Below are 57,671 nucleotides of genomic sequence, written 5' to 3' on the forward strand. Positions count from 1 at the left end.
ACCGGCATCCGTGCCCCGGCGGGCCTCGCACACCACTGCGAGGCCCGCCGACTTTTCGGTCCGACCCTGTTGGTTCACTGGGACTTCCATCCCGGCAGCCACGAGGAGTCTCCCGATGACCGAACCCACGACGTCCCTGGACGACATGAGAGCGCAGCTCGACACCGGTTTCGGCAAGCTCATCGGTCTCGAGTTCCACGATCTCGAACCCGATCGCGTCACCGCGCGGTGGACTGTCCGCGACGAGCTGTTGCAGCCGTTCGGCATCGTGCACGGGGGAGTGCACTGTTCCGTCATCGAGTCCGTCGCCAGCACCGCTGCAGCATTGTGGCTCGGGGGCCGCGGCCACGTGGTGGGAGTGAACAACACCACCGACTTCATCCGCGCAGCTCGCGCCGGAGTCCTGACCGCGGAAGCGGTTCCGGTGCACCGCGGACGCACTCAGCAGATCTGGACGGTCACGATCACCGACGAGTCGGACCGGCTGATCGCGCGAGGTCAGGTGCGGCTGCAGAACATCGAGGACACCGCGGCCATCGGCGGAGCCTGAAACCGGGCGATTCCCGCCTGCCGTGCACGATGCCCCGCCGCGTGCCAGCATTGCGGAGCCGCAGTCGCATTCCCGAAAGGACGTCACACCAGTGAGCAGGGTCGAGGCATGAGACTGTCGCCGCACGAGCAGGAGCGACTGCTGCTCAGTTACGCCGCCGAACTCGCGCGTCGGCGACGTCAGCGCGGTCTGCGGCTCAATCACCCCGAAGCGATCGCCGTCATCACCGATCACCTCCTCGAAGGTGCACGTGACGGGCGGACCGTCGCCGAACTGATGTCGTCGGGACGCGAGGTGCTCACCCGGGAGGACGTCATGGACGGCATCCCGGAGATGCTGCCCGAGGTGCAGGTCGAGGCGACCTTTCCCGACGGCACCAAGCTCATCACCGTCCACGATCCCATTTCATGAAGGGCGCCGAGCGCATGGATGACGGCAGAATCGTTCCGGGCGAGATCCTCGTCGAGGACGGTGTGATCGAACTCAACGCCGGCCGGGCAACCGTCACGCTGGACGTGGTCAACGACGGCGACCGTCCCGTACAGGTCGGCAGCCACGTGCACTTGCCGCAGTCGAACGCCGCCTTGACGTTCGACCGTGAAGCGGCACACGGCAAGCGGCTCGACATCCCTGCGGGAACGGCTGTGCGTTTCGAACCGGGTATCGCGCATCGCGTGACCGCCGTCGACATCGGCGGATCCCGTGAGGTGTACGGAATCTCGCTGACGCCTCCCGGTCGTCTGGATGCGGTCGAGACGACGGGCGGACTCTGATGTCCTTTCTCGACCGATCGCGGTACGCGCAGCTCTACGGGCCCACCACCGGCGATCGAATCCGGTTGGCGGACACCGATCTCGTCGTCGAGATCACCGAGGACCGTTGCGGCGGGCCGGGTCTCGCCGGTGACGAAGCCGTCTTCGGCGGCGGCAAGGTGATCCGCGAGTCGATGGGTCAGTCCCGCGCCACCCGTGCCGACGGCGCGCCGGACACGATCATCACGGGCGTGGTCGTGCTCGACCACTGGGGAATCATCAAGGCCGACGTCGGTATCCGCGACGGCCGTATCGTCGCGCTGGGCAAGGCGGGCAACCCCGACACGATGTCCGGGGTGCATCCGGACCTCGTCATCGGACCCTCCACCGAGATCATCGCCGGCAACGGCAGGATTCTCACCGCCGGAGCCATCGACTGCCATGTGCACCTGATCGCACCGCAGTTGATGGAGGAAGCGCTCGGCGGAGGCATCACCACGATCATCGCCGGCGGCACCGGTCCCGCCGAGGGGACTAAGGCCACCACGGTCACTCCGGGCGCATGGCACCTCGCACGCATGCTCGAGGCTCTCGACGGATGGCCGATGAACGTGGCGCTGCTGGGCAAGGGCAACACGGTCTCACCCGATGCGATGTGGGAGCAGTTGCGCGCCGGCGCATCGGGTTTCAAGCTGCACGAGGACTGGGGATCGACACCCGCCGCCATCGACGCCTGCCTGACGGTGTGCGATCAAGCGGGCGTTCAGGCCGCACTCCACTCGGACACCCTCAACGAGGCCGGCTTCGTCGAGGACACGCTCGGTGCGATCGCCGGTCGAGGAATCCACTCCTATCACACGGAGGGAGCCGGAGGCGGTCACGCACCCGACATCATCACCGTCGCCTCGCAGCCCCACGTACTCCCCAGCTCCACCAATCCCACTCGGCCGCACACGGTCAACACTCTCGACGAGCACCTCGACATGCTGATGGTGTGCCACCACCTCAGTCCGTCGATTCCGGAGGATCTCGCGTTCGCGGAAAGTCGGATCCGACCGTCGACGATCGCCGCCGAGGACCTGCTGCACGACATGGGAGCGATCTCGATGATCGGGAGCGATTCCCAGGCCATGGGCCGGATCGGGGAGGTCGTCCTGCGGACGTGGCAGACCGCGCACGTGATGAAGAAGCGCCGCGGCTTCCTCGCCGGCGACTACCGTGCGGACAACAACCGCGCCATGCGGTACGTCGCCAAGTACACGATCTGCCCCGCCGTGGCGCACGGTCTCGATGCCGAGGTCGGTTCGATCGAACCCGGCAAGCTGGCCGACCTGGTGTTGTGGGAACCGGCATTCTTCGGTGTCCGTCCGCACATGGTGATCAAGGGCGGCATGATTGCCTGGGCGACGATGGGCGACGCGAACGCGTCCATTCCCACACCTCAGCCCGAGCTCCCTCGGCCCATGTTCGGTGCGACACCGAAAGCCGCGGCGGCCACGTCCGTGCACTTCGTTGCGCCGCAGGCACTCGAGGACGGTCTCGCGAACCGGCTCGACGTCTCCCGCCGTCTGGTGCCCGTGGGCAACGTCCGCGGCATCGGCAAAGCGCAGATGGTGAACAACGACGCGGTGCCGCGCATCGAGGTGGATCCCGACACGTTCACCGTGCGTATCGATGGCGACGTGTGGACCGAGCAGCCGGCGACCGAACTGCCGATGGCGCAGCGGTACTTCCTGTTCTGATGACGACACTGGATCCGAGGACATCACTGTCTGCACCGTCCGGGCTCGCGATGCTCTTCACCCTCGCCGACTCCCGGTTGCCCATCGGGGGTCACGTGCACTCCGGTGGAGTGGAGGAAGCGATCACGGAAGGCCTCGTGCGCGACGTGGTGACTCTCGACGCGTATCTGCGTCGTCGGATGAGAATCAGTGGTGCGGTCGCGGCGTCCCTCGCGGCGGCCGTCTGCGCGGGCATCCTGTCCCCGGTCGACGCCGATCACGAGACGGACGCTCGCACACCGTCTCCCGCCGCGCGCGCGGCCTCTCGGTCCCAGGGACGGGGACTGCGCCGACTCGCCGAGACCGTGTGGCCCGATCACGACTGGTCGACGCTCGGTCGTCGTCCGCATCTTCCGGTCGTCTCCGGTGTCGTCGGTGCGCTCACCGGGTCCACCCCGTCGGAGACCGCGTCCGTTCAGATCTACACCGCGATGACCGGCGCGGCGATCGCCGCGCAGCGGCTCCTGGCTCTCGACCCCGGTGCCGTGGCGGCCTGCACGATCGGCCTCGCGAGCGAGTGCGACCGCATCGCCGACTCGGTCACCGCCGGCCTCCCTCGACTGGAGAACCTGTCCGACCCGCTGCTCGACTTCCTGGGCGAACGCCACGTACAGCGTGAACGACCACTGTTCGCGTCCTGACCGACAACACCGAAGGAGCCTTCACGATGCCTCCGCATCTCATCGACGGGGAACCGCACACGCACGACCTGGACCGCCCGAAGCGTTCTCGCACACCCGGCGAGGCTCTGCGGGTCGGCATCGGCGGCCCCGTGGGATCCGGCAAGACGGCGCTCGTCGCTGCTCTGTGCCGACAACTGCGGGACGAGCTGTCTCTCGCGGTGCTGACCAACGACATCTACACCACGGAGGACGCCGACTTCCTCCGTCGTCACGCGGTGCTGCCCGACCAGCGCATCACGGCCGTGCAGACCGGGGGATGCCCGCACACCGCTATCCGCGACGACATCACGGCGAACCTCGACGCCATCGACGATTTGATCGAGGCGAACCCGCCGCTGGATCTCATCCTCGTCGAGTCGGGTGGCGACAACCTCACCGCGACGTTCTCGTCCGGACTCATCGACGTCCAGATCTTCGTGGTGGACGTGGCCGGCGGCGACAAGGTGCCCCGCAAGGGCGGTCCGGGGGTGACGTACTCGGATCTGCTGGTCATCAACAAGACGGATCTGGCTCCGATGGTGGGAGCGGATCTCACGGTCATGGAGAACGACGCTGTCCGAGTGCGCGAAGGGCGGCCGACCGCGTTGATCTCACTGACGGAGGATCCGGCCGCGACCGACGTGCTGAGGTGGGTGCGAGATCAGCTCGCCGCCGTCGCTGTCTGAGCTGACGGCCCCGGTCGGCCGCGGGGCGTTGCAGTCCGTCGTGACCATCGTGGCGTCGCGTGCCCGCACGCCGCGGATCGAGGCCCGCGGTGGGTTGGCGGTCCGGCGGACAGGAGCGCATCGGGTGCATCTGATCGGCTCTGCCGCAACACCTCTCGGTGGGGACACGATCGAGGTTCGCATCGTCGTAGAGGCGGGTGCCCGACTCGAGGTCTGCACCGTCGCCGCGTCGGTGGCCCTCCCTGGACGCATCACCGACGTCTCACACGCGCGGTGGTCTCTCGAGGTGCACGACGGTGGGGACCTGGTCTTCGACCCGGAGCCGACCATCGTCGCGGGGTCGGCCGAGCATCACTCGACGGTCGGTCTGCACCTCGGGACGGGGTCGCGGGCAGTGGTTCGCGAGCGCGTGCAGCTCGGCCGCACCGGCGAACACCTCGGGCGATGGACGGGAACGTTCGACGTCGATACCGGTACGACGCCGGTGCTCCGTCACCGGCTGGACCTCGGGCCGGGAGCCGACGGTCACGACGCCCTGTTCGCCCCGATGGCGGCGATGAGCACTCTCACGTGGCCCTCGACGGCCTTGCCGGACGCCACCGGTGATGTGCGATCGGCCCTGGACACGACGATGCCGATGGCCGGCGGTGGAACTCTCTCCACCTGGCTCGGCCATCGGCTACCGGTCGTTCAGCCTGCGCGCTTGGCTCCTGCGGACTCCGCCGAGGACGGTTCTGCTCCCTGACGTTCCTCCGCCGTGGGGGACGCACCCGACGCGGCACGCTTCTCGGTGCTGTCCTGCTGCTTCTGCCGACCCTCGGCGTCCACCGTGACGCCGGACTCGCGGTCGGCGGCCTTGCTGGTCGCCTCGACCGTGCGCGTCGGGATGGAGATGCCCTCGACGCGGTTCTCCTTCTCGAGAGTGTGCAACTGCTCGATCGCGAGACGGGCGAACACCTGCTGCTCGGTCGACGCCATCTGCGCGCGACCGCGACCCAGGAAGGTCACGAACCACGAGATGACCGTCGTCAAGCGGTTGCGGTATCCCACCTGGTAGAAGAGGTGCAGGCCGAGCCACGCGACCCATGCGATGAAGCCACCGAACTCGAGCTTGCCGACCTTGCACACCGCGCTGAAACGCGACACGGTGGCCATCGAGCCCTTGTCGAAGTACGAGAACGGCTTGCGCTCGGCCGGGCTCTGTCCGTCGAGCGACGCCTTGATCTGCTTCACGGCGTACTTCGCACCCTGGATGGCGCCCTGCGCCATGCCGGGAACGTCCTTCACCGACATCATGTCGCCGACGACGAAGACCTCGGGGTGGCCCTTGATGGTCAGATCGGGCTCGACGACGACACGTCCGGCTCGGTCCACCTCGGTGCCGTCGGACTGGTCGGCGAGCTGCTTGCCGAGGGGGCTGGCCTGCACGCCGGCCGACCACACCTTGCACTGGGCCTCGATGCGACGCTCGGTGCCGTCCTTCTCCTTGACGGTCAGACCGTCGTTGTCGACGCCGGTCACCATAGCGTTGAGCTGGATGTCGACGCCCAGCTTCTCGAGGCGCTTGGCTGCCTTCTCGCCGAGCTTCTTGCCCATCGGCGGCAGAACGGCGGGCGCAGCGTCGAGCAGGACGACCTTGGCGTCCCTGGCATCGATGTTGCGGAACGCTCCGTCGAGGGTGCGGTTGGCCAGCTCCGATATCTGGCCGGCCAGCTCGACACCGGTGGGGCCTGCGCCGACGACGACGAACGTCATCAGACGCTCGCGCTCCGCAGGGTCCGTCGACAGCTCGGCCTGCTCGAACGCGCCGAGGATCCGTCCACGCAGCTCGAGGGCATCGTCGATGGTCTTCATACCCGGCGCGAACTCGGCGAAGTGATCGTTGCCGAAGTACGACTGCTGGGCACCGGCCGCGACGATCAGGCTGTCGAAGTGCGTCACCGTCTCACGCTCGAGCAGGCGCGACGTGACCGTCTTGTTCGTCAGATCGATGGTCTCGACGTCACCCATCAACACCTCGGCGTTCTTCTGCTTGCGCAGGATGACGCGGGTTGCGGGGGCGATCTCGCCGACGGACAGGATGCCGGTGGCAACCTGGTACAGCAACGGCTGGAACAGGTGGTGGGTGGTACGCGCGATGAGCGTGACGTCCACATCGGCTCGCTTGAGGGCCTGCGTGCCGAAGAGGCCACCGAATCCGGAACCGATGACGACGACGCGGTGACGCTTCTTCTCGTTCGTCTCGACGCTCATGTGTCCACTCCTAAAATGTCTGTGTTCTCGGGGACAACGGTAGTCTGCTGCGGCCCGACCTGCCGGTCAGGGTTCGAGAACGTACTTTCCGCGCGGGTGATTCGTGCCCAGTTCGCGATGAGCCCTCGCAGCCTCGTCCAACGGGTACTTCGCGGCGATCGTCACGGTGACCACGGACCCCGCGAGGTCGAGCAACGTCAGGCGGGCACGTTCACGACGGGCTGCGCTCTCCGCGTTCCCCCCGCCCACGGACGGGAAACCTTCGTCCGCGGCCCGTCCGAATGCCGCGATGGTGACGATCCTGGTGCGGTCCTCGACCAGGGCCAGCGACACGTCCACCGCCTCGTCGGTTCCGACGGTGTCCAGCGCCACGTCGACTCCGTCCGGTGCGGCGGTCCGGACACGGTCGAGCAGACCGTCGCCGTAGGGAACGGCCACGGCGCCGAGTGCACGCACCGCGTCCAGATTGCGAGGACTCGCGGTACCGATCACCTGCGCACCGCGATGGACGGCGAGTTGGACCGCCTGTGAGCCCACGGACCCGGACGCGCCATGGATCAGCACGCAGTCGCCCTCGCCGACGCCGGACAGTTCGACGATGTCCCAGGCGGTGGCAGCCGTGAGGAGATACGACGCCGCCTCGGCCCAATCGAGAGAAGCGGGCTTGGGCAGGACCGAGCCCGCCGGGGCGATGATGCGCTCGGCATACGCGCCGTCGGCGAGAACGATGACCTCGTCTCCGACCGACACGGGACCCGCAGGGCCGTCTGCATTCGCTCCGACGGCCAGCACGACACCGGATGCTTCGGCACCCAGCGGCATCGGAAGGCGACTGGAGTCGGTGCCGAACGCGCCGCTGTAGAGCTTGTAGTCGATGGGGTTCACCCCGGCCGCCCGTACCTCGACGAGAACCATGCCGTCGCCGGGTTCGCCCAGGTCCACCTCACGTATCTCGACGACCTCCGGGCCGCCGAAAGCCGTTGCCACTACTGTCCGAGTCGGAGCCGATTCATTCACACTCCGAACAACGCGCGACGATCCCGAATGTTCCCTCGCCGTGACTTCCGACGGTCCGGAACCGTACGCAGGGACGAAGTAGCAGCAGATCCGTTGCGAGAGACGAACGAGGAGACCCCATCGTGCAGTTGGCCGTTCATTATCCGTACTTCACCCTTCCGGGCGGGGCCGCCGCGACGGCCGGACTGCTCTCGGACAGCGCACGCGCCGCGGAGGACGGGGGGTGCACCCTGTTCACGCTGATGGATCACTGGTTCCAGATGGAGAACCTCGCCACCGCGCAGGACCCGATGCTCGAGGGCTACACCTCGTTGGGGTTCCTCGCGGGACGGACCGAGCGCATCAGGCTGGGCCTGCTGGTCACCGGCGTGACCTACCGCCATCCGGGTCTGCTGGCCAAGACCGTCACGACGCTCGACGTCCTGTCCGGGGGTCGGGCGATGCTGGGTATCGGCGCAGCCTGGTACGAACGCGAGCACAAGGGGCTGGGTGTCCCGTTCCCCTCCATGGCCGAGCGATTCGAGCGGCTCGAGGAGGCCGTGCGGATCTGCAAGCAGATGTGGAGCGACGACGACGGTCCGTTCGACGGACAGCACTACTCGTTGGCCGAGACGATCTGTGAGCCGAAACCGCTGCAGCGCCCCGAGCCGCCCATCATGATCGGCGGGTCCGGGGAGAAGAAGACGCTGGCCTTCGTCGCGCGGTACGGCTCACTCTGCAACCTTTTCGCGCCCGACCAGGACACCGTCGCCCACAAGCTCGACGTCCTGCGCGGTCACTGCGAGCGCGAGGGACGCCTCTACGCGGATATCGAGAAGACCATCATCACCTCGCTCGATCCGGTCGCGGACGGTGCCGGGTTCCTCCGTGAGATGGAAGGATTCGCCGCCCTGGGCGTCGACACGGTGTGTGTGAGCCCGCAGGGGCAGGATCCCGTCGCCTGGACGCGGTCGGCCACCGCGGCGACCGTCGGCTCGCTCTCCGAGATGGGCGTCTGACATGGAACTCGCCGGTAAGCATTTCCTGGTCACGGGCGCCTCGGGTGCTCTCGGCTCGCGGATCACCGCGCGTCTCGTCGACGCGGGTGCGACCGTGACGATCTCGGGACGGTCGGAGGACGCGCTGTCCGCGCTCGGCGTGGACGGGGCGCACGTCGTGGCAGCAGACCTGGCCCACCCCGGTGCACCGGAAGACCTCGTCGTGCAGGCGACGTCGCACGTCGGCCACCTCGACGGAGTCGTGATCGCGTCGGGAGTCGTGGCGTTCGGGCCGGCAGCGGAGGTGGACGACGACACCGTGGACGACCTGTTGCTCGTCGACCTGTTGGCGCCGCTGCGCCTCGTGCGGTCCGCCCTGACCCGCGTCGAGGCCGGGGGCGTCATCCTCAGCATCAGTGGGGTCATCGCCGAGAAGCCTGTCGGCGGGATGGCGGCCTACTGCGCGGCGAAGGCCGGTATCAGCGCATTCGTCGAGGCGGTACGACCCGAGGCGCGTCGACGCAAGGTGCGGGTGGTCGATGCCCGTCCGCCCCACACCGAGACCGGACTGGCGACGCGTGCGATCTCCGGCACGGCGCCGTCGATGCCGACGGGACTCGATCCGGACGACGTCGCCGCGCGCATCGTCGCTGCCATCGTGGACGACGAGAAAGAGCTTCCGTCCAGCGCTTTCAGCTGAGGCGTCGGCCGTCGCCCGGACCGTGGCGACGGACGTCGGTGGGAGTGAGGTCCCACCATCGGCGACACGCGCGGGTGAACGTCGACTGCTCGGACAGTCCGACGGCGGCGGCGATCTGACTCATGGGCAGCGATGTCGTCGTCAGGTAGCGGAGCGACTCCTCGCGCCGGACCTGGTCGACGATCGCCGCGAACGTGGTGTTCTCGCCGGACAATCGGCGTTGCAACGTGCGTGGATGCAGGCTGAGAAGGCGCGCTGCGTGGTCGATGTGCGGGGGAGTGGTCCCGAGTGACTGCTGCAGGATGGTCCGGACCCGCGGAGTGACGTCGGTCGTCGGTCCGGCGCCCTGTCTCGCCAGGAACGCGAGCGCCAACCGGTGCAGGTTGGAGTCGCCGCCGTGCATGGGCCGGTTCATCAGGGATGCCGGCACCCGCAGGATGGCGGCCGGTCGGCCGGTCCGGACGGCGACGCCGAAGAAGTTCTCGTACACCGACACCGGAGCGACGGGGACGTAGGGGAGCTCGACGGACCTCAGACCGTACGGACCACCGACCAGCGCGATGGTGGCCCGGTGCAGGAATCCCAGACCCATGTCGGTGCCCTGGATCGGTGCGATGATGCCGGGCCTGGTGCCGTACCTCAATCCGACGATTCCCGGTGTTCCGTAGGGGTCACGCTCGGGATGCAGAGACAGCGACTGGGCATGGATGAAGAGGTAGTGCTCCGTGCACTCGAGGGCCTCACCCACGGTCGCCGAGTTCTGGATCGCCAATGCGAGCGGGCCGAGCATGCCGAGGTCCTGTCGGCGGGCGATGCGGAGTCCGAGATCGGGGCAGTCGAGTTCCGCGGCCGCGATCTCGAGCACGCCGGCCATGGCGACGTCCTCGACCAGGAGGTCGTCCGCGTCCAGCGCGGCAACGGGAAGTCCGGCGGCGACCGCGTAGCTCTCCGCGTCGCCCCCCAGTTCGGCCACCGTGGCGCGGAAGCCTCTCAAACCGGCGGATCGAATAGCGGGCATGTCGCCAAGAATCAAGGACATGTCGTCCAGAGTCAAGTAATGTCGCGTCGGAGTCGGGAGACTGGTCGTATGACATCCACAGCCGATCATCTCGATCCGTCGTTCACCGATTCGACCCTCGAGCACGTCGACGTGGTCGTCGTCGGGGCAGGACTGTCCGGAATCGGCGCGGGCTACCGCTTGTCGACGGAGCATCCCGACAAGACCTGGGCGATTCTCGAGGCGCGAACCAGCATGGGCGGCACGTGGGATCTGTTCCGCTACCCGGGGGTGCGCTCGGATTCCGACATGTACACGTTGGGTTACCAGTTCAAGCCGTGGCGCGCGGAGAAGTCCATCGCCGACGGCGAGACGATCCTGGACTACATCAAGGAGACCGCCGCCGAGTTCGGTATCGACCGTCGTATCCGGTACGGCACGAAGGTCGTCGACGCCGACTACAGCACGGCCGATGCGACGTGGACTCTCACGCTGCAGGTCACCGACGAGTCCGGCACCTCCACCACGCAGATGACGTGCGGCTTCCTGTACTGCTGCGCCGGATATTACGACTACGACAAGGGGTACAACCCCGACATTGCCGGCCTCGACACGTTCGCCGGAACCACGGTCCATCCGCAGTTCTGGCCGGAGGATCTGGACTACGCGGGCAAGAACGTCGTCGTGATCGGAAGTGGTGCCACTGCAGTCACTCTCGTGCCCTCCATGTCGCGCACGGCGAACCATGTGACGATGCTGCAGCGCTCGCCCACCTGGATCAGCGCGGTGCCCGGTAGGGACAAGCTGGCCGACAGGATTCGCAAGTACCTCCCCGCGGGCATGGCGCACAGCGTCATTCGCACGAAGAACATTCTGTTCAGCACCGGCTTCTACCAGTTCTGCCGCCGCCGGCCCGAGTCCGCGCGCGCGCTGCTGACCAAGTTCTCCACCAAGATCCTCGGTGACGAGAAGCTGGTCGCGGAACACTTCACGCCGGAATACAACCCGTGGGATCAGCGCCTGTGCGCCATCCCGGACGCGGACCTCTTCAAGGCGATGAAGAAGGGCAAGGCCTCGGTCGTCACCGATCACATCGACACTGTCCTCCCGGACGGCATCCGCCTGAAGTCCGGAAAGACGTTGCCCGCGGACGTCATCATCACCGCAACGGGACTGCAGCTCCTGGCATTCGGCGGAATCACGCCGCACGTCGACGGGGTGGCCGTCGACCTGTCGAAGCAGTTCGTCTGGCAGGGCGCCATGATGACCGGCGTTCCCAACTTCGCCATCTGCATCGGCTACACCAACGCGTCGTGGACCCTGCGGGCCGACCTGACATCGCGTCTCGTCTGCCGCGTGCTCGAGTACATGGACAAGAACGATCTCGCCTCGGTGGTGCCGTCACCTCGGGGCCCCCTCGAGGAACGTCCCCTGCTCGATCTGCAGTCGGGGTACGTGCAGCGATCCATCGACGAGTTCCCCCGCCAGGGTGACCACGGTCCCTGGTTGGTCCGTCAGAACTACATTCTCGACTCGATGTCGACGCTCCGCGGCGACATGAGCAAGACGTTGAAGGGCACGGCGCGCAGCGCTGTGCGGAAGGTGGCGAACGTTCGCTGACGTCCCGTCGGTGCGAACCCCGCCCGTCAATCATGTGTTGACGGTCGGGGTTCGTCAACTTAGGGTTGACGCATGACGGACAAGACAGCAATCACGAACGTTCGACTCGACGACCTCATCGAAGCGATCTCACGGTCGAACGACGACGCACTGAGCCAGCTCAGCGGTGCGATGGTCGTCGCCGATCACCTCGGGGACGTGGCCGACCACCTCATCGGCCACTTCGTCGACCAGGCCCGTCGGTCGGGTGCATCGTGGACGGAGATCGGCCGCAGTATGGGCGTCAGTAAGCAGGCCGCCCAGAAGAAGTTCGTGGCCAAGCCTCGCTCGGAGGAACCGCTGAACGCGAGCCAGGGCTTCTCCCGATTCACGACGCGCGCTCGCAACGTCGTCGTCTCGGCGCAGACAGAGGCGAGGGACCGCAGATCCGCCACCATCACGCCGGGGCACCTCGTTCTGGGCATGCTGGCCGAGCCGGACTCGTTCGGCGTGCAACTGCTGGGGAAGCAGTCCATCTCGGTCGACGATCTGCGGAGTGCCGTGGGCACCGAACCGAGCCCTGTCGCTGCCGATCTACCTGCCCTGATCCCGTTCGATCAGGACGCCGCGAAGGCGCTGGAGTTGACGTTCCGGGAGGCGCTCCGGCTGGGCCACGACTACGTGGGGACCGAACACATCCTTCTCGCGCTGCTCGAACACGAAAACGGCTCCGGGCTGTTGCACGGCCTGGGCGCGAACAAGGCCAGGGTCGACGCCGATCTGGCGGAGGCCCTGGCCTTGTCGTGAGTGACGCTGCTACATGGCGCGGCGCATGACCGAGAAGTAGGTCGCCGGGAACAGTCGCGCGAGGATGTCGACGGAGTGCGCGCTCGCCGCGATCAGGACGCGGCCCTTGCGCTTCTCCACACCGTCGAGGATGCGTAGAGCGGCCTTGTCTGCCGGGTAGGTGAGCAGCTTCGCGAAGGTGGCCTTGCCCGCCGCGATCTCCTTGTCGGTGGCACCGGCGGCCGATCCGGCGGTCTCGGCGATCCGGGTCTTGATGCCGCCGGGATGCACGGACGTGACGCCGATGTTCGGAGCGAGTTCGTGGCGCAGGCACTCCGTGAAGCCGCGGATGGCGAACTTGCTCGAGGAGTACGCCGACTGGCCGGGAGGGGCCACGATCCCGAACAGGCTGGACACGTTGACGATGTGCGAGCCGGGCGAGCGACGCAACGTGGGAAGCAGTCGACGTGTGATGTCCACCGGCGCACGGAAGTTGATGTCCATCACCGTATCGAAATCCTTGGCCGACAGCTGCTCGAACGACCCGCCGAAGGCGATGCCGGCATTGTTGATCAGCAGATCGATGCGCTCGTGCCGCTCGACGATGCCGTCGATGGCGATACCCAGACGGTCCAGATCGGACAGATCGGCGACCACGGTGTCGATGGACCGGGCGGGGGAGGCCGTACCGATGGCCTGCGCGACATCCGCGAGACGCTCGGCGTCCCTGTCGAGAAGGATGAGATCGGTTCCGCGGCGGGCGAGTTCGTACGCCATCTGTTCGCCCATTCCACTGGCTGCGCCGGTGACGAGCGCGGTGGCGCCCGGGAAACGGAAGGGGGGGAGGGACGGCATGAACACTCCTGGAAGTAGGTGACGGTGTGCAGTCGACTCTGCACGACGCAGGCCGGTCCTTCTTGACTCTGTACGACACCACGTCGGAAACGGCATTCTCCGGTGGCGGCCTCGATACGGTGGCGCGGTGACCGAACCTTCCACACCCGCTCTCGCGTCGGGAACCGTCACGGTGCGCGCCGACGCCGACACCGTGTACGCCGCCGTCACGGACCTGGACCGTCTCGCCGACTTCGCCGACGAGGCCCACACGATGCGCTGGACGAGCGGCTCGTCGGCGGGAGTCGGTGCGACGTTCGTCGGGAGTAACCGCAACGGCCTGCACCGGTGGTCGACGACGTGCACCGTGACCGACGCCGATCCGGGGCGCGCGTTCGCCTTCGACGTCGCGTACGGACCTGTCTCCATCCCGATCGCGCACTGGCGATACGACGTGGAGCAGTCGTCGGACGGAACCGTGGTCACGGAGCGGATGTGGGATCGACGTCCGGGATGGTTCGTGGGCATCGGCGGGCTGGCCACGGGCGTCCGTGATCGTGCCACCGCCAACACCGCGAACATCGCGGCGACACTCGACAGGCTCAGGCAGTCGGTCGACCGGGTCTGACCCCGCCGCGTGCACACTGGTGAACATGACTTCCGACGCGACCATCGGCCTCTGGACGGGAACTCTCGACGGCGTGCCCGTCACCGACGTCACGGACGTGGTGAGGCAGGTCGAACAGCAGGGGTGGCACTCGCTCTGGTTCGGTGAGGCGTACGGGCGTGAAGCACTCACCGCGGCTCAGCTCTACCTCGGCGCCACGTCCTCGCTGGTGGTCGGAACCGGTATCGCCAGCATCTACGCCCGTGATGCCGTCGCGACGGCGTCCGCCGCGCGGACCCTGCACGCCGTGTCGGGCGGCCGCTTCGTCCTGGGTCTCGGTGTCTCCCACGCACCCCTCGTCGAACGTATGCGCGGGCATCTCTACGCGAAACCTGTTGCAGCGATGAGGGAGTACCTCGACGCTCTGGACGCTGCACCGGCCGCGGTGGCGGGGGAGGAGCAGAACCCGCCGCGGCTGCTCGCGGCCCTCGGTCCGAAGATGATCGAGCTGTCGCGGGATCGCACCGCAGGCGCTCATCCGTACCTCGTGACACCGGAGCACACGTCGATGGCGCGCGAGATCCTCGATGCGGGCGACAGCGAGCACCGTCCGGAACTCGTGGTCGAACAGGCCGCCGTGGTGGACCCGGCCGCGGACTCGGACGAGTCGGTGTGGAGCGAACGGGCTCACGCCCATCTGAACATCTACACGGGACTTCCCAACTACCGGAACAACTGGGAGCGACTGGGTTTCGGGCAGGACGACTTCGTCCGAGGCGGGAGCGCGAAGCTTGCCGATGCCATGGTCACGCGGGGCCTCGAGGCCACCACTCGACGCGTCCAGGAGCACATCGACGCCGGCGCGACGAGCGTGGTGGTCCAGGTGCTCGGCGCCCGGATGGACGTTCCACCGGTCGGGGACTGGGCGCGGCTCGCGGGTGCACTCGGGTTGGGTCGGTAGACGGGCGCAGCGCCTCTGAGGTTAGCCTTACTTCAAACGATCTGATCTCTCGAAGGGTGTCTCATGCGCGTCTCCGTCGGTGTGTCCGTCGCGGCCACGGTTCTACTTCTCGGCACGGCGGCGTGCAGCTCGTCGGACACCGACTCCGCACCGACGGAGTCGAACGGTGCCTTCCCGGCGCAGATCACCGACAAGTTCGGCACCGTGACGGTCGACGCCGCGCCGGAGCGCCTGGTGACCGCCGGGTACAACGATCAGGACTTTGCGCTCTCGCTGGGCGTCACGCCCGTCGCCACACGCGGTTTCTCCGGGTACGACTACGCGACCCGCCCGTGGGCGCAGGATCAACTGGCCGGCAACACCATCACCGAGGTCGGCAGCGACACACTCGACGTCGAAGGCGTGGCGGCGGCCGAACCGGACCTGATCATGGCCACCTACGCGTACCTCGAGGAGCCGGAGTACCAGCAGCTCGGTCGGATCGCGACCACGGTGGGCGATATCGCCGGTTCGGACGGGTCGGAGACGCCGTCGTGGCGGGATCAGCTGGCGGCCTACGGAACTGCGCTCGGCAAGACCGCCGAGGCGGACACCGTGCGCACGGAGGTGGACGCGAAGTTCTCCGACGCCACCGCGCAGAACCCGTCGTTCGAGGGTCGCACCGCCGCGGTCGCTCTGTACCTCGACGGCACGTTCTACATCCTCGACAGCGGAGATCCCCGCAACCGCTTCTTCACCGACCTCGGATTCACCACTCCGGAGACCACCGGACTCGTCAGCGCCGAGCGCTACGACCTGCTCGATCAGCAGACACTCGTCCTCCTCGGTGTCACACCCGAGGATGTCGCGGGCAACGCGTTGCTGCAGAGCCTGAACGTCGTGAAGGACGACCGGACGGTGTACGTCGGTGAGTTCGGCACACCGGTACCCGCTGCACTCGGCTTCGCGAGCCCGCTGAGCCTCCCGTACGCCGTGGATGCACTGGTTCCGGTGCTCTCCCGCGCATCCGACGACGACCCGTCGACCCGAGTCGGCACGGTGGAGGGCTGAGCGCACGGGTTAGTGTGACCCGACGACAGGGGTAACCGTAGGCATGAGTATCGAACAGCACCAGCGGGACGTGGATCCGCCCGAGACCGAGCACTGGTCGGAGGGTCCCGTCACGACGCCGGAGCGGGACCCGTTCTACCTCCCTCCCGAAGGCTTCGAGAACGCCGCCTGCGGTGATCTCCTGCGGTCGCGTCCCGTGCGCATCGGGGTGTTCGGCCGAGTGCGCCAACGTCTGCAGGCGTGGCAGTTGCTCTACCGCACGCAGGACCTCGAGCGGCACCCCCGTGTCGGCGTCACCACCGTGCTGCTGCCGGCCGGTGCTCGCCCGGATGCGCGCCGTCCGTTGTTGTCATACCAGTGCGCCATCGACGCGGTATCGGGCCGGTCGTTCCCGTCCTACGCACTGCGTCTGGGATCGCACGCGCGCGGCTCGGTGCCGCAGTACGAATTCCTGCTTGTGCTGCACGCGCTACGCCTGGGGTGGGCCGTGAGCATCCCCGATCACGAAGGTGCGGAGGGTCATTGGGGCGCTCCTCTCGAGCCCGGTTACTGCACCCTCGATGCCGTCCGGGCTGCCGTGTCGTTCGACGAACTGGGCCTCGACACCTCCACGCCCGTCGGCCTCTGGGGCTACTCCGGTGGTGGACTGGCCTCCTCGTGGGCCGCCGAGGCGGTCGACGAGCATGCCCCGGAACTCGACGTGGTCGGAGCGGTCCTCGGGTCACCGGTGGGTGACCCGGCATCGGCATTCTTCCGCCTCAACGCAACCCGCTACGCGGCGCTACCTGCCCTCGTCATCGAGGGGTTGCGGCTGACGTATCCCGACCTCGACGCGGTGATGCAGGAATTCGTGAACGACGAGGGCCTCGAGCTGCTCGCGTCGACGAACAAGATGACGACGATGCAGGCGATCATCGCGCTGCGCGGGTTCGACCTGGATCGCTACGCGACCATCCCCATCGCCGACGTCATGGCGAAACCCGAGATGGTGACGATCTTCGAGGAAATCCAACCCGGGCGTTCGGCTCCCGGGTTCCCGCTCCTCGTCCTGCAGGCGACGCACGATCAGATCATCGCGGTGGACGACGTCGACGGTCAGGTGACGCGGTACCGCGATGCGGGTGCCTCCGTGCAGTACATCCGCGACCGGACCAGCGAACACATCACCTTGCTGCCACTGTCGGTGCCGTTGACGCTTCGCTGGCTCGACGACCGGTTCGCCGGACGGCCGACGGGGGAGCAGTCGACCACGACGGTGTGGTCGGTCGCCTGGTCGCTGCGCAGCGCGGCGGGGTATCTCGCGCTCGCCGGGTCCGCAGCGAGAGCGCTCGTCGGTCTGCCTATCTCGACCCGCCGCTCTCGTCGCTGAGACGACACCACCCCCGCACCGAGGAACCGATGCGGGGGTGGTGATGGTCAGAAGAGAGATCAGGCCAGTTCGAAGCGATCCAGCATCATGACCTTGTCCCACGCGGCGACGAAGTCCTGGACGAACTTGTCCTTCGCATCGTCGCAGGCGTACACCTCGGCGATGGCACGGAGTTCGGAGTTCGAGCCGAACACCAGGTCGTTACGGGTGCCGGTCCACTTCGTCTCACCGGTGGCAGCATCCTTGGCCTCGTAGATGCCGTCCTCGGACGTGGGAACCCACTCGGTGCCCATGTCGAGGAGGTTCACGAAGAAGTCGTTGGACAGTGTGCCGACCTTGTCGGTCAGAACGCCGTGCGACGAGTTCTGGTAGTTGGCGCCGAGGACACGCAGACCACCGACGAGGACGGTCAGCTCGGGTGCGCTGAGCGACAACAGGTTCGCCCGGTCGACGAGGGAGTACTCCGCCGGCAGCTTCTGGCCCTTGCCGAGGAAGTTACGGAAGCCGTCGGCCTTCAGCTCGAGGTCGGAGAACGAATCGACGTCCGTCTGCTCCTGCGTGGTGTCCATGCGGCCCGGGGTGAACGGAACGCTGACGCCCGATGCCTTCTCGAGTGCCGCGACGCCGCCGAGGACGACGAGGTCGGCGAACGAGACCGTTCCGGAGAACGACTCCTGGATGCCCTCGAGCACGCGGATGACCTGTGCCAACTCGTCGGGCTCGTTGACCTCCCAGCCGGCCTGCGGCTGCAGGCGCAGGCGACCGCCGTTGGCACCGCCGCGCTTGTCGCTGACGCGGAAGGACGATGCTGCGGCCCACGCGGTCGAGATGAGCTGCTCGGTGCTCAGCCCGGAATCGAGGATCGCGGACTTGAGCTCGGCGATCTGTGCGTCACCGATCAGTTCGTGGTCGACGGCCGGGATCGGGTCCTGCCACAGCAGGGTCTCCGACGGCACCTCGGGTCCGAGGTACCGGCTGACCGGTCCCATGTCGCGGTGGGTCAGCTTGAACCACGCCTTCTGGAACTCTTCCGCGAGCTCCTCCGGGTGGTCGAGCCAGCGACGGGTGATCTGCTCGTAGATCGGGTCGACGCGCATCGCGATATCCGAGGTCAGCATCGACGGGTGGCGACGCTTCGTCGGGTCCGCGGGATCCGGAACCAGGTCCGCGCCCTCTCCGTTCTTCGGACGCCACTGGTGTGCGCCGCCGGGGCTCTTGTAGAGCTCCCACTCGAAGCCGTAGAGGGTCTCGAGGAAGGTGTTGTCCCACTGCGTCGGGGTCGGGGTCCAGATGACCTCGAGGCCACTCGTGATCGCGTCCGCGCCGACACCGCTCTGGAAGCTGTTCTTCCAGCCGAGGCCCATCTGCTCGATCGGGGCGCCCTCGGGCTCGGCTCCGATGTGCGCATCGGGGTCGGCTGCACCGTGGGTCTTGCCGAAGGTGTGTCCGCCGACGGCCAGTGCTGCGGTCTCGACGTCGTTCATGGCCATGCGGCCGAAGGTCTCGCGGATGTCCAGTGCGGACTGCACGGGATCCGGGTTGCCGTTCGGGCCTTCGGGATTGACGTAGATCAGACCCATCTGCACAGCGGCCAGCGGGTTCTCGAGGCTCGTGCGATCACCGTTGTAGCGCTCGTCACCCAGCCAGGTCTGCTCGGGGCCCCAGTAGACGTCCTCGTCCGGCTCCCAGGCGTCGACGCGACCGCCGGCGTAGCCGTAGGTCGGCAGTCCCATGGACTCGATGGCGACGTTGCCGGTGAGCACGATGAGGTCGGCCCAGGAGAGCTTGCGGCCGTACTTCTGCTTCACGGGCCAGATCAGGCGACGGGCCTTGTCGAGGCTGGCGTTGTCCGGCCAGCTGTTCAGAGGTGCGAAACGCTGCATGCCGGCTCCGGCGCCGCCGCGTCCGTCCTGCTTGCGGTACGTGCCGGCCGCGTGCCACGCCATGCGGATGAAGAAGGGGCCGTAGTGGCCGAAGTCCGCGGGCCACCAAGGCTGCGAGTTCGTCATGACGGCTTCGATGTCGCGCTTGACCTCGGCGAGATCGAGCGAATTGAACTCGGCCGCGTAGTCGTAGTCGGCGCCCATCGGATCACCGACGGCGGGGTTCTTCTTGAGGATCTTGAGGTTCAGTGCCTTGGGCCACCACTCGTGGTTGGTGCCACCCTCGACCGGCATCGGCATCTTGTCGTGCATGACAGGGCAGCCGCCGGACGCGTCCTGCGGCTGGTCCTGGTTCATCTCTTTTTCGCGTGTTGTGTGGTCCTCGGACACGAGTTTCCCTCCAAGAGAAGATGATTGAACTGATCTCGGGCGCCTTCGCGCCACGAGATCAGGGGCTGACGCTGGTGGAGCAGTTCTCGCACACGCCCCAGTAGATGACCTCGGCTTCGTCGACGACGAAACCATGGGCCTCCGACGGAGTGAGGCACGGAGCCTCGCCGACGGCGCATTCCACATCGGCGATGGTGCCGCACGCGCGGCACACGACATGGTGGTGATTGTCGCCGATTCTGCTCTCGTACCGCGACACCGAACCGGACGGCTGGATACGCCGGACCAGTCCCGCGGAGGTGAGGGCATGGAGCACGTCGTACACGGCCTGGCGGGACACGTCGGGCAGGGTGGCCCGAACGGCTCCGTAGACCGTGTCGGTATCGGCGTGCGGGTGTTCGTGCACCGCGTCGAGCACCGCCAGACGAGGGCGGGTGACTCGGAGCGCGGCACCACGCAGCATCTCCGGGTAGTTCGACGATGGGCTCACGTCGACCAGTATGCACGACTTATCTGGAATGAGTCAGGAAACGGGGCGCGAACACCGGCCGAACGGCGTGTCGTGGTGCCGTGGCACAGGCATGATGCGAGGCGACATCCATCGCTCGCAGGGGGACCGAAGATGACCGCATTCCAGACCGTCGCCAACGCTGCCAACACGATCGTCAGGCCCCTGATGGGCCTGCCGGTGCTCTCGTCCGTCCTCGGCCGCGGGCTCGCCACGCTGACCTATGTAGGTCGACGCTCGGGCAAGACCATCTCGTTGCCGGTGTCGTATCGGAAGTCCGGATCGACGGTCACGGTGATGGTCGCCGCACCGAGCCAGAAGTCGTGGTGGCGCAACTTCCACCCGGACGGCGCTCCGGTCACCGTGGACATCGCCGGCAGAAAGCATCAGGGAACGGCAGTGGCGACGGTCTCCGAGAAGGGTGGGGTGCGGGTCACCATCGACCTCGCGACGACGTCGTCGTGACTGCCTAGGAACCGTCACGTCGGTTGGCCGCGTGCGCCTTCCAGTTTCCTGATCGCCGCGGGACCCACCCCGTGAAGTGCTCGCAACTCGGCAAGATCTGTCGGCAGGTCGCTCACCGTGCAATAGCCCGCGTCGATCAAAGCGCCCACCGCCGGCCGACCGATGCGGACACCGTCGAACACGGGACCACGGTCGACCGGGTGGACCTCCATCAGCTGACGCCGAGGACCTTGATCGCGAAGATCAGCGAATCGCCGGCCTCGATGCCGGCGCGCGGCTGACCGTTGGGGTAGCCGTCTGCGGAGGTCACCGCGACGCCGATCGTGGATCCCACGGTCTGACCGGCGATGGCCTTCTGGAAACCGGCCACGACACCGTCGAGGGGGAATTCGACGGGGGCACCGCGCTCGTAGCTGCTGTCGAAGGTGGATCCGTCGCGTCCGTTCACGCCCATGTAGCAGACGGAGACGGTGGCATCCGCCGCGACGACAGGGCCGTCGCCGGCCTGCAGCGTCTTCACCTGTGTCTCGGCCACACCGAACGGGGCCTGCACGGTGACCAGGGGAGCGGCGTCGTCGGTGGATCCGGTCACCGCGATGCTGCCGGTGTCCCCGTCGAGCGTCCACTCGGCGGCAGCACCCGACTCGGGCGCGGCGGTGGGGCACGACTCCGCAGCGGCGGTCGACGATGATCCGGAGCCGGACGACGCGGTGGTCGAGGTGCCGGCAGACGTCGTGTCCGCATCGGAACTGCATCCGGACAGAACCAGGACGAGAGACGCGGACGAGGCCAGCAGGACACCGAGAGTGCGAGAAGAGTTCACGCACGACACGCTACAGCCGTCCGACTACTCGACCGCCCGGGCGAGTGCAGCGGTGACCGGGTCGAGCGATGACTTTCCCGGGGTCCATAGGTCATTGTGTTCGTGGGGCCGAACGGCGTCCACGGAGACCAACCGGAAGGAGTTCACCGATGCGCACACTGATCGTCACCGCGTTCGTCTCGCTCGACGGCGTGATGGAGGCGCCCGGTGGAGAGGCCGGCTACCGCAACGCGGGCTGGACCTTCAACGATGTCGAGTTCGACCCGGCTGCGTACGAGATCAAGGGTCGTGAGCAAGGGGAGTCCACCGCACTGTTGCTCGGTCGACGGTCGTATGAGGCGTTCGCGCCGGTGTGGCCGATGATGGAGGACTTCGCCGGGTACAACGCGATGCCGCGGTACGTGGTCTCGACGACCCTCGACGGGGACGACTCGCGTTGGCCCGCAACGGTTCTGCGGTCGGTCGACGACGTGGCCGCGTTGAAGGAAGCCGACGGCGGACCGATCATCGTGCACGGGAGCGCGACCCTGGGACGGGCATTGGCCGATGCCGGGTTGGTCGATCGGTACCACCTGCTGGTGTTTCCGTTGCTGCTCGGTGCAGGCAAGCGCCTGTTCAGCGACGCGGACAAGGATGCGACACTGCTGACACTGGTCGAGCACGAGGTCTACGGCAACGGGATACAGAAGCAGGTCTTCGATGTACGCAACTGATCGGTGGGGACACGGATGAGCAATCCGATCACGGTGACGATCGGCCGCGAAGAACTGATCATCAGACAACGGTGGGAAGTCGTCAGCATCGTCAACGACATCCTGGTCGCCGTGTGGTTCATCGCCGGCAGTGTTCTGTTCTTCCATGAATCGACCACCACGGCGGGAACGTGGCTGTTCCTGATCGGCAGCATCGAACTGTTGATCCGGCCGGTCATTCGACTCGCACGTCGGGTGCACCTGACTCGCCTGCACGCGCCGGCCGACGACAGTGACGGCGGGGAGTACTGAACCTCGCCCGGATTGGCATAACCTGACATAATGTCGATTATCGGCACAAAACGACGTGGTGGTGCCGGGATCCCGACGCGTCCGCACCAGCGCGCGTAGCCGCGATCCGGTGCTCGACGGTTGTAGCGTGTTCCGATGGATCTTGCGGAGGAATGGAACGCGTTGTCGATGGTCGTGCGACGACTGGCGCCCGTGACGGCGGCGGGAATCCGACCACCGGCTCCCGACAGCCGGGTTCGACAGGCCGAAGAACTCACCGCCCCGTGGACACAGGAACTGCGCGACTTCTATGCGCTTCACGATGGTCAGGACGCCATTGCCGGCAAAGGGACGCTTCTTCCGGCCGGTTCACTGCTCAGGGTGTCGGACATCCCTGACCGCCATGCCTTCTTGATCGACGTGATGAAGGACGTCGTCGCCGACGACGAGGACTTTTACGGTCCCTATTCCGACATCGTGGCGTCTTATGATGTCGCCGGCATCGACACGGACGACCATCTCTTTCTGCCGAGTTACATTCCGATCTCGCGCTGGGATTCGAACCACTTGTTCTGTGACACCCGCCCCGGAGAACGTCGAGGCTGCATATCGTTCCGAAGCTCTGACGGAGGTCACCTCGGCATCCCGCAGTGGTCGTCCTTGGCGTCGATGCTTCACGACATTCGCAGTGCTGTCGTCTCCGGCGAGCCGATCGGCGACTGGCATCCGGTTCTGGCCGATGGAACTCTCGACTGGGACGTCCGGGGGCCGGCGACGGCAGTCAAAGGCGTCGACAGTTCGCACAACGGTCTCCCGTCCGCTTTTCGAGCGCAACCCGATGTCGGCAACGTCTGGCGCGCTTCTGTCGTCGATCCGGGTCCTATGCCGTACGGCACCGTCCGCAATACCAGGCCTTGACGTCGCACTTGCATTTTGCAAGTGTATCCCTCATGAGCCTTTTCATCACCTGTTCGGTCGAGAGCGTCGAGCGCGCGACTACCTTCTACCGATCCCTCGGTTGGACTCTGAACGAGCAGATGTCGGATGACAACGTGTCGTGCTTCTCGATCGCCCCGGAGCAGTACGTCATGCTCGGCAGCCGCGAGATGTACGCGAGCGTCGGCGGCGCCGAGGACCTTGTCGGGGATTCTCGTACCCCGTCGAAGGTCACGGTGTCGTTCGATCTCGGCAGCCGCGAAGCGGTTGACGAACTCGTCGAGCGCGCCCGTGCCGCCGGTGGGCGGATCGGCGAGACCGACAATTACCCCTTCATGTACCAGCGGCAGTTCGACGACCTCGACGGCTACCACTACTCACCGTTCTGGATGAAGCCGGACGCCGATTCGGCGGAATGAGCAATCTCGCGCGGGCCCTCGACGTCGTCGGAGCGCGATGGGCGTTGCTGATCGTGGAGCGTCTACTCGACGGGCCGCAGCGTTACGGCGATCTCCAGCGCGATCTCGGAGTGCCGACCAACATGCTGGCCACCCGCCTCCGTGAGCTGCAGGAAGCCGGCGTTCTGACTCGACTCCCCCTGCGCCACAACACTCGGGCCTACGCGCTGACCGATCGTGGACTTGCTCTGCGCGACGCGATCGTCGCACTGGGACTCTGGGGCGAGGAGAACCCTGGAAGCTGACATGAGCGAGCGCAATCGTCCCCGTCACAGTCCGCAAACCCGTTACCTGCAACGGTCCCGGCAACCTGCAACGGCTGCAACCGCTGCAGGTTGCCAGAACCGTTGCGGGAACGTCGAAACTGCTCCGCTTCCAGCAATGCTCTCCGGTTACAACCGGAGCAGGTTTCCGAAACCGGAGGACGTCGGTCGATCGTGTGCTGCGCGTGTTCTACACCTTCGCCGTGCCGCACGTCGAGGACGTTGTCTACCGGTTCGAATGATGCGTGACCGCGCACCTAGCGAGACGGGTCCCCGATACCGCTGTCGTCGTCGCCCTCGGCCTGGTCGGGTTGGTGGGTCGTGGATTCGAGCATGTCGGGATCTGCGTCCGGGTCGTAATCGTCGGCCTGCTTGTCGGACGGGGTACTCATCACCATGTCGCACAGGTACCCGAGGGTCGCGCGGTGAAACCGGAGAGCGACTACTGCTGCCGTTGCTGGATGCGGATCAGGTTGCCGGCGGGGTCACGCACTGCGCAGTCTCGGATGCCGTACGGCTGATCGATGGGCTCCTGCACGATGTCGGCGTCGGCGGCCTGTAGCGCGTCGAAGGTCTTCTCGAGGTCGTCGCTGGCCAGGAGGATTCCGCCGTACGTGCCTTTGGCCATCATCTCGGTGATGACGCGGCGCTCGTCCTCCGTGATCGCCGGATCGACGGCGGGCGGGGTGAGAACGATGGCGGTGTCCGGTTGTCCGGGAGGGCCGACGGTGAGCCAGCGCAGATTTTCGTAGCCGACGTCGAGACGTACCTCGAAGCCGAGCAGGTCCCGGTAGAAGGTCAGCGCGGCCTCCGGGTCGTCCTGGGGAAGGAAGCTGGATGCAATGGTCAGTGTCATGGGGACGACCCTAGAGACGCCTGTGGCCGTTCGCTTCTCGATTCCTGATCGGTCGCGTGACCACCTTCTCGATGCAGGAGGGCGCGCCGGTGTCGGTGGCACGGTTCTGCTGCCGGTACGCGCTCGGCGAGGATCCGACGAGTTCGGTGAAGCGGGTGCTGAAGGTACCCAGCGACGAGCATCCGACGGCGAAACAGATGTCCGTCACCGACAGATCGCTCCCGCGCAGGAGCGCCATCGCACGCTCGATTCGTCTCGTCATCAGGTAGGAGTAGGGCGATTCGCCGTAGGCGGCGCGGAACTGCCTGCTGAGGTGGCCGGCGGACATGTGTGCGCCCTCCGCGAGCGCTTCCACGTTCAATGGTTGTGCGTAGTCGCGGTCCATACGATCGCGCACGCGGCGTAGTCGTCGGAGGTCCTCGAGCCGCTGCGCATCGGACGTGGTCATGGAATCGCGATCACTCGGCAACGTGGAGGAGACCGTGGAGCGCGCGCATGCAGAGCGCGTGCACATCCTCCGCCGAGATCGAGCGACGGTCCACCCAGTCGACGCACACTGCGCGGACGAACGCTACCCATCCCCGCACGGCCGCCCTGGTCACCTCGTCCGCACCGCCTTCGGGACCCAGTGCAGCGAGGATGCGCTCCTGCTGGATCTCGAGCTCCGCGGTCAGGGTGGCTTGTATCTCGACGTCACCGGACATGGTGCCGCGGTTGAGTGCTCGCAAACCGTGCGCATGGTCGGCGGAGTAGCCGATGTAGGCGGTGAGGCCCGCCGCGACCTGCTCGTCGACGGGAAGTGTGGTGTCCGGCGCGGTCAACTCGACCATGCGCGCAGATTCGAGCCGGATGATGTCGGCGAAGAAGTCACGCTTGGAGTCGAAGTAGTGATACATCAGACCGCGCGAGACGCCGGCGAGGTCCGCGACTTCCTCGATCCACACCTCGTCGTACGGCCGTTCGGCAAACAGCCGTGACCCGATCTCGAGCAGCTGGTGGCGGCGCTGATCGGGCGAGAGGCGCTTACGAGGGGTGGTCATGACGTGGGTCATCCTACGGGAGTGAGCGTGATACTTGACACGCGTTCAGTAGCGCGTAGCGTGCCTTGTTGCATGCCGGTTCAGTAAGCCGGGTCCTCTGCCGAAAGGTCCGACCGTGGCCACCACGATCCCGTCCGTAACCCCCGCGCTCCCCCACCCTCGTCGACGCCTTCCCCTGCTCGGCGATGTGCTCGGAGTGCACGCGACGACTCCGGTGCAGGATTCCGTGGCACTCGCACGAGAACTCGGTCCCATCTTCGAACGCGTCGTGCTCGGACGTCGCTTCGTGATCGTGTCCGGCGCTGACCTCGTGGAGGAGATGAGCGACGAGACACGTTTCGTCAAACACGTGGCGCCCGCGGTGGCAGGTCTCCGGTCGATCGGCGGGGACGGGCTGTTCACGGCGTACTCGCACGAGCCGAACTGGCGCAAGGCCCACGATCTGCTCCGACCGGCGTTCACGCAGTCGGCCATGCGCAGCTATCACGACATCATGCTCGACGTGGCAGGACAACTGGTGTCGCACTGGTCTTCTCGTGACCGAGTCGACGTCTCGTCGGACATGACGAAACTGACACTCGAGACCATCGGACGCACCGGTTTCAGCTACAGCTTCGACTCCTTCACGCGCGCCGAGACGCACCCGTTCGTGCGTGCGATGGTCCGTACTCTCCAGCACAACCAGCGGCGCGCACTCCTCCCTGTTCCCGGCAGTGATCTGTTGTTCCGGAGGAGGAATCGTCGCAACGACGAGGACAAAGCCTTCATGGCCGACCTTCTCGACGACATCGTGCGGGCACGCCGTGACGGTGAGACTCACGGGGACGGCGATCTGCTCGACATCATGTTGCAGGCGGCGCGGGACGGTGATCCGAACGCTCTGGACGAGGTCAACATCCGGCACCAGATCATCACCTTCCTCATCGCCGGCCACGAGACGACGTCGGGCTCGTTGTCCTTCGCGCTGTACTACCTCTCACGGAACCCCGAGCTGTGGGCGCAGGCCCGCGCGGAGGTCGACGAGGTCTGGGGATCGAGCGCCCCGTCGTTCGAGCAGGTCGGCAAGCTCCGTTTCGTGCGTCGGGTGCTCGACGAGGGGTTGCGTCTGTGGCCGACCGCGCCCGGGTACGCCCGCGAAGCCAGGACCGACACGACGGTGGGAGGTCGCCGAATGGCCGCCGGCGACTGGGCGCTGGTGCTGATCCCCGGGTTGCATCGCGACCCGGTGTGGGGCGCCGATCCGGAGAAGTTCGATCCCGACCGTTTCCTGTCGGCCAACGTCAGGGCGCGCCCCCCGCACGCCTACAAGCCGTTCGGAACGGGCGAGCGCGCCTGCATCGGCCGGCAGTTCGCGATCCACGAGTCGTTGATCGTCCTCGGCACGATCCTGCAGACGTTCGACGTGGCGCCCGATCCGGACTACGAGCTCGTCATCGAGGAGCGACTGACCCTCATGCCGAAGGGCTTCGAGCTGTCCTTGACACATCGGGCCGGAACTGTCTAGTTTCAGGACGCCTGCCGGGGGGTCCGTGCGGTGGAGAGGGTCCTTCATGAAATTGTCCCGTCGGTTCGTGGTGCTGACCGTCGCCGCCGCGCTCGTCGGAGTCGGCGCGGCACCCGCGTATGCCTCTCCCGCGGACGATTTCTACACCCCACCGACCACGCTCACGAGCGCTCCCGGCACCGTGATCAAGACGGAGCCGATGCCGCTCTATCTCGCGGCGCCCGGCGCCGGTGGGTCGTATCCGGCTGTGGCACAACGCGTCATGTACACCTCGCGAACCGAGAACGACGAGCCCGTCGCCGTCACCGGGACGTACATCGACACCGCCGTGCCGTGGCGCGGCTCCGGTCCGCGGCCCACCGTCGTGGTGGCTCCGGGCACCGTCGGGCAAGGCGATCAGTGCGCGCCCTCGCGAGCGTTCCCTCTCGCACTGAACCTCACGACGGACCCGCTGTCGCTGTCCGCGAACCAGGAGCTCGTGTCCTCGACCCTGTGGGGATCGATGGGCGCGCGGGTGTTCGTCACCGATTACATCGGACTCGGAACTCCCGGCGTGCACACCTACGTCAACCGTCCTGAGCAGGCGCACGCGGTGTTGGACGGTGCCCGCGCTGCCACTGCACTGGCCGGCGACCCGGACTCCCCCATCGGGCTCTGGGGATACTCGCAGGGCGGCGGTGCCACGGCAGCCGCGGCCGAATCCGCTGCGTCCTACGCACCGGACCTGAACATCAAGGGAACCTGGGCGGGCGCACCCACCGCCGATCTCCTCGACGTGTTGAACCGGGTGGACGGCACGTTGATCGGCGGGGTCATCGGGTACGCCCTCAACGGAGTTCTCGAACGCAACCCGTCGCTGCGCTCACGGGTCGAGGAGCGTGTGTCCGACTACGGCAAGGCGGTTCTGAGCGACCTCTCCACCGAGTGCATCGCCGACACGATCCTGAAGTACCCGTTCCTGCGCACCGAGACGCTGACGAAGGACGGGCTGTCGATGTCCGAGAACCTGCGGTCCATTCCCGAGGCAGGGCCCATCTTCGACAAGCTGCGCACCGGCACACTGACACCGTCGGTCCCGGTCTTGATCACCAGCGGCGTCAACGACGACACGGTGCCGTACGGACAGGCTCGGGACCTGGCGAACGAGTGGTGTGGGCAGGGTGCGTCGGTGACGTTCCGATCGAATCCGTTGCCGCCGATTCTTCCGGGGGCGGTGTTGCCCAACCACTTCGGGCCTCAGATCATCGACGGCTACGGCGGCGAGGCCGCGGCGTACCTGATGGACAGGTTCGCCGACGTCCCCACCGCCGGGTGCAGCATCGACTGATCGGTCCGGTCGGCGCGACGGAGTCACCGACCACGGTCGGCTCGGTCATTGTTACGGACGCCGAAGAGTCATAGTGTCACCGATCACAGTGGTACACCCGCGCGATCGAGGGATATAGATGACCATCCAGCACTCTCCGGACCGCACGACCGAGACATCGCCCGACGGGGAGGTGACAGCCGCCGTCGCCCGCGCCCGCGATGCGTTCCAGTGGTGGGGTCGGTTGGACTACGCGGACCGCAAGGGCTGGCTGCTCGAGTTCCGATCGACGATCGCGCGGACCTCCGCTTCTCTCATCGACACGATGCGGGAGGAGACGGGCAAACCGAAGGACGACGCCCTCCTCGAGGTGATGCTCGCGGTCGAACACCTGACGTGGGCGGCCAAGAACGCGCGCCGTGTGCTGCGGGAGCGATCGGTGTATCCGGGTGTCGTCAGCATCAATCATGCTGCGTCCGTGCGCTATCAGCCGATGGGTGTCGTCGGTGTCATCGGCCCGTGGAACTACCCGGTCTACACGCCGATGGGATCCATCGCGTACTCCATGGCCGCCGGCAACACGGTGGTGTTCAAGCCCAGCGAGCTGACTCCCCGCACCGGACTCTGGCTTGCCGACGCGTGGGCGTCGCTCGCGGCACCGCACCAGGTGCTGCAGACGGTGACCGGTGACGGCCGAGTCGGCGAGGCGCTGTGTCGATCCGGCGTGGACAAGCTCGCGTTCACCGGGTCGACGGCGACGGCCAAGAAGGTGATGGCGGTGTGCGCGGAGACGTTGACACCGATCGTCGTCGAAGGTGGGGGCAAGGACGCGCTCATCGTCGACGCGACCGCCGACATCGAGGCGGCGGCCACCTTCGCGGCGTTCGGCGCCATGGGCAACGCGGGGCAGACCTGCGCTGGTGTCGAGCGCATATACGTCGTCGACGAGGTGGCCGACAAGTTCATGGCGGCCCTCACCTCCCGTGTCCGCGGACTACGGGTCGGCGACGCGGACGACTCGCAGTACGGCCGCATGACGTTGCCGAAGCAGGTGGACATCGTGCGCGATCAGGTCGAGGACGCTCTCGCACGCGGCGGCCGCGCGGTGGTGGGCGGAATCGACTCGATCAGGGCACCGTTCGTCGACCCGATCGTGCTGGTCGACGTTCCCGAGGACAGTTCGGCCGTCGCCGAGGAAACGTTCGGCCCGACCGTGGTGGTGAACCGGATCCGCGACCTGGACGAAGGAATCGAGAAGGCCAACGCCTCGAAGTACGGCCTCGGCGCCTCCGTGTTCACGGCGTCGGCAGCAGCGGCAGAGCGCGCGGCGGACCGATTGCGGGTCGGTGTCGTCACCGTCAACTCCGTCCTGGGCTTCGCCGCCGTGGGAGCACTCCCGTTCGGCGGTGTCGGCGACTCCGGGTTCGGTCGCATCCACGGCGCCGACGGACTCCGCGAATTCTCACGGGTCAAGTCGGTCACGAAGCAACGTTTCGCAGCCCCGCTCGGCCTGGTGACCATGACGCGCAAGAAGCGCGATGTCACAGTCGCTCGATTGCTGCTGACGAAGGTCTACGGCCGATGACCACGGTCCTCCCGCGGCCCCGGCGGGGGCGCGGCGGGTGGGCGCAGGTGATCGACGAGCTGGATCCGGTGCGCGATGCCCCCACCATCGTGAAGATCACCGCCGGGTGTGAATTCCCGTGGGACTACCAGCGATCGCTCGAGTTCGCCCTGTTCCGCACGTACTGCGTTCCCACGATCTCGAACCTGCTCCGGCGGACCGGCGAGTTCGAGAAGCGCCCGCAGAAACGGTACGACGACACGGCGCTCCTGATGGGCGAACTCGTGGAGCACGGGTACGACTCGGAACGCGGACGTGCGTCGCTCCGCACGGTCAACCGCATGCACGCGCGCTACGACATCTCGAACGACGACATGCTGTACGTGCTGTCGACTTTCGCGTTCGATCCCCTCGACTGGATCGACCGGTACGGCTGGCGCCGACTGCGACCGAACGAGCGTCGCGCCGGAGTCGAGTTCTACCGCCAGGTGGGCATCCGTATGGGTATCCGGGACATCCCGACATCCGACGAGGAGTTCCACGCGTTCAAGCTCCGGTACGAACGGGAGCAGTTCCTCTTCTCCGACGACAACCGTGCGGTCGGCGAGTACACCCGTGACCTTCTCGCATCGTGGTACCCGAGGCCGCTGGGGCCGGTGGTCCGCACCGCCGTCCACTCGATGATCGACGCCGACATGACGGCAGCGTTCGGATTCCCGCCGGCACGCCCCGCTGTCACCTCGACACTCCGCGCGGCATTGCAGATGCGCTCCGGACTGGTGCGGGTACTACCGAAGCGGACCGTCTCGCGGTCCGGTCGAGATCCTCGTAATCGCACCTATCCCGGGTATCCGGACGGGTACCACCCCACCGATCTGGGGGTCCAGGCCTAGTCGGCCTGGAGGGTCATCGCAGTCGCTCGGCGTCCTTGGCCAAGGTCACGAGCTGTTCGCACAGTTCCGCCAGCTCCTCGGCGTTCGCGCCTTCCGCCACGGCGGTAGCCACGTCCTCGGCGGCGCAGCGGACCCCGAACGCCCGGTCCGCGGCGGCGACGACCTCGTCGTTGCTGAGGATCATCGCGTCGGCCGGGATCGTCGTGTCCTTGACGGATTCGCGCTGTTCGTAGGCTCGCTGTCGGCAGGACCGTCGGCAGTAGCGACGTCGCCGACCGAGGGCGACCTCGGCGACGGGGCGGCCACACCAGACGCAGGTCCCGGGTCGGCGCGAGCGTGCAGATCCGTCTCGTATCGCACTGTCGGTGACCGCCACGGTGGTGACGATACCGACAGCGCCGGACGGGGTAGAATAGGCCGTTCGTGTGCGGGAACGTTTCACCCGCGTCGTGCGTTGATGCTCTTCGTAGCGTGTTGTTCGTCGAGCTCGGTGCACGCTGACACGCATACGTTCCACGATCGAGAGAGGACTCCACCATGGCAGATCGCGTATTACGAGGTAGTCGACTCGGAGCGGTGAGCTACGAGACCGATCGCGACCACGATCTCGCACCCCGTCGGATGGCCAAGTACCGCACCGACAACGGCGAGGTGTTCGAGGTTCCCTTCGCCGACGATGCGGAACTGCCCGGAACCTGGTTGTGCCGCAACGGCATGGAGGGTGCTCTGCTCGAGGGCACCGCACCCGAGGCCAAGAAGGTCAAGCCTCCGCGTACCCACTGGGACATGCTGCTCGAGCGTCGTTCGGTCGAGGAGCTCGAAGAGCTGCTCAAGGAGCGGATGGATCTGCTCAAGGCGAAGCGCCGCGGCGCCGGCGTCTGACAGATCCGCTACGCCGACAAGGGCCCCGGAGCATTCGATGCTCCGGGGCCCTTTCGTGTGCGTCGGTCAGCGACCGCCGAGATGGCGGGCGACGACCGGCCCGATGACGGCGAGGGCTTCGGGGTCCGTCATCGCCGTGTGGGAGCACGGGACGGCGTAGTCGAAGATTCCGCCCGTCACGTGGCGACGCCACGCGGAGGCCGTTCGCCGCAGGTCCTTCTTGTTCACCTCGTCGTCGACGGCACTGAAGAAGAGGACATCGCACTCGGCGACACCGGGTTCGTACCCGTGCGCCAGCGTCGTCCCGTTCACGTAACCGGCGTACAGGCGCTCGAGGGTGTCGACCGTCAGTGCCGCGGCCGCGCCGCTCCGCTCGTCACCCAGCGCTGCCGCCGCGTCGGCCACCGTGAGTTCGACACCGTCGGGAAGCTCGTGACCGGTGAACTCGTGGACGAGGTCCCGCACCGACGGTGTCGACTCCAGGTACTCGTCGGCCAGCACGTAGCTGTCGAGCATCGTCAGGGTCCCGACCTTCTCCCCCACTCTCTGCAGTTCGACGGTCATCGCGTGCGCGATCAGACCGCCCAGGGACCACCCGAGCAGGTTGTACGGTCCGTGCGGCTGGATCGACCGGATCTCGCGGACGTAGTACCGAGCCAGCTCCTCCATCGTCCCGAACTCCTCGGTTCGGCCGGAGATGACCGGCGACTGCAGCCCGTAGACCGGTTGATCGGCGTCGACGTGCGCCAGGAGTCCGCTGTAACTCCACGAGAGCCCGAATGCGGGGTGGATGCAGAACACGGGTGACGCGGTGCCCTGCGGGCGCAACGGCAACACCATCTCCAGTGATCCTGTCGCCGTCGCGGTCACTTCGTCCGCGGACAGGTGTGCATTCTCGTCGATCCGCTGTGCGAGCGCGGCCGGTGTCGAATCGGTGAACAACCACTGCATGGGCACCGTCGCCCCGAGTGCCTCCTCGAGCCGCGCGACGACGCGCGTACCCACCAGCGAGGTGCCGCCGAGCTCGAAGAAGTTGTCGTCCAGTCCGACTCCGTGAGCTCCCAACACGTCCTGGTAGATCGCGCAGACTGCTCGTTCGGTCTCCGTCACGGGCTCGCGATGCTCACCGTTCACGGCGAAGACCGGGGCCGGCAGTGCACGGCGATCGAGCTTTCCGACGGCCGTCAACGGCAGCTCGTCGAGCAGCGTGATCGACTGCGGGACCATGTAGGCGGGAAGTCGTTCCTGCAGGTGTCGACGCAGCGACGCGGCATCGACAGCCGAATGGCTGTGTCGCAGAACGTAGGACACCAGGGCGGTGTCCCCCGACGGGAGAACGTGGCCCATCGTGGTCGAGAAGTCGACGCCGTCGTGGGCGTCGAACGCGGCGTCGATCTCGCCCAGTTCGATGCGGAAGCCTCGGACCTTGACCTGGTGATCGGAGCGGCCCACGTAGACGAGGCTCGGGTCGGTGTCCGGTGAGAACCGCCAGCGCACCAGGTCGCCGGTGCGGTACATCCGCTCACCCGGCTTGCCGTGCGGATCGGCCACGAACCGATCGGACGTCAAAGCGGCGCGGCCGAGATAGCCCCGAGCGAGCTCGGGCCCGGCGAGGTACAGCTCGCCGACGACACCGAAGGGCACGGGTTCGAGCTGACGGTCCAGGACCTGGGCGGCGACGCCGCGGATCGGTCCGCCGATGGTGACGGGTGCCTTCGGTTGCATCGGTGCACTGATCGTCGTGACGATCGTCGTCTCGGTAGGACCGTAGACGTTGTAGAGACGACGTCCGGGTGCCCACCGTTCCACGAGCTCGGGCGGGCACGCCTCACCTCCGACGAGGATGTGGCGCAACGACGTCGCCCGCGCCGGGTCCGCGGTGGACAGCGCCGCGGTGGTGACGAATGCGTGAGTGATCCGTTCGGAGCCCAGCAACTCGGACAGTTCGCGGCCCCCGTACACCCCGGGCGGGGACACGACCAGTGTCGCGCCGGAACCGTAGGCGAAGAGCTGGTCCATGACCGCGGCGTCGAAACTCGGTGTGGCGAAGTGCAACACCCGTGAGGTGGGATCGACATCGAAACGATCCCGCAGTTCGCCGGCGAAGTTGGAGATGCCGCCGTGCGTGACGACGACGCCCTTGGGAACTCCCGTCGATCCCGAGGTGTAGATGACGTAGGCGGGATTCGCCAGGGACGCAGTGCCGAGCAGTTCCGCCGGGACCAGGGGTTCCGACGACGTGCCTGCCAACTCGGTGGTGATCTCGTCGTCGTCGACGACGATCCACTGTGTCGATGCCACACCGTCGAACGTCGACCGGTGCTCGAGTGTGGTGAGACCACGAGCCGCGTGCGAGTCGGTGAGCATGTGCTGCACACGGTCGACCGGGTACGTGGGGTCGACGGGCAGGAACGCGGCGCCGGCCTTCGCCACCGCGAGAACGCCGATCAGGGACGCGAACGACCGCGTCGTCCCCAGAGCGACGAGCGTCTCCGGCCCGACGCCTCGAGTGATCAGCGCGCGGGCGAGAGCATTGGACCGGCGGTCGAGGTCCTCGTAGGTCATCGACGACCCGGCGAACTCCACCGCGACGCGGTCGGGGAACCGGTGCGCGGAGCGCTCGAAGATCTCGGCGAGCGACAACCTTGGGTCGGGGTTCGTCTCCGTGCCGTGGACGGGCACCAGGCGAGCGCGCTCCGCGGTGGTCAGCATCTCGACCCGCCCGACGGTGCGGTCCGGTTCGGTGGCGAGCACCGCGAGCATGTTGACGAAACGTTCGAGCATCGCCTCGACGGTCGATGCGTCGAACAGGTCCGTCGCGTAGTCGGCCGTGACGGTCAGACCGGCAGGCGCGCGGTCGTCCGTCCGGTGATCGGTGATCGTGAACTGGATGTCGAACTTGGCGATCGCGACGTCCACCTCGGCGGCGTCGACCTGCACGTCGCCCATGTGGGCGGACGTGGGCATGTCGTCACGCAGGGAGAGCATGACCTGGAACAGCGGATGGTGGCTCGCTGTCCGCTGCGGGTGCAGGACGTCCACCAGTCGCTCGAACGGCACGTCCGGGTGTGCGAAGGCGTCGAGGTCGACACGTCGGACATGACGCATCGCGTCGACGAGCGTGGACGCGGGTGACACTCTCGTCCGGAGAACGAGGGTGTTGACGAACATGCCGACGAGTCGATCGAGCGCTTCCTCGCCGCGACCGGCCACGGCTGTGCCGACGGTGGTGTCGAATCGACCGGCCAGGCGTCCGAGGACGATCGCGAGTGCGGTGTGCACGGCGATGAACAGCGTCGAGTTCTCGTCCCGTGCGAGGTCGAGGAGTCGGCGATGGGTGTCCGCGCCGACGGCAGCGGTCGCCGTCGCACCGCGATAGGACGGTGTACCCGGTCGTGGACAATCCGTAGGGATGTCGATGCGGTCCGGTGCGCCGGACAGCGCGGACGTCCAGTAGGCCAGTTGTGAGGACAGCAGACTGGTCGGATCGGTGTCGGATCCGAGTCGATCACGTTGCCACAGTGCGTAATCGGCGTACTGGACCGGAAGGGCGTCCGCCGTCGGCGGGTGCCCCTGCGTCCGTGCGGAGTAGGCCGTCATCATATCGGCGGCGAGGGGGGCCAACGACCATCCGTCGGCGGCGATGTGGTGCAGCGTGACGACGAGTACGTGCGTCACCTCGTCGATCTCGAACAGTCGCACCCGCAGCGGGGCCTCGGTCGTGACGTCGAATCCCCCGGAGGCGGACGCGACTACCGAGGCCGTGACGTCGTTCTCGGTGATCGTGACCGGGTCCAGTCGTACCGACACCTCGTCCGGTGACAGCACGACCTGGTGCGGACCGGCAGCCGAATCCGGATAGACCGTGCGCAGAATCTCGTGGCGCTCCACGAGGTCGTTCAGGGACATCTCCAATGCACCGACGTCCAGCGGTCCTGTCAGACGAACGGCGAACGGAACGTTGTAGGCACCCGATGTCGCGTCGAAGCGATTGAGGAACCACAGACGCTGCTGCGCCGAGGAGAGCGGCACGACATTCGGACGGGGACCGGCCTGCAGGACCGGGCCGACCGATGCGGCCAGCGTGCCGATGTGCGCAGCGAGCGCGGCCACCGTCGTGTGCTCGAAGAGAGCGCGGACCGGGACACGAACTCCCAGTTCGGAACCGAGCCGCGATGCCACCCGAGTGGCGAGCAGCGAGTTGCCGCCGAGCTCGAAGAAGCTGTCGCCGCGGCCGACCGGCTCACCGGTACCGAGTACGACGGACACGACATCGGCGACGGTGCGCTCGAGGTCCGTTGCGGGCGACTCGTGCACCGTGGTGGACGCGGTGACGGACGGAACCGGCAGGGCGCGCACGTCGAGCTTGCCGACCGGGGTCAGAGGGATTCTCTCCAGTGTGGTGAGCGACGCGGGGACCATGTGGGCCGGTAGGACAGCTCGGACGGCGTCGAGCGTTGTGTCCGTGTCGATGTCGGAGCCGGCCGCCGGAACGACGTAGGAGGCCAGGGAGCGCTGACCGGCCTCGTCGGTGTGGACGATCGTATGGGCGAACCCGACGCTGTCGACGCTGGTCAGGGCTGCATCGATCTCGCCGAGTTCGATGCGGAACCCACGGATCTTGACCTGGGTGTCGCTGCGACCGACGAAGTCGAGACTGCCGTCGGCAGTCCAGCGGACCACGTCGCCGGTGCGATACATCCGCTCCCCCGGCGCCCCGAACGGGTCGGCGACGAAGCGGCTCGAGGTGAGCGCGGTGCGTTCGAGGTAGCCGCGCGCCACCCCGACACCCGAGAGGTACAGCTCTCCGGTGACCCCGACGGGGACCGGATGCATGCGGGCGTCGAGGACGATCGCCCGCACACCGTCGATGGGTGAGCCGATCGTGACGGGAGCGTCGGCACGCAGCGAGGCGACCGCGGCGACGATCGTCGCCTCGGTGGGCCCGTAGCCGTTGAACATGGACCGTCCGACCGACCAGCGTCGCACCAGATCGGCCGAGCAGGCATCGCCGCCGACCACGACCGTTGCGAGGGTGGGCAGCGATCCGGGGGCGACGTCGACCGTCGCCAGTGCAGCGGGTGTCACGAAGGCGTGGGTCACCTGCTCGCGGTCGACCAGCTCGGCGAACTCCTCACCGCCGTAGACGTCGGTGGGAGCGACGACCATCGTCGACCCGGCGCCGAGGGCCATCAGCAGTTCCAGCACCGACGCGTCGAAGCTCGGCGACGCGAAGTGCAACGTCCGAGAGGACTCGGTGATGCCGAATCGTCGACGCTGGACGTCGGCGAAATTGGACAGGCCGCGATGAGTGACCGCCACACCCTTCGGGCGACCGGTCGAACCCGAGGTGAAGATCACGTACGCCGGGTGATCGAGCCGTACCGGGCTGATCCTGTCGTCGTCGGTGACCGGATCGGCGGATCGGCTCTCGATGTCGGCGACGCTGTCCGCGTCGTCGAGCAGAACCCAGTCCACCGGCGTCGCCGTGTCGTCGGGACGATCGGAGGAGACGGTGATGCCGAGGGCGGCGCCGCTGTCGGCCAGCATGTGCGCAACTCGATCCGCCGGGTAGCGAGGATCCACGGGGACCCACGCCGCACCGGTCTTCGCCACCGCGATCATCGCTGCGACGGACTCGAGCGAGCGGCCGAGTGCGATGGCCACGACGGACTCGGGGCCGGCGCCGCGGTCGATGAGCAACCGTGCGAGGCGGGAGGTGGACGTGTCCAGTCCCGCGTACGTCAGGGCGCGTCGTGCCGACGGATCGGTTCCGTGCGAACGGTCGTGCACCACGGCCACGGTGTCGGGATGCTCGCGGACCGCCGTGGTCCACAGGTCCGGAAGCGACACGGCCGCGGCGGGAGCGTCGCCGACACGGTGCGTCAGGTCGACCGTCTCGTCGTGCGAGAGCATGGCGATGTCGCCGACTGCCGACTCCGGGTGCTCCGACACGCGACCCAGCACCGCCGAGAAACGACGGGAGAAAGCCTCGATCGTGCTGTGCTCGTACAGGTCTCGCGTGTAGGTGACGCGGAAGCGCCAGGACCGCTCCCCGGCGTCGGACACGCTCTCGACGACGGCGAGCTCGACGTCGAACTTGCTGCGCTGCAGATCGATCTCGGAGGCGGTGACGGTGAGATCGTCGAGTGAACCCGACGTGGCGCCGTCGCTCTGGAACGCCAGAACGACCTGCACGAGCGGATGTCGACCACCCGCACGGGACGGTGAGACGGCGTCGACGATGCGCTCGAACGGCAGATCGGCATGCGCGAACGCGTCCAGGTCCACGCCGCGGACGCGACGCAGTACCTCGTCGAAGGTGTCCGCGGGAGAGACGTCCGACCGGAGAACGAGCGTGCCGACGAACATGCCGACCAGCTCGTCGAGAGCCGAGTCGCGACGGCCGGCGATCGGGGTTCCGATGACCACGTCGCGGGTGTCCGCGAGCCGGGCGAGCACGACGGCGAGCACGGCGTGCATCGCCATGAACACCGTGCTGCCGTTACGGTCGGCCACCTCGGCCAGGCGAGAGACGACGGCAGGATCCACGGCGAACTCGTGGGTGCCCGCCGTGTGCGTGGGAATCGCGGGACGCACATGGTCGCCGGGCAGCGTGCACTCGTCGGGCGGGTCGTCGAGCGTCGAGGTCCAGAACGCCAGTTCCGTTGCGGCGCGGCTGGACTCGTCGGTCTCGTCACCCAGCATCGCGCGTTGCCACAGGGTGAAGTCGGTGTACTGCACCGGAAGTGGGGTCCACTCGGGAGCGTGTCCGCGGGTGCGGGCCGAGTACGCACCCATCACGTCGCGTGTCAGAGGTCCGAGCGACCAGCCGTCGGCGGCGATGTGGTGCAGCACGAAGCCGAGGACGTGCTCGGTCTCGGACACCGACAGCAGGGTCACGCGCAGCGGTGTCTCGACGGTGAGGTCGAAGCCGCGTCGGGCGAACGACATCAGGGCGTCCTGCACGGCACCGGCCGAGGTGGGCGCAGGATCCAGATCGAACGGTTCCGGGGCCCGGACGACCTGGTGCGGGCCGTCGTGGCTCTCGGGGAACACCGTGCGCAGTGTCTCGTGGCGGGCCACGACGTCCGTCAGCGCGGCTTGCATCGCGTCGATGTCCAACGGCCCGTCGAGGGTCACGGAGAACGAGATGTTGTAGGCGTCCGAGGTCGGGTCGAACCGGTTCAGGAACCACAGGCGCTGTTGGGGCAGTGACAACGGAATCAGGGCCGGACGGTCGATCGGTGCGACCGCGAGCAGGGGCACCCGACGAGCGGTGCCGGTATCGGCATCGAGACGCGCGGCCAGTTCGCCGACGGTCGGAGCCTCGAAGACGGTGCGGACCTCGACATCTCGCTCGAGCGACGCGGCGAGTGCGGACGCGACGCGGGTGGCCATGAGCGAGTTGCCGCCCGATTCGAAGAAGTTGTCGTCGAGACCGATCCGGGCTGCCCCCAGAACATCGGCGAACGCGCGTGCGACAGCGAATTCCGTTGCCGTCCGCGGCTCCCGATACGTCGACGACACATCGAGGGCCGGCGTGGGGAGCGCGGTGCGATCCACCTTGCCGGAACGTGTGAGCGGAACGTCGTCGAGAACGACGACGGCGGAGGGAACCATGTAGGCGGGCAGCGAGGCACGGACGTGCTCGGTCAGCGTCGCGACGGACGGAGCGCCCTGCACCGTCACGTAGGAGACGAGGTGCGCGTCGGCGGAATCCCCGGCCACCACGGTCACGGAGAAGTCCACGTCCTGATGGCGCTGCAACGTGGCGTCGATCTCGGCGAGCTCGATGCGGTGACCACGGATCTTGACCTGGTCGTCGGCGCGCCCGCGGAACGTCAGGTGGGTTCCGTGCGCGGTCGCCGACGCGACGACGACGTCACCCGTGCGGTACATGCGGTCGCCGTCGGATCCGAAGGGGTCGGCGACGAAGCGTGAGGAAGTCAGGGCGAGCTGACCCAGGTAGCCGCGGGCCAGCGCCGGGCCGCTGAGATAGAGCTCTCCCCTGGCTCCGGCAACCACGGGGCGCAGACGCCGGTCCAGAACTCGGACGTTCACGCCGCGGCGCGGTGCGCCGATGGTGACCGGCTCACCGGGACGCATCGGCGGTGTGAGTGTCGCGACGACCGTGGCCTCCGACGGGCCGTACAGGTTGAGCATCCGACGATTCGGGGCCCACCGGTCGACCAGGGCCGGCGGGCACACGTCGCCGCCGACACCGACGAAACGGAGATCGGCGAGGTCCGACGAGTCGACGGTCTCGAGGGCGGCCGGTGTGACGAACGCGTGTGTCACCCGCTGATCGCGGAGCAGACGGGTGAGCGCGTCGCCCCCGAAGACGTCGGTTCCCGCCACGACGACCGTTGCCCCGGCGGCGAACCCCATGAGCAGTTCGAGCACCGACGCGTCGAAGCTGGGTGACGCGAAATGCAAAGTGCGCGAGGATGAATCGAGGTCGTAGCTGGACACCTGTTCACGGGCGAAGTCGGCGAGGCCGCGATGCGGCACCACGACGGCTTTCGGTCGGCCCGTCGAGCCGGAGGTGAAGATCAGGTATGCGGGGTTCTCGGGCCGGACGGGCACGGGCAGTGTGACGACAGGAGTGTCGTCATGACCGTCGACGCCGATCCACCGCACCGTGCCCGGCAGATCCGCGTCGGCCGACGCGATGCCCAGAGTCGAACCGGCGTCGTCGAGCATCGCCCTGATGCGGTCGGACGGGTAGCGAGGATCGACGGGGAGGAACGCTGCTCCGGACTTGGCCACTGCCCAGGTCGCGACGATCGACTCGACGGAACGTTCGATGCAGATCGGCACGATCGACTCCGGGCCGGCGCCGTGAGCGACGAGCGTGTGGGCCAGTCGATCGGACGCGGCGTCGATGTCGCCGTACGTGTAGGTCGCGTCGGCGGTCACGACGGCGGTCGCCGCCGGATCGCGACGAGCGGCCGAGACCAGGATGTCGGCGAGCGACGCCGTCGGTCCCGGTGCGGCGCCGGGAACGATCGTCGCCACGTCGGTCGATGCGGCGATGTCGATGTCTCCGACCGCGGTGGCAGGTTCGGCGGCGACGGCGTGCAGCACGGAGAGCAGCCGATCGGACATCGACTCGATCGTGCGCGCGTCGAACAGATCGCGTGCGAACCCGAACCTCGCGTCGAGTCCGCCCGGCCGACCGTCCGGCGTCGTGCGCTCGGACAGTTGCAGGGTGAGGTCGAACTTGGCCGTGTCGGAGGCGATCTCGCCCACCTCGACGACCAGTCCGGCCATCTCCACTCGCACGGGCTCGAGGTTCTCGAAGGACAGGACGACCTGGAACAACGGATTGCGCGACGTGGAACGCTCGGGTGCGACAGCGTCGACGATCCGCTCGAACGGTACGTCGGCGCGGGCGAACGCCTCGAGGTCGTTGTCGCGGACCTCGCGGAGCAGATCGGTGAACGGGACGTGCGGCGCCGGTGTCGACCGCAGGACGAGGGTGTTGACGAACATGCCCACGAGGGGATCCAGTGCGCGGTCGCCTCGGCCGGCGATCGGCGATCCGACGGCAACGTCGTCGACATCGGCGAGTCGCCCGAGCAGTACCGAGAGTGCAGCGTGCACGACCATGAACAGGCTGGCCGAGGCGTCGGTGGCGAGTCCGACCAGCTGTGTGTGCACGTCGGCGTCGATGGTGAAGTCGTGGGTTCCGCCCAGGTACGACGGTGTCGCGGGTCGCGGGCGATCCGTGGGCAGATCCAGGACGTCGGGCAGGCCGGCGAGACGCGTCGTCCAGTAGTCGATCTGTGTGCTCAGGATGCTCGTCGGGTCGTCCTCGGACCCCAGGACCTGGTGCTGCCACATACTGAAGTCGGCGTACTGGACGTCGAGGGGGGCCCACTGCGGCTCGCCTCCGGCGCGGCGCGCGGCGTAGGCAGTCATGACGTCGGTGGCCAGAGGACCGAAGGAGAAGCCGTCGGATGCGATGTGATGCAACACGACGGCGAGGGTGTGGCCGGTGTCCGAGGTGCGGAACAGTCGGACGCGGACCGGATGCTCGCGCGTGACGTCGAAACCGCGTGATGCGAACGCGCGCAGCGCATCCCCGAGTGCCACAGGATCGACTGCAACGGGCGTCAGGTCGTGGTCCGCCGGTTCCTGCACCAGCTGACGAGGTCCGTCGGCGGAATCGGGGAAGATCGTCCGGAGGGTCTCGTGGCGATCCAGGACGTCGCGCAGCGCGCTCTCGAGGGCTGCGGTGTCGAGGTCACCGTCGAGGGTGATCGCGAACGGCATGTTGTAGGCCGGCGACGCCGCGTCGAAACGGTTGAGGAACCACAGGCGCTGCTGGGCCAGCGACAGGGGGATGTGATCGGGACGCGGAAGCGGCACCAGGGGCGCACGGTTCGTGGACACGGGTGCGTGCGCTACGCGATCGGCGAGGCGTGCGACGGTGGGCGCTTCGAAGAGATCCTTGATGCCGATGTCCGCACCCAGTTCGGCGCTCAACCGGGAGACGACGCGCGTTGCCAGCAGCGAGTTGCCGCCGATGTCGAAGAAGCTGTCGTGGACTCCTGGCACGGGCACGTCCAGGACCTCGGCGATGGTGTCGGCGATGCGACGCTCGACCGCGGTACGCGGGGCCACCGACGGCACGTCGGACTGGCGACGGACCGGCTCCGGCAGCGCCTTGCGATCGACCTTGCCGTTGGCGCTGAGGGGAAGTTCCGGAAGAACTACCAGCAGAGACGGCACCATGTACGACGGAAGTCGTTGTCCCACAGTCGACGTGACGTCGGAGACATCGACGGACCCGGTCGGGGCACCCGGCTCGGATGCCACGTAGGCGACGAGTGCGGTTTCCCCGCGCTCGTCGACGTGCGCGACCGCGACAGCGTGATGCACGGACGGATGCGCCACCAGGGCGGCTTCGACATCGCCGAGTTCGATGCGGAGACCGCGGATCTTGACCTGGAAGTCGGTGCGCCCGAGGTATTCCACGGCTCCGTCCGCGCGCCAGCGCGCAAGGTCGCCGGTGCGGTACATCCGGCTGCCCTCGCCGGCCAGGGGCGATGCGACGAAGCGGTCTGCCGTCAGGTCGGGTCGGCCGACGTAGCCGCGGGCGAGTTGCTCACCCGCGAGGTACAGCTCACCCGCGGTGCCGACGGGCACGGGTTCGAGGCGGGCGTCGAGGATGTGGAGTGCGGTGTTCCAGACCGGGCGACCGATCGGCACGGTGACGCGATCGGCGTCGGTGACCTGCTGGTAGGTGACGTCGACCGCGGCTTCGGTCGGCCCGTACAGGTTGTGCAGCGCAGCCGATGTCAGGGCCCGGAACGCCGAGGCGGTTTCCGCCGGGAGGGCCTCGCCGCTGCAGAACACCAGCCGCAGCGTCTCGACGGAGCCGGCACCGGCGGCCTTCAGTTCGGCGGTGAAGGCGCCGAGCATCGAGGGCACGAAGTGGGCGGTGGTGATGCCCGCGTCGGCGATGACCCGGGCGAGGTAGCGCGGATCACGGTGACCGTCGGGTTCGGCGACGACGAGTCGTGCTCCCACCTGCAACGGCCAGAAGAACTCCCACACGGAGACATCGAACGTCGCGGGTGTCTTCTGCAGGACCGCGTCCCCGGAGTGCAGTCCGTACTCGTCCTGCATCCACAGCAGCCGGTTGACGATCGCCTGGTGGGACACGCCCACACCCTTGGGACGACCGGTGGACCCCGAGGTGAAGATGACGTAGGCCAGTGACTCGGGAAGCAGCGACCCCGTGCGCTCGTCGTCCGTGACGGGCGAACTGTCGACGCCGGCCAGGTCGAGAGTGTCGACGTCGACTCGGACAGCCGTTTCCGGCAGTTCGACGCCCTGCGTGGACACTGTGAGCACGGCTGTCGGGCGAGCGGTGTCGAGGACGTGCTCGAGCCGCTCGACAGGATGATCGGGGTCGAGAGGTACGTACGCTCCCCCGGCTTCGGTGATCGCGTACAGGGCGACGACCAGGTCGATCGACCGGTGCATCGCGACGCCGACCAGCGAGTCTGGACCCACTCCACGAGCGATGAGAGCCCGTGCCAGGCGCGACGAACGTCGCTTCAGCTCCGCGTAGTCGATGCTCTCGCCGCGGAACTCGAGTGCCGCGGCGTCCGGAGTGCGGCGCACCTGTGCGTCGAACAGATCCGTGAGAGTGGTGTGCGGAACGTCGACGTCCGTCGCGTTGAACTCCGTGACCACCTGCTCGTATTCGTCGGGCAGGATGACGTCGAGTCCGGAGACGCGGGTACGCGCGCCACGGCCGATGAAGTTCTCGAAGAACGCCATGTAGCGGCGATGGTGCGCTACGAGCGTCGCCTCGTCGTACAGCGCCGGGTTGGCCTCGAAGTCGATGTTCAGGCTGTTGCCGCCACCGCTGTTGTAGACGTTGAAGGTGAGGTCTTCGATCGGCCCGCTCGAGAGCAGGTGCAACCGGCCCACCAGGTCTCCCAGACCCACGGTCCAGTCGAACAGCATGATGTTGACCATCGGCCCGAAGAATCCACGGTGCATCGTCGAGCTGCCGTGATCGCGTCGGATGTCCTCGTGGCGGTACTTCTGGTGGCGCAGTGCGCCGGTGATCTCGAGCGTCACCGACGACACCAGGTCGCCCAGGTTCGTCTCCGGTGTGATGTGGATGCGGATCGGGACGACGTTGGAGACCATGCCGCCCGAGCGGCGCAGCGCTGCGGTGGTGCGCACCGAGACCGGGAGGCTCAGGACCACGTCCCGGCGGCCGGTGATGCGATGCAGGTATGCCGCGAACGACGCTGCGACCACCGCGGCGGCGCTGGCTTCGAACCGCGCCTCCGCAGCGGTCAGCATCTCACCGACCTCGTCGCCGAGGAATCCGTTGATGCGGCGGCGAGAAGGCATGGCCGACGACGTCCGATCAGCGAGGCCGAAGGAGTCGGGCAGACCGGCGAGCTTGTCCTTCCAGAACTCCCGGTCCGTCTCGAAGCGCGTCGACGATCGGTACGTGCGCTCGGCTGCGTACAGCGCCGACAGGTCGCCCGCCTTGCTGTCGGGGGTGTCGACGCCGGCCGATTCGTTGGTGTAGAGCTCGGCCACGCGCTTCATGGCGGTCACGGCGCCGTAACCGTCGCCGGCGATGTGGTGCATGCGGGTGTACCAGAAGTAACGGTGATCCTCGACGCGGAACACCACGTTGACGGTCAGAGGATCGCGGTCCAGGTCGACGGGGTTCTTCATCTCGTCCTGCATCCACTGCAGGGCGGACGCGACGGGGTCGGCCTCGGCGCGGAAGTCGAGGCGGGTGGTCCTGACGGTCGCCGCGGGATCGATCACCTGATAGGGCTGGCCGTCGATCTCGACGAGCCTGATCTGACCGGACTGCAGCTCGGCGGCGGCGATCGCGCCGACCCTCTCGAGCAGGTCGATGTCGAAATCGCCCTGCACATCGACGTACTGCGCTACGGTCAGAGGAACTTCGGGCGCAAGCTTCTGCGCGAACCACAGGCTCGCCTGGGCCGGCGACAGCGGAAAAGGCTCCGATGCGGTCGAGATGTTGCGATGGTCGTCGGTGCGCTGGGCGTTGTCCGCGGACGTCATGGTAGCTCCCGTTAGCTCGTCGGTCCCGTACCGAGACGACGCACACCTACCACCGAACAAAAGCATGAACTAGCCGACGACGAGGCAGACGCATCTGCCGCTCGTAGCGTGTATGTGTGACTTCCGGTGTCCCCGACCGTGGTCGCACTCATGTCAGATCAAACTGTGTAGCTCTATGCCGAGCCTTGTATGTGGCATTCGCTCAACCGCATCTTGTGGATGGGTGAGACTTACCAGTATCTCGCAAAAGGACCACAAAACGTTACAAGAATGGTGGTGACGAACCACCAAAGCGTCACGACGACTGCGCTGACCGCACAGTTCGGTGTCGACGGTTGATTACAGTGGCGCCGATCACGCCCGCAGCACCGAGCGCGACAAGTATCCACTCCGGAATCGGTCCGAGTCGGGTAGCCATTGTGGTCTCGGTGCGCAGGCCTACCGTGGACACCAGGTAGCTGGCGTCGAACAGCTCCGTCCGCGACGTCACGGACCCGTTCGGGGCGATGATCGCGCTGACCCCGCTGGTCGCGGCGACGATGACGGATCGGGAGTGCTCGACCGCGCGAACGCGGGACATGGCGAGCTGTTGGTAGGTCATCTCGGTGTCGCCGAAGGTCGCATTGTTCGTGGGGACCGCCAGGATCTGCGCGCCCGCGCGCACGGCCTCCGTCGGTGCTCGGTCGAAGGCCACCTCGTAACACGTCGCGACGCCGACGGCGAGGGCGATCTCGTCCCTCCCGGCACCTGCGGCCACGTGTACGACACCGTCACCGTCGCCGGGCACGAAGTTGCCGGCGGAGTCCGCATAGGAGGAGAAGAGTCGGAAGAAGCTGCGATACGGCAGGTATTCGCCGAAGGGCTGCACGATCTTCTTGTCGTGTCGTTCGCCCGGTCCGGCCGTCCCGTCCCATGCGATCACAGTGTTGGTCGACGTCCCGTCGGCGTTGGCGAGTACGGCGCCCACCAGGATCGGCGCGCCGATACGCACCGATGCGGCCGTGATGTCGGCGGCTGCCGTGCTGTCGCGGGTGGGGTCGACGTCGGATGCGTTCTCCGGCCAGATCACGACGTCGGGCTTCGGCGCGCGGCCGGCGTCGACGTCCTCCGCCAGTCTGACGGTTTCCTTCACGTGGTTCTCGAGCACCTGGCGCCGCTGCGCGTTGAAGTCGAGACCCAGACGCGGCACACTCCCTTGGATCGCGGCAATCGTGATGGTGCTGTCGCCGTCCTGCGGACCGGCGAGACCCGGGCGCAGGGCGAGTGCGACGACCGGACCGACCGCCGCCAGCACGACGAGTCCGAGGACCGCGAGAGTGCTGCGCGATCGCGCCGTCCTCCACGCCAGTGCCAGGCACATCCCGATCAGCGCCACCGCGGCACTGAGCAGAGGTGCCCCGCCGACGGATGCGAGCGGAAGAAGCACCGACTCGGACTGGCCGAAAGCCAATCGGCCCCAGGGGAACCCGCCGAACGGCACGGTGCTGCGCAACCACTCGACGGCGGAGAACACCGCGGTCAGCCACAGCGCCGCGAACGGCAGCCGGGACACCACGACTCCGGCCACCCCGAACAACCCCAGGAACAGTGACTCCGCGGTGGCGAGCGCGATCCACGGCAGTGGACCCACGTACACACCGATCCACGGAAGAAGTGGGAGGAAGAAGCCGAGTCCGAACGCGAGGCCGTAGAGGAAGCCACCCTTCTTGGACACATCCTTCTCGGTGAGCACGTACCCGATCAGGGCCAGCGCGACCGGGGCGAGGAACCACAGTGGGCGCGGCGGGAACGATGCGAACAGCAGGGCGCCCGCTCCTGCGGACAGCAGGAGCCGCGCGAGGGCGATCACGCTCGGAACACCGTGCTGCCGCGGTGGACCGTCTGCAGACACGTCGGATCCGGCGTGTCCGCATCGAGACGCGGAAGGGCGGGAACGCGTGAGCGCGGGTCGGTCGACCACCGCTGGACGGTGTCGCTGGGCGCGCTGACCACGAGCTCGCCCGCCTCCCACACCGCATAGCTGGCGGGTGCACCGGGCACCAATGTTCCGGCGAGCCCGTCCCGGACGCCGCCGGCACGCCACGCTCCACGCGTCGCGGCCGAGAACGCGGCACGTGGGGAGATGGCACTACCGGGTGTGCGATGAGACATGGCGGCGCGGACGCCGCGCCACGGCTCGAGCGGCGTGACCGGCGAATCGGATCCGATGGCCAGGGACACTCCCGCCGACGCCATCATCGCGAGCGGGTTGAGAGCGAGTGCGCGGTCGCGACCGAGTCGCGCGCTGTACAACCCGCTCTCGCCGCCCCAGTACGCGTCGAACACCGGCTGAACGCTGACGATGACGCCCCACGACGACAGCTTCGCGGCCTGCTCCTCGGTGACCATCTCGATGTGTTCGAGTCGGTGCCCTCGCGACGCCACCGCGGGCCCGCCGAGCTCGGCGACGACGCGACCGAAGGCCTCGACCACCGCATCGGTGGCTGCATCGCCGATGACGTGGAAGCCGGCCTGGATCTTCGCCTGCGTGCAGGCCGAGACGTGCGCCGCGATCGCGTCGACGTCCAGGTACGAGCGACCGCATCCCTCGTGATCCGCGTAGGGCTGATTCAGCCACGCGGTGTGCGAGCCGATCGATCCGTCGACGAAGAGATCGCCGCCCAGAGCGTGTGCTCCCGTCGCGGCGAGCAGATCCCGCGCGCCGTCGGCTGTCGTGACGGCCTCGCCCCAGTACCCGCGGACCTCGACGCCGTGCTCGAGGGCCAGCAGTTCCGCCATGTCGGTGCGACCGGAGATGTCCGGGCCCGCGCACTCGTGCACCGCGGCCACACCGTGAGCGGCCGCGTGATCGAGAGCCGCGATACGGGCCCGCTGACGACCGGCAGGACTCAGGAGTTCGAGTGCCGTGGTCCGCGCGGCATGGTGAGCCTCGGCGATCAACGGCAACTCCGGATCGGCCCCCACCACGTCGTCACCGGACGCACGCCGGAGCACGGTCGAGCACGCCGCGGAATGCGCATCGATGCGGGACAGGTAGATCGCTCGGCCGGGTGCCGCGTCGTCGAGTTCGCTGGTCGTCGGTGCCCGGCCTTCGGGCCAGGCCGACTCGTCCCAGTTCTGGCCCCAGACGAGGGCACCGGGCTCGCGGGCGGCGTACTCGGACACTGCTTGCAGACAGTCGGCGAGGGAGCGGGTGTCCGTCAGGTCGAGGCCGATCAGCGCGAGTCCCGTTGCCGTGGTGTGGACGTGGGTGTCGACGAAGGCGGGGGTCACGAAGGCGCCGTCCAGGTCGACCACCTCGGCACCCTGGTGAAGAGCGAGACCCGGACGGTCCTCCCCCACCCAGGCCACGACGCCGTCCGTGACGGCCATGGCTGTCGCATCGGGAGCGAACGGACTGTAGATGCGTCCGCCTACCAGCAGTTGCGTACTCACCGACGCCAGTGTGCCCGGTGCTCGCGTCGCGCTGTCCGGCCGGGTCAGCGTTCGTCGCGGCCGGTTGTGCCGTCGATCACCTGGAAGGTCTGGCGCGGTGTCCGCCGGGGGTCTTCCTGGACCACGTCACCGTCGATGACCACGTGACCCGCGGAGAATCCGCGAGGGCCGAAGGCTCCGGGTGGGAAGGCGCGACCGGAGGCGACTGCCGTCTCGACGCGCTTCGCGGCCGACCGGGCGATGATCGGACGCAGCGCGGCGCGGGTCAGCGGAATCATCAACAGCAGACCCAGCACGCTGGACACCAGACCGGGGATTGTCAGCAGCACCGACCCGAGCGCGACCAGTGCGCCGTCCGCGACGGCTCCACCGGGTGAGCGCCGACCCGCGTTGGCCGACCGGAGTTCCGAGAGCACCCTCCTGCCCTGGGAACGGATGCTGACCAGTCCGACGGCCGACAGCGCGATGACCGCGAACACGGTCCACAGGATGCCGACCGTCGAGGCCAGCCACACGAGGGCGCTGATCTCGACGACGAGGTAGAGGAAGAAGTAGAGCAGGGGCATCGTGGGAGTCCTTTCGGCGACTGGTCGAACCCGTCTTGCCTGTCCAACGGTCGAGGCCCTGCTTTTTCTCCCCGGCTCGGACTCGGTCCGATAACGGCTCAGGCGCCGGGCGTGACGAGGCCGAGCTCGTAGGCCAGTACCACTGCTTGCACACGGTCCCGCAGGCCCAGCTTGGTGAGCACGCGCCCGACGTGAGTCTTGACCGTGGCCTCGGACAGGAACAGGTGTGCCGCGATCTCGGCGTTGGAGTTCCCGGCCGCGATGAGCAAGAGGACTTCGCGTTCGCGGTCGGTCAACGATTCGACCTCCGCAGACGTGCCCGCCGTGGTCCGCCGCTCTCCGTCGACCATCCGGGAGATCAAGCGTCGGGTGACGCGCGGCGACACCACGGCGTCGCCCGCGGCGACACTGCGGACGGCGGACACCAGATCCTCCGGCGGAGTGTCCTTGAGCAGGAATCCGCTGGCCCCGGCACGGAGCGCACCCAGGGCGTGCTCGTCGAGGTCGAAGGTCGTCATCACGATGACCCGCACACCGGGTTGCGACGCGATGATGCGCTCCGTCGCCGACACTCCGTCGATGCCGGGCATCCGGACGTCCATCAGGACCACGTCGGGGCGGAGCCGAGCCGCGGCGGCGATCGCCGAGGCACCGTCCGCAGCCTCCCCCACCACGTCGATGTCGGTCTGGGCGCCGAGAACCATCGACAAGCCCATGCGCATCAGTTCCTGATCGTCGACGAGGAGCACCGAGATGGACACGGGTGACAACCTAACGGTCGAAGGCCACCTGATCGACCGGAAGTGTCGCGGCGACGCGCCACCGCCCGTCGGGCAACGGGCCGGCGCGGAGCTCACCACCGAGGACGGCGACCCGCTCGCGCATGCCGATCACGCCGAACCCGGAGCTTTCGTGGATGTCGCGGACCGGGGAGTCGCCCTCGGACGAGTTGACGACCGACACGGTCACCGCGCCCGGTTCACGCCGCACGGCCACCGCTGCGCGCGGTCGTTCTCCGCCGTGCCGCAGAACGTTGGTCAGGGACTCCTGCACCAGCCGATGTACGCCGAGCGAGACCGCGGGTGGGAGGTCGTCGAGTTCCCCCGTCTGTTCGATGGACACGCGCAACCCGGCGGCGCGCATCATCTCCACGATCTTCGCCAGCGCCGCGGTGCCGTACTCGGGATGCGACTCGGAACTGTCGTCGGTGCGCAGCAGCGACACCGTCCGGCGTAGTTCCGTCAGCGCGGTGCGCCCGGTGGCGGAGATGTTCGCGAGCGCGGCTTCGGCACGGTCCGGGTCGGACCGCAGCGCGTACGACGCTCCGTCCGCCTGCACGATCATGACGCTCACCGCATGCGCGACGACGTCGTGCAGTTCGCGGGCGATACGGGTGCGCTCGGCGGAGACCGCGTCGACTGCTCGTCGATCGCGGTCCGACTCCGCGACCGCGAGTCGCGCCCGAACCTCCATGACGTAGGCGCGGCGAGTCCCGAGGAACTCCGCCGTGATGTAGGCCAGGGCGTAGAGCAGAACGAAGAAGATCGTGGAGGTCCAGTCGGACCCGAGCACGAGTCGAACGACGACGATGTCAGCCGCGAGGCCTAGCGCGAAGAGCAGGGTCGTGCGCCGGTCGGTGTACACGGCCAACGTGTAGAGCATCACCACGAAGCCGAGCTGCCCGGGCGGGAGCGTGCGTGGTTCCTCCGATGCCCACACCATCAGTGTCGCGACCTGGCCGAGAGCGAGCGCCGTCCAGGCGGCGGCCACCGGGTAGCGGCGGCGCCAGGCGATCGGCGTGGACACGGCGACCGCCATCGCCACGTAGACGAGCGGTTGTCGCACGGCAGCGACGGCCGTGAGTTCGATGAGGAAGAGTGACACCGCCAGCGCACAGTCGACCCCGAACGGACGGTCGCGGAGCCACTCACTGAATCGGCGCATCGTGGGTGAATCGTAGTCCCGCAGTCGTGATGGAATGGCCGCATGGGTGTCGGTGATTGGTCGTTGTTGCTGGTCGCCGCACTCGCCGCGGGATGGGTGGACGCCGTGGTCGGTGGCGGCGGCCTGATCCTGCTTCCCGCGCTGTTGTTGGTCACGCCCGCGGCCACGACGCAGCAGACGGTGCTGGCCACCAACAAGTTGGCGTCCGTCGCCGGGACCACCGCGGCGGTGTTGACGTTCTCGCGCAAGGTCCCGATGGACTGGCGACTTCTCGCACCCGCCGGCGTCGTGGCGGCGGTGGGGTCCGCCTTCGGTGCCGCGACGGTCAGCCTCATCGACAAGGACCTCTTCATCCCGATCGTGTTGGTGGTGCTCATCGGCGTCGCAGTGCTCGTGACGGTGCGCCCCACGGTCGGGGTAGTGGTCGGTGATCCGCCGACTCGGCGCAGGATCGCGATCGTGGTGGTCACCGCTGCTGTGGTCATCGGCTTCTACGACGGAATCCTGGGCCCGGGTACGGGCACCTTCCTGATCATCACCTTCGCGACGCTGCTGGGCACCGAGTTCGTGCGCAGCGCGGCGATGGCCAAGGTTCTCAATCTCGGTTCCAACATCGGTGCCCTGCTGTACTTCTCCGCGACCGACGACGTGTTGTGGCTCCTCGGTCTGGCCATGGCGGTGGCAAACGTGGCGGGTTCCCTCGTCGGATCTCGCATGGCCATCTCCCGCGGCGCCGGGTTCGTGCGCGTGGTTCTTCTGGTGGTCGTCTTCGCGCTCGTCATCCGACTGGGGTGGCAACAGTTCGGCTAGCGTGACGCAGGTGAGAGATGTCGACAGCGATTTCGTCGCCCTACCGCTTCACGCGCTCGCGGACGCGGCACTGACCGCGGCCCGTGCCGCCGGTGCCACGCATGCCGACCTGCGGGTGCATCGGCTCCGGACACAGTCGTTGAGTCTGCGCGACGGTGCCGTCCAGTCCAGTGTCGAGGGCACGACCCTCGGCATGGCTGTGCGCGTCGTCGTCGACGGCACCTGGGGCTTCGCGTCGGGTGTCGTGCTGACGGTCGACGAGGCTGTGGCCGTGACATCGCGGTCGGTGCGGGTGGCGCAGGCTCTGCGTGATCTGAACCGCGAGCGCGTCGTGCTGGCGGCCGAGCCGGTGTACGAGGACGCGACATGGGTGTCCGACTACGCCATCGACCCCTTCGATGTCTTGACCTCGGACAAGGTGGGCCTGCTGAGCGAGTACTCCGGTCGGCTGTTGGCCTCCGACGGTGTCGACCACGTGAGTGCGTCCGTCCTGCAGGTCAAGGAGCAGACGTTCTACGCCGACCTCGCCGGGTCCCGCATCACGCAACAACGGGTACGTCTCCACCCGCAGATCGAGGCCGTGAGCGTCGATTCGGCGACCGGTGGCTTCGACTCCATGCGCACTCTCGCACCGCCTGTCGGGCGGGGATGGGAGTACCTGACCTCGGCCGGTACGGGCGGCGACGGACTGTGGGACTGGGACGACGAACTGGCCCGGATACCCGAGTGGCTCGCGGAGAAGTCGAAAGCTCCCAGCGTCGAGGCCGGGCTCACGGATCTGGTCATCGACCCGACCAATCTGTGGCTCACCATCCACGAGTCCATCGGCCATGCCACGGAGTACGACCGAGCCATCGGCTACGAGGCCGCCTATGCGGGAACCTCTTTCGCGACGCCGGATCAACTGGGGACCCTGCGCTACGGAAGCCCGATCATGCACGTGACTGCCGACCGGACCGAACGCCACGGCCTGTCGAGCACGGGATGGGACGACGACGGTGTCGCGGCGCAGTCGTGGGACCTCGTCGACAAGGGTGTGCTGGTCGGGTACCAGTTGGACCGAGTGTTCGCCCCACGGTTGGGTCTCGAGCGGTCCAACGGCTGCGCCTACGCGGACAGCGCGCACCACGTGCCGATCCAGCGGATGGCGAACGTGTCGCTGCAACCCGATCCGGAGGTCGATCGCAGCGTCGACGATCTGATCGCGGACGTCGAGCACGGCGTCTACGTGGTCGGCGACAAATCGTGGTCGATCGACATGCAGCGCTACAACTTCCAGTTCACGGCGCAGAGATTCTTCCGCATCGAGAACGGCGCTCTGGCCGGTCAGGTACGCGACATGGCGTACCAGGCCACGACGACGGACTTCTGGGGCTCGATGGACGCGGTCGGCGGTCCGTCGACCTGGCGGCTGGGCGGGGCGTTCAACTGCGGAAAGGCTCAACCCGGTCAGGTCGCTGCGGTGTCGCACGGGTGCCCGGCGGCACTGTTCCGCTCTGTCAACGTCCTGAACACGCGATCGGAGGCAGGACAGTGAGCGCGAACATCGTCCTCGGCGGCCACGACCTGGTCGAACGTGCACTGTCGTACGCCACGGTGTCCGACACCGTCGTCATCGTCGCCGACACGTCGGAAGCATCGTTGCGGTGGGCAGGTAATTCCATGACCACCAACGGTGTCGGCGACTCCCGCTCCTGGATCGTCGTGTCGATCGTCCGCGACGGCGACACTGCCCGGGTGGGCACCGTGTCGTCGACGAGCATGGATCCGGACGATGTCGCCGGTGTCGTCCGTGCCGCCGAGGACGCAGCGCGCGCCGCTCAGCCGGCTACCGACACGATGCCTCTGATCACGGCCGACGACGTGGACGCCGGCTGGGGCGACGTCACGGCACGGACCGGCATCGAGGTGTTCGATTCTGTCGTTCCGGGACTTGCGCAGGGCTTCGACGGAGCCGACGCGCTGTACGGGTTCGCGCACCACACCGTTCGCACCATCTGGTTGGGGACCTCCGCCGGTGTACGCCGCCGCCACGTCGAGCCCACCGGATCATTGGAGATCAACGGTAAGCGGGGCGGGCTCGCACACGGATCCAGCGCCTGGGTCGGCACCGGCACACGGGACTTCGTCGATATCGACATGGATGCGGCGCTGGCGGAACTCTCTCGCCGGCTCGACTGGTCCGCTCGCAGAGTCGAATTGCCTGCCGGACGGTACGAGACGCTGCTCCCGCCGTCCGCGGTGGCCGATCTGATGATCGACCTGATGTGGACGATGGAAGGCCGCGGGGCTCACGAAGGGCGAACAGCCCTGTCGGCCCCCGGCGGCACGCGGATCGGCGAGCAGTTGGGGACGCTGGGTCTGACCATGTACTCCGACCCGGCCGAGCCCGGCCTCGAGTACGCACCGTTCGTCGTGACGGGCTCGTCGAGCGACTCCGTATCGGTGTTCGACAACGGCATGAGCGCCGACCGTGTCGACTGGCTCCGGGACGGCGCCATCACCTCGTTGACGTATCCGCGTTCCGCTGCGGTCGAATTCGGTACCGCTGCAACAGCTCCGGGCGACAACCTGATCATGACGGGCGGCTCGGGTGGTTCCATCGACGACATGGTCGCGCGCACCGAGCGGGGGCTGCTGCTGACCACCCTCTGGTACATCCGCGAGGTCGACCCCACGACATTGTTGCTCACCGGTCTGACCCGGGACGGCGTGTACCTCGTGGAGGACGGTGCAGTGACCGCTGCTGTCAACAACTTCCGCTTCAACGAGAGCCCGCTGGATCTGCTGCGGCGCGCTACGGAGGCGGGCACGACAGTGCCCACCCTGCCGCGTGAGTGGTCGGACTGGTTCACCCGCGCGGCGATGCCCCCGTTGCGGGTCCCGGACTTCCACATGTCCTCCGTCAGTGAGGCTCAGTAGTCGGTTCATTCGCCGGGTGCGGTGAGGTAGTCGTTGCCGTGGGAGTCGCGGATGTGGACGATGCCGTCGCGGAGCATGCGGTAGTGCCACTGTCTCCGAGTTTTCAGCCCATGGTGCCGGCGGCACAAGGGTTCGAGGTTGCCCGTGACGGTCCAGCCGCCCCTCTGTGGGTCGGTGTGGTCGAACGGGACGACGTGGTCGAGGTCGCAGTCCTCGCTGGGCACGGCGCACCCCGGATGTACGCACGTCGAATACAGCGCAGTCACCAGCGCCGCGACCGCCTCCGACGGCCGGTAGACCAGTGCCCCGTCCGGAGGCACGACGAAACCCCCGTGACCGTCAGGATTCTCGACGGCACGGTCCAACGCTGACGGTGGGAGCGTGCGGAGGTACTCGACCTGCTCCCTGACCTTCCTGGCTTTCGTGCTTCCCAGTTTCCCCGTAGTCGGTGTCCAGCCTGCTGGCATGCGGCGGGTGCGGCGAACTTCTCGCTCTTGGATCGGCCCCGGCGGGTCGGGTGGTTCGGTGTCTATCGGTGCGTCATGCTGCGGGCATGGGCAACTGCATCCCGCCCGCGGTTCAGGAACTCTCGCGGCGGTGAGGAGCCCTTGCCACGTCGCATCCCCAGCAATCTTGCGGGCCACATCGGCAGGGACCGATCCCCAGCCGACCAGGTGGCCGGGTTCGCCCGCCAACCCGGCTGCGGTGGCGGCGTCGAGAACGATGACGGCATGGTTGGCCGGCGTACCCGAGACGGTTCCGGTCAAGAGTGCGTGCGCGGCGTCGAACAGCCGCGCCGGCAGCGACGTCGGATCGGTCACTCCCCGCGCAGCAGCAGTGATGTTCCGCCACATTCCGGCGACCTTCTCCGCCGGACCACGGATTATCACCTCCGCCTGACCGCGAGGCAGCTTCCGCACCGTCGCCGCCCGCTCCAGCGCCGCCCGCTCCCGGACAACCCGGTGCCACTCCGCGTTGAAGTCGGCGAGGATCCGGTCGATCGCCGACGCGACCGCACCCGGGGTGCACCTCGATGCGGCAGCGATCACCCGCTGCAGTAATGCTTCGGTGGCGTTCGGGACCCCGGCAAGTGATCGGCAGACCGTGCGGAACGCTGTGTACGCCAACCGGCCCGCATCGAACGCTTCCTGCACCGCCGGCCGGGCGGTACGGGTCAGGAACAGCCACTCGGTGACCGTCCCGGTGGACACCGACAGCGCCGACGCGACTTCGGCGACCGCGCACGCCTCGGCGGCATCGGCGTCGAACACCCCACCCGGCCCGAGCACCGCGGGGCGCCGGGATTCCTCGTGGATGTAGGAGCACGACGCGGCGACGGTACGGGCGAACGAGGCTTGGGCGTCGACCTTCGCCGACACCAATACATCGACGGAAACTGTTGCGTCGTACACGAATTCACCCCCCGGTGATGCCCGATCAGGTCGCCCCCCGACGACCTGACCACACAGTAACCCACCCCACCGAAAGAAACTCGAACACATGTTCGAATCGAGGGCCTTCAGCTTCTCGCGGACGTTCCATGTTCTCGCTGATGCTGCAACTCCTCCGGGAACATGGAGTGTCCGCGGGAACCGGCAGACGTCCGGTGAGGTCTACTCGACAGCTGCTGCGGGTGTCAGGCGACGCGGAGCGCCAGACCGACAGTGCTGTTCTTGCCCTTGAACAGGGAGCTCATCGTGACGGCGATGCGTCCGGTGATGCCGTACTTCTCGATCACCACGTCGCGTGTGCGGGCGGTACCCGCGTCGTCGAGCACCTCGGCGACGGCCTCCATGGCGGGGCCTACATTCTTTCCGCTGCGATCGCAGGTGGCCACCGTGACGCGGGGAGTGTTGCGGATCCGCTTGACCTTCCACGACTCCCGCTGAGTCCACATGAGGAGCCGATCCCCGTCGAGGGCCGCCCAGATGGGTGTCGGCTTCGGGGTGCCGTCCTTGGTGAACGTGGTCAGAAGAACGTACTTCGCGGTGCCGACATCACCGAACGGATTGGTCATGCCCGCCAGCCTAAGCCGTCACTCGCCCTCGAGCTCGCCTTCCGTCTCGAGGTACACC

At 67.5% G+C, this 57,671-nt stretch carries 51 protein-coding genes (1 of these 51 running past the window's edge); 29 read left to right on the forward strand and 22 right to left on the reverse strand.

The window, feature by feature from the left end; genetic code table 11:
• The first annotated feature begins 115 nt into the window (after positions 1-115).
• The 7 genes from RU01_RS16475 (at position 116) to RU01_RS16505 (ending at position 5,176) form a co-directional block, all read left to right on the forward strand.
• Complete coding sequence (locus tag RU01_RS16475) at positions 116-550, forward strand: PaaI family thioesterase (RefSeq protein WP_042575665.1); 435 nt, start codon at positions 116-118, stop codon at positions 548-550.
• Between the two features lie 108 nt (positions 551-658).
• Entirely contained in the window at positions 659-961 is a 303-nt protein-coding gene (locus tag RU01_RS16480) for an urease subunit gamma (RefSeq protein ID WP_042575666.1), read from the forward strand.
• Positions 958-1,323, forward strand: coding sequence for an urease subunit beta (locus RU01_RS16485; RefSeq protein ID WP_231568749.1), 366 nt, complete (start codon positions 958-960; stop codon positions 1,321-1,323). The genes RU01_RS16480 and RU01_RS16485 overlap by 4 nt, the downstream gene beginning before the upstream one ends.
• Entirely contained in the window at positions 1,323-3,044 is a 1,722-nt protein-coding gene (locus tag RU01_RS16490) for an urease subunit alpha (protein WP_042575667.1), read from the forward strand. Before RU01_RS16485 ends, RU01_RS16490 begins: the two co-directional genes overlap by 1 nt.
• Positions 3,044-3,724: an urease accessory UreF family protein gene (locus tag RU01_RS16495; protein ID WP_082043183.1), complete on the forward strand. Its 681-nt coding sequence runs from the start codon at positions 3,044-3,046 to the stop codon at positions 3,722-3,724. The genes RU01_RS16490 and RU01_RS16495 overlap by 1 nt, the downstream gene beginning before the upstream one ends.
• A 26-nt stretch (positions 3,725-3,750) precedes the next feature.
• Positions 3,751-4,431 carry an urease accessory protein UreG gene (ureG, locus tag RU01_RS16500; RefSeq protein ID WP_042575668.1) on the forward strand — a complete coding sequence of 227 codons (681 nt, stop codon included), beginning with the start codon at positions 3,751-3,753 and terminating at the stop codon, positions 4,429-4,431.
• A 40-nt stretch (positions 4,432-4,471) separates the two neighbouring features.
• Positions 4,472-5,176, forward strand: coding sequence for an urease accessory protein UreD (locus RU01_RS16505; protein WP_331386542.1), 705 nt, complete (start codon positions 4,472-4,474; stop codon positions 5,174-5,176).
• On the opposite strand, the gene RU01_RS16510 is transcribed toward RU01_RS16505, so the two are convergent.
• Together RU01_RS16510 and RU01_RS16515 are read right to left on the reverse strand one after the other, a co-directional pair.
• Entirely contained in the window at positions 5,122-6,684 is a 1,563-nt protein-coding gene (locus RU01_RS16510; protein ID WP_042575670.1) for an NAD(P)/FAD-dependent oxidoreductase, read from the reverse strand. The genes RU01_RS16505 and RU01_RS16510 overlap by 55 nt on opposite strands.
• A gap of 66 nt (positions 6,685-6,750) precedes the next feature.
• Positions 6,751-7,671, reverse strand: a complete 921-nt coding sequence (locus tag RU01_RS16515) for an NADP-dependent oxidoreductase (RefSeq protein WP_042575671.1) — start codon at positions 7,669-7,671, stop codon at positions 6,751-6,753.
• A 152-nt stretch (positions 7,672-7,823) separates the two neighbouring features.
• On the opposite strand from RU01_RS16515, the gene RU01_RS16520 reads away from it, so the two are divergent.
• On the forward strand, positions 7,824-8,699 hold the full coding sequence (locus RU01_RS16520) for an LLM class F420-dependent oxidoreductase (RefSeq protein ID WP_042575672.1): 876 nt from the start codon (positions 7,824-7,826) through the stop codon (positions 8,697-8,699).
• Between the two features lies 1 nt (position 8,700).
• Positions 8,701-9,378, forward strand: coding sequence for an SDR family NAD(P)-dependent oxidoreductase (locus RU01_RS16525; RefSeq protein WP_042575673.1), 678 nt, complete (start codon positions 8,701-8,703; stop codon positions 9,376-9,378).
• On the opposite strand, the gene RU01_RS16530 is transcribed toward RU01_RS16525, so the two are convergent.
• Positions 9,371-10,417, reverse strand: coding sequence for an AraC family transcriptional regulator (locus tag RU01_RS16530; RefSeq protein ID WP_231568750.1), 1,047 nt, complete (start codon positions 10,415-10,417; stop codon positions 9,371-9,373). The two genes, RU01_RS16525 and RU01_RS16530, sit on opposite strands and share 8 nt — an antisense overlap.
• Before the next feature lie 48 nt (positions 10,418-10,465).
• Here RU01_RS16530 and RU01_RS16535 point away from each other — a divergent pair, with 48 nt between their 5' ends.
• Positions 10,466-11,995 carry a flavin-containing monooxygenase gene (locus RU01_RS16535; protein ID WP_042575675.1) on the forward strand — a complete coding sequence of 510 codons (1,530 nt, stop codon included), beginning with the start codon at positions 10,466-10,468 and terminating at the stop codon, positions 11,993-11,995.
• Between the two features lie 72 nt (positions 11,996-12,067).
• Positions 12,068-12,781 carry a Clp protease N-terminal domain-containing protein gene (locus RU01_RS16540; protein WP_042575676.1) on the forward strand — a complete coding sequence of 238 codons (714 nt, stop codon included), beginning with the start codon at positions 12,068-12,070 and terminating at the stop codon, positions 12,779-12,781.
• Positions 12,782-12,790: 9 nt separating this feature from the next.
• Here RU01_RS16540 and RU01_RS16545 read toward each other — a convergent pair whose 3' ends face one another.
• Complete coding sequence (locus tag RU01_RS16545; protein WP_042575713.1) at positions 12,791-13,615, reverse strand: SDR family NAD(P)-dependent oxidoreductase; 825 nt, start codon at positions 13,613-13,615, stop codon at positions 12,791-12,793.
• 127 nt (positions 13,616-13,742) lie between these two features.
• On the opposite strand from RU01_RS16545, the gene RU01_RS16550 reads away from it, so the two are divergent.
• The 4 genes from RU01_RS16550 to RU01_RS16565 all read left to right on the forward strand — a co-directional run bounded on the left by RU01_RS16550 (position 13,743) and on the right by RU01_RS16565 (position 17,581).
• Complete coding sequence (locus tag RU01_RS16550) at positions 13,743-14,222, forward strand: SRPBCC family protein (RefSeq protein ID WP_042575677.1); 480 nt, start codon at positions 13,743-13,745, stop codon at positions 14,220-14,222.
• Between the two features lie 25 nt (positions 14,223-14,247).
• Positions 14,248-15,162: a TIGR03620 family F420-dependent LLM class oxidoreductase gene (locus RU01_RS16555; RefSeq protein ID WP_042575714.1), complete on the forward strand. Its 915-nt coding sequence runs from the start codon at positions 14,248-14,250 to the stop codon at positions 15,160-15,162.
• A 63-nt stretch (positions 15,163-15,225) separates the two neighbouring features.
• On the forward strand, positions 15,226-16,212 hold the full coding sequence (locus tag RU01_RS16560) for an ABC transporter substrate-binding protein (RefSeq protein WP_042575678.1): 987 nt from the start codon (positions 15,226-15,228) through the stop codon (positions 16,210-16,212).
• A gap of 43 nt (positions 16,213-16,255) precedes the next feature.
• A complete protein-coding gene (locus RU01_RS16565; protein ID WP_052493327.1) occupies positions 16,256-17,581 on the forward strand; it encodes a lipase family protein in 1,326 nt (441 codons plus the stop codon).
• Between the two features lie 59 nt (positions 17,582-17,640).
• Here the strand turns inward: RU01_RS16565 and katG are convergent, their stop codons facing one another.
• Both katG and RU01_RS16575 read right to left on the reverse strand, forming a co-directional pair.
• Positions 17,641-19,821 (reverse strand): catalase/peroxidase HPI, encoded by a 2,181-nt coding sequence (gene katG, locus RU01_RS16570; RefSeq protein ID WP_042575679.1) that lies wholly within the window; start codon positions 19,819-19,821, stop codon positions 17,641-17,643.
• Between the two features lie 91 nt (positions 19,822-19,912).
• Complete coding sequence (locus RU01_RS16575; RefSeq protein WP_042575680.1) at positions 19,913-20,317, reverse strand: Fur family transcriptional regulator; 405 nt, start codon at positions 20,315-20,317, stop codon at positions 19,913-19,915.
• Positions 20,318-20,476: 159 nt separating this feature from the next.
• Here RU01_RS16575 and RU01_RS16580 point away from each other — a divergent pair, with 159 nt between their 5' ends.
• Positions 20,477-20,827, forward strand: a complete 351-nt coding sequence (locus tag RU01_RS16580) for a nitroreductase/quinone reductase family protein (protein ID WP_042575681.1) — start codon at positions 20,477-20,479, stop codon at positions 20,825-20,827.
• A gap of 14 nt (positions 20,828-20,841) precedes the next feature.
• On the opposite strand, the gene RU01_RS16585 is transcribed toward RU01_RS16580, so the two are convergent.
• Both RU01_RS16585 and RU01_RS16590 read right to left on the reverse strand, forming a co-directional pair.
• Entirely contained in the window at positions 20,842-21,009 is a 168-nt protein-coding gene (locus RU01_RS16585; protein ID WP_231568751.1) for a helix-hairpin-helix domain-containing protein, read from the reverse strand.
• 29 nt (positions 21,010-21,038) lie between these two features.
• Entirely contained in the window at positions 21,039-21,659 is a 621-nt protein-coding gene (locus RU01_RS16590) for an FKBP-type peptidyl-prolyl cis-trans isomerase (protein ID WP_156148962.1), read from the reverse strand.
• 140 nt (positions 21,660-21,799) lie between these two features.
• On the opposite strand from RU01_RS16590, the gene RU01_RS16595 reads away from it, so the two are divergent.
• The 5 genes from RU01_RS16595 to RU01_RS16615 all read left to right on the forward strand — a co-directional run bounded on the left by RU01_RS16595 (position 21,800) and on the right by RU01_RS16615 (position 24,272).
• On the forward strand, positions 21,800-22,363 hold the full coding sequence (locus tag RU01_RS16595) for a dihydrofolate reductase family protein (protein ID WP_042575683.1): 564 nt from the start codon (positions 21,800-21,802) through the stop codon (positions 22,361-22,363).
• 15 nt (positions 22,364-22,378) lie between these two features.
• Positions 22,379-22,654 (forward strand): YrhK family protein, encoded by a 276-nt coding sequence (locus tag RU01_RS16600; protein WP_042575684.1) that lies wholly within the window; start codon positions 22,379-22,381, stop codon positions 22,652-22,654.
• 135 nt (positions 22,655-22,789) lie between these two features.
• Complete coding sequence (locus RU01_RS16605) at positions 22,790-23,551, forward strand: SMI1/KNR4 family protein (RefSeq protein ID WP_042575685.1); 762 nt, start codon at positions 22,790-22,792, stop codon at positions 23,549-23,551.
• A 32-nt stretch (positions 23,552-23,583) separates the two neighbouring features.
• Positions 23,584-23,988, forward strand: a complete 405-nt coding sequence (locus RU01_RS16610; protein WP_042575686.1) for a VOC family protein — start codon at positions 23,584-23,586, stop codon at positions 23,986-23,988.
• Complete coding sequence (locus tag RU01_RS16615) at positions 23,985-24,272, forward strand: winged helix-turn-helix transcriptional regulator (RefSeq protein WP_042575687.1); 288 nt, start codon at positions 23,985-23,987, stop codon at positions 24,270-24,272. The genes RU01_RS16610 and RU01_RS16615 overlap by 4 nt, the downstream gene beginning before the upstream one ends.
• A 275-nt stretch (positions 24,273-24,547) precedes the next feature.
• Here RU01_RS16615 and RU01_RS23480 read toward each other — a convergent pair whose 3' ends face one another.
• The 4 genes from RU01_RS23480 to RU01_RS16630 are packed head-to-tail and all read right to left on the reverse strand — an operon-like array spanning position 24,548 to position 26,186.
• Positions 24,548-24,682 carry a hypothetical protein gene (locus RU01_RS23480; RefSeq protein ID WP_269430146.1) on the reverse strand — a complete coding sequence of 45 codons (135 nt, stop codon included), beginning with the start codon at positions 24,680-24,682 and terminating at the stop codon, positions 24,548-24,550.
• A 50-nt stretch (positions 24,683-24,732) separates the two neighbouring features.
• Positions 24,733-25,146 (reverse strand): VOC family protein, encoded by a 414-nt coding sequence (locus RU01_RS16620; protein WP_042575688.1) that lies wholly within the window; start codon positions 25,144-25,146, stop codon positions 24,733-24,735.
• A 10-nt stretch (positions 25,147-25,156) separates the two neighbouring features.
• Complete coding sequence (locus tag RU01_RS16625; RefSeq protein ID WP_042575689.1) at positions 25,157-25,594, reverse strand: helix-turn-helix transcriptional regulator; 438 nt, start codon at positions 25,592-25,594, stop codon at positions 25,157-25,159.
• Between the two features lie 10 nt (positions 25,595-25,604).
• Positions 25,605-26,186, reverse strand: coding sequence for a TetR/AcrR family transcriptional regulator (locus RU01_RS16630; protein WP_042575717.1), 582 nt, complete (start codon positions 26,184-26,186; stop codon positions 25,605-25,607).
• A 115-nt stretch (positions 26,187-26,301) separates the two neighbouring features.
• Here RU01_RS16630 and RU01_RS16635 point away from each other — a divergent pair, with 115 nt between their 5' ends.
• From RU01_RS16635 to RU01_RS16650, 4 genes are all read left to right on the forward strand, one after another.
• Positions 26,302-27,690: a cytochrome P450 gene (locus RU01_RS16635; RefSeq protein WP_042575690.1), complete on the forward strand. Its 1,389-nt coding sequence runs from the start codon at positions 26,302-26,304 to the stop codon at positions 27,688-27,690.
• 46 nt (positions 27,691-27,736) lie between these two features.
• Positions 27,737-29,017: a lipase family protein gene (locus RU01_RS16640; RefSeq protein WP_042575691.1), complete on the forward strand. Its 1,281-nt coding sequence runs from the start codon at positions 27,737-27,739 to the stop codon at positions 29,015-29,017.
• Between the two features lie 118 nt (positions 29,018-29,135).
• Complete coding sequence (locus RU01_RS16645; protein WP_042575692.1) at positions 29,136-30,581, forward strand: aldehyde dehydrogenase family protein; 1,446 nt, start codon at positions 29,136-29,138, stop codon at positions 30,579-30,581.
• Positions 30,578-31,453, forward strand: coding sequence for an oxygenase MpaB family protein (locus tag RU01_RS16650; protein ID WP_042575693.1), 876 nt, complete (start codon positions 30,578-30,580; stop codon positions 31,451-31,453). The genes RU01_RS16645 and RU01_RS16650 overlap by 4 nt, the downstream gene beginning before the upstream one ends.
• 13 nt (positions 31,454-31,466) lie before the next feature.
• Here the strand turns inward: RU01_RS16650 and RU01_RS16655 are convergent, their stop codons facing one another.
• Positions 31,467-31,829: a hypothetical protein gene (locus RU01_RS16655; protein ID WP_231568752.1), complete on the reverse strand. Its 363-nt coding sequence runs from the start codon at positions 31,827-31,829 to the stop codon at positions 31,467-31,469.
• A gap of 161 nt (positions 31,830-31,990) precedes the next feature.
• Between RU01_RS16655 and RU01_RS16660 the strand changes: the two genes are divergently transcribed.
• Positions 31,991-32,335 (forward strand): RNA polymerase-binding protein RbpA, encoded by a 345-nt coding sequence (locus tag RU01_RS16660; RefSeq protein ID WP_042575694.1) that lies wholly within the window; start codon positions 31,991-31,993, stop codon positions 32,333-32,335.
• Positions 32,336-32,401: 66 nt separating this feature from the next.
• Here RU01_RS16660 and RU01_RS16665 read toward each other — a convergent pair whose 3' ends face one another.
• From RU01_RS16665 to RU01_RS16690, 6 genes are all read right to left on the reverse strand, one after another.
• Positions 32,402-45,919 carry a non-ribosomal peptide synthetase gene (locus RU01_RS16665; RefSeq protein WP_042575695.1) on the reverse strand — a complete coding sequence of 4,506 codons (13,518 nt, stop codon included), beginning with the start codon at positions 45,917-45,919 and terminating at the stop codon, positions 32,402-32,404.
• Positions 45,920-46,214: 295 nt separating this feature from the next.
• Positions 46,215-47,768 carry an apolipoprotein N-acyltransferase gene (gene lnt, locus RU01_RS16670; protein WP_042575719.1) on the reverse strand — a complete coding sequence of 518 codons (1,554 nt, stop codon included), beginning with the start codon at positions 47,766-47,768 and terminating at the stop codon, positions 46,215-46,217.
• Entirely contained in the window at positions 47,765-49,354 is a 1,590-nt protein-coding gene (locus tag RU01_RS16675; RefSeq protein ID WP_042575696.1) for an amidohydrolase, read from the reverse strand. The genes lnt and RU01_RS16675 overlap by 4 nt, the downstream gene beginning before the upstream one ends.
• Before the next feature lie 44 nt (positions 49,355-49,398).
• Positions 49,399-49,920 carry an FxsA family protein gene (locus tag RU01_RS16680; RefSeq protein ID WP_042575697.1) on the reverse strand — a complete coding sequence of 174 codons (522 nt, stop codon included), beginning with the start codon at positions 49,918-49,920 and terminating at the stop codon, positions 49,399-49,401.
• Between the two features lie 98 nt (positions 49,921-50,018).
• Entirely contained in the window at positions 50,019-50,681 is a 663-nt protein-coding gene (locus tag RU01_RS16685; protein ID WP_042575698.1) for a response regulator, read from the reverse strand.
• A gap of 10 nt (positions 50,682-50,691) precedes the next feature.
• The gene (locus tag RU01_RS16690; protein ID WP_042575699.1) at positions 50,692-51,864 is read right to left on the reverse strand and encodes a sensor histidine kinase; all 1,173 of its coding nucleotides are present in this window, start codon (positions 51,862-51,864) and stop codon (positions 50,692-50,694) included.
• Between the two features lie 42 nt (positions 51,865-51,906).
• On the opposite strand from RU01_RS16690, the gene RU01_RS16695 reads away from it, so the two are divergent.
• The 3 genes from RU01_RS16695 to RU01_RS16705 are packed head-to-tail and all read left to right on the forward strand — an operon-like array spanning position 51,907 to position 55,596.
• Positions 51,907-52,674: a TSUP family transporter gene (locus RU01_RS16695; protein ID WP_042575700.1), complete on the forward strand. Its 768-nt coding sequence runs from the start codon at positions 51,907-51,909 to the stop codon at positions 52,672-52,674.
• Position 52,675: 1 nt separating this feature from the next.
• The gene (locus tag RU01_RS16700) at positions 52,676-54,211 is read left to right on the forward strand and encodes a TldD/PmbA family protein (protein WP_042575701.1); all 1,536 of its coding nucleotides are present in this window, start codon (positions 52,676-52,678) and stop codon (positions 54,209-54,211) included.
• The gene (locus RU01_RS16705) at positions 54,208-55,596 is read left to right on the forward strand and encodes a metallopeptidase TldD-related protein (RefSeq protein WP_082043186.1); all 1,389 of its coding nucleotides are present in this window, start codon (positions 54,208-54,210) and stop codon (positions 55,594-55,596) included. Before RU01_RS16700 ends, RU01_RS16705 begins: the two co-directional genes overlap by 4 nt.
• A gap of 5 nt (positions 55,597-55,601) precedes the next feature.
• Here RU01_RS16705 and RU01_RS16710 read toward each other — a convergent pair whose 3' ends face one another.
• From RU01_RS16710 to cobN, 3 genes are all read right to left on the reverse strand, one after another.
• A complete protein-coding gene (locus RU01_RS16710) occupies positions 55,602-57,008 on the reverse strand; it encodes an HNH endonuclease signature motif containing protein (RefSeq protein ID WP_156148963.1) in 1,407 nt (468 codons plus the stop codon).
• Positions 57,009-57,232: 224 nt separating this feature from the next.
• A complete protein-coding gene (locus RU01_RS16715) occupies positions 57,233-57,613 on the reverse strand; it encodes a PPOX class F420-dependent oxidoreductase (RefSeq protein ID WP_042575703.1) in 381 nt (126 codons plus the stop codon).
• Positions 57,614-57,631: 18 nt separating this feature from the next.
• On the reverse strand, positions 57,632-57,671 hold the 3' portion of the coding sequence (gene cobN, locus RU01_RS16720; RefSeq protein ID WP_042575704.1) for a cobaltochelatase subunit CobN. The gene runs 3,569 nt beyond the window's last position; only the last 40 of its 3,609 coding nucleotides appear in the window; the start codon falls outside the window, past its right edge — the gene reads right to left on this strand; its stop codon occupies positions 57,632-57,634.

The sequence above is a fragment of the Rhodococcus sp. MEB064 genome, assembly GCF_000834565.1.
Lineage (GTDB): Bacteria > Actinomycetota > Actinomycetes > Mycobacteriales > Mycobacteriaceae > Rhodococcoides.

Excerpts from the sequence above, each read along its gene's own strand:
- RU01_RS16645 (WP_042575692.1), top strand. The coding sequence starts at position 29,136 with ATGACCATCCAGCACTCTCCGGACCGCACGACCGAGACATCGCCCGAC.
- RU01_RS16640 (WP_042575691.1), top strand. The coding sequence starts at position 27,737 with ATGAAATTGTCCCGTCGGTTCGTGGTGCTGACCGTCGCCGCCGCGCTC.
- RU01_RS16490 (WP_042575667.1), top strand. The coding sequence starts at position 1,323 with ATGTCCTTTCTCGACCGATCGCGGTACGCGCAGCTCTACGGGCCCACC.
- RU01_RS16660 (WP_042575694.1), top strand. The coding sequence starts at position 31,991 with ATGGCAGATCGCGTATTACGAGGTAGTCGACTCGGAGCGGTGAGCTAC.
- RU01_RS16555 (WP_042575714.1), top strand. The coding sequence starts at position 14,248 with ATGACTTCCGACGCGACCATCGGCCTCTGGACGGGAACTCTCGACGGC.
- RU01_RS16475 (WP_042575665.1), top strand. The coding sequence starts at position 116 with ATGACCGAACCCACGACGTCCCTGGACGACATGAGAGCGCAGCTCGAC.
- RU01_RS16480 (WP_042575666.1), top strand. The coding sequence starts at position 659 with ATGAGACTGTCGCCGCACGAGCAGGAGCGACTGCTGCTCAGTTACGCC.
- RU01_RS16545 (WP_042575713.1), bottom strand. The coding sequence starts at position 13,615 with ATGCCGTCCCTCCCCCCCTTCCGTTTCCCGGGCGCCACCGCGCTCGTC.
- RU01_RS16495 (WP_082043183.1), top strand. The coding sequence starts at position 3,044 with ATGACGACACTGGATCCGAGGACATCACTGTCTGCACCGTCCGGGCTC.
- RU01_RS16620 (WP_042575688.1), bottom strand. The coding sequence starts at position 25,146 with ATGACACTGACCATTGCATCCAGCTTCCTTCCCCAGGACGACCCGGAG.
- RU01_RS16530 (WP_231568750.1), bottom strand. The coding sequence starts at position 10,417 with ATGTCCTTGATTCTTGGCGACATGCCCGCTATTCGATCCGCCGGTTTG.
- RU01_RS16485 (WP_231568749.1), top strand. The coding sequence starts at position 958 with ATGAAGGGCGCCGAGCGCATGGATGACGGCAGAATCGTTCCGGGCGAG.
- RU01_RS16665 (WP_042575695.1), bottom strand. The coding sequence starts at position 45,919 with ATGACGTCCGCGGACAACGCCCAGCGCACCGACGACCATCGCAACATC.
- RU01_RS16510 (WP_042575670.1), bottom strand. The coding sequence starts at position 6,684 with ATGAGCGTCGAGACGAACGAGAAGAAGCGTCACCGCGTCGTCGTCATC.
- RU01_RS16695 (WP_042575700.1), top strand. The coding sequence starts at position 51,907 with ATGGGTGTCGGTGATTGGTCGTTGTTGCTGGTCGCCGCACTCGCCGCG.
- RU01_RS16595 (WP_042575683.1), top strand. The coding sequence starts at position 21,800 with ATGCGCACACTGATCGTCACCGCGTTCGTCTCGCTCGACGGCGTGATG.
- RU01_RS16535 (WP_042575675.1), top strand. The coding sequence starts at position 10,466 with ATGACATCCACAGCCGATCATCTCGATCCGTCGTTCACCGATTCGACC.
- RU01_RS16690 (WP_042575699.1), bottom strand. The coding sequence starts at position 51,864 with ATGCGCCGATTCAGTGAGTGGCTCCGCGACCGTCCGTTCGGGGTCGAC.
- RU01_RS16525 (WP_042575673.1), top strand. The coding sequence starts at position 8,701 with ATGGAACTCGCCGGTAAGCATTTCCTGGTCACGGGCGCCTCGGGTGCT.
- ureG (WP_042575668.1), top strand. The coding sequence starts at position 3,751 with ATGCCTCCGCATCTCATCGACGGGGAACCGCACACGCACGACCTGGAC.
- RU01_RS16615 (WP_042575687.1), top strand. The coding sequence starts at position 23,985 with ATGAGCAATCTCGCGCGGGCCCTCGACGTCGTCGGAGCGCGATGGGCG.
- RU01_RS16600 (WP_042575684.1), top strand. The coding sequence starts at position 22,379 with ATGAGCAATCCGATCACGGTGACGATCGGCCGCGAAGAACTGATCATC.
- RU01_RS16580 (WP_042575681.1), top strand. The coding sequence starts at position 20,477 with ATGACCGCATTCCAGACCGTCGCCAACGCTGCCAACACGATCGTCAGG.
- RU01_RS16650 (WP_042575693.1), top strand. The coding sequence starts at position 30,578 with ATGACCACGGTCCTCCCGCGGCCCCGGCGGGGGCGCGGCGGGTGGGCG.
- RU01_RS16715 (WP_042575703.1), bottom strand. The coding sequence starts at position 57,613 with ATGACCAATCCGTTCGGTGATGTCGGCACCGCGAAGTACGTTCTTCTG.
- katG (WP_042575679.1), bottom strand. The coding sequence starts at position 19,821 with ATGAACCAGGACCAGCCGCAGGACGCGTCCGGCGGCTGCCCTGTCATG.
- RU01_RS16575 (WP_042575680.1), bottom strand. The coding sequence starts at position 20,317 with ATGCTGCGTGGTGCCGCGCTCCGAGTCACCCGCCCTCGTCTGGCGGTG.
- RU01_RS16680 (WP_042575697.1), bottom strand. The coding sequence starts at position 49,920 with ATGCCCCTGCTCTACTTCTTCCTCTACCTCGTCGTCGAGATCAGCGCC.
- RU01_RS16625 (WP_042575689.1), bottom strand. The coding sequence starts at position 25,594 with ATGACCACGTCCGATGCGCAGCGGCTCGAGGACCTCCGACGACTACGC.
- RU01_RS16630 (WP_042575717.1), bottom strand. The coding sequence starts at position 26,186 with ATGACCACCCCTCGTAAGCGCCTCTCGCCCGATCAGCGCCGCCACCAG.
- RU01_RS16605 (WP_042575685.1), top strand. The coding sequence starts at position 22,790 with ATGGATCTTGCGGAGGAATGGAACGCGTTGTCGATGGTCGTGCGACGA.
- RU01_RS23480 (WP_269430146.1), bottom strand. The coding sequence starts at position 24,682 with ATGAGTACCCCGTCCGACAAGCAGGCCGACGATTACGACCCGGACGCA.
- RU01_RS16540 (WP_042575676.1), top strand. The coding sequence starts at position 12,068 with ATGACGGACAAGACAGCAATCACGAACGTTCGACTCGACGACCTCATC.
- RU01_RS16565 (WP_052493327.1), top strand. The coding sequence starts at position 16,256 with ATGAGTATCGAACAGCACCAGCGGGACGTGGATCCGCCCGAGACCGAG.
- RU01_RS16560 (WP_042575678.1), top strand. The coding sequence starts at position 15,226 with ATGCGCGTCTCCGTCGGTGTGTCCGTCGCGGCCACGGTTCTACTTCTC.
- RU01_RS16610 (WP_042575686.1), top strand. The coding sequence starts at position 23,584 with ATGAGCCTTTTCATCACCTGTTCGGTCGAGAGCGTCGAGCGCGCGACT.